At 73.4% G+C, this 56,551-nt stretch carries 51 protein-coding genes, 1 tRNA gene and 1 pseudogene (2 of these 53 running past the window's edge); 17 read left to right on the top strand and 36 right to left on the bottom strand.

Annotated features, from left to right (window positions below; genetic code table 11):
• The 11 genes from polA to ACGFIR_RS23605 all read right to left on the bottom strand — a co-directional run.
• Window positions 1-817: the start of a DNA polymerase I gene (gene polA, locus ACGFIR_RS23655; RefSeq protein WP_393147156.1), read on the bottom strand. It extends 1,883 nt beyond the left edge of the window; 817 of the gene's 2,700 nt are visible here — the first part of the coding sequence; its start codon is at window positions 815-817; the stop codon falls past the left edge of the window.
• Between the two features lie 209 nt (window positions 818-1,026).
• Complete coding sequence (locus tag ACGFIR_RS23650; RefSeq protein ID WP_393002927.1) at window positions 1,027-1,779, bottom strand: amino acid ABC transporter ATP-binding protein; 753 nt, start codon at window positions 1,777-1,779, stop codon at window positions 1,027-1,029.
• 50 nt (window positions 1,780-1,829) lie between these two features.
• On the bottom strand, window positions 1,830-2,810 hold the full coding sequence (locus tag ACGFIR_RS23645; protein WP_393002386.1) for an amino acid ABC transporter permease: 981 nt from the start codon (window positions 2,808-2,810) through the stop codon (window positions 1,830-1,832).
• Between the two features lie 2 nt (window positions 2,811-2,812).
• Window positions 2,813-3,724, bottom strand: a complete 912-nt coding sequence (locus ACGFIR_RS23640) for an ABC transporter substrate-binding protein (protein WP_393002384.1) — start codon at window positions 3,722-3,724, stop codon at window positions 2,813-2,815.
• A 33-nt stretch (window positions 3,725-3,757) separates the two neighbouring features.
• The gene (locus tag ACGFIR_RS23635; RefSeq protein WP_393002382.1) at window positions 3,758-4,468 is read right to left on the bottom strand and encodes an ABC transporter ATP-binding protein; all 711 of its coding nucleotides are present in this window, start codon (window positions 4,466-4,468) and stop codon (window positions 3,758-3,760) included.
• On the bottom strand, window positions 4,458-5,303 hold the full coding sequence (locus ACGFIR_RS23630) for an ABC transporter ATP-binding protein (protein ID WP_393002380.1): 846 nt from the start codon (window positions 5,301-5,303) through the stop codon (window positions 4,458-4,460). Before ACGFIR_RS23630 ends, ACGFIR_RS23635 begins: the two co-directional genes overlap by 11 nt.
• On the bottom strand, window positions 5,296-6,405 hold the full coding sequence (locus tag ACGFIR_RS23625; RefSeq protein WP_357563217.1) for a branched-chain amino acid ABC transporter permease: 1,110 nt from the start codon (window positions 6,403-6,405) through the stop codon (window positions 5,296-5,298). Before ACGFIR_RS23625 ends, ACGFIR_RS23630 begins: the two co-directional genes overlap by 8 nt.
• Window positions 6,402-7,352, bottom strand: coding sequence for a branched-chain amino acid ABC transporter permease (locus ACGFIR_RS23620; RefSeq protein WP_393002378.1), 951 nt, complete (start codon window positions 7,350-7,352; stop codon window positions 6,402-6,404). Before ACGFIR_RS23620 ends, ACGFIR_RS23625 begins: the two co-directional genes overlap by 4 nt.
• A gap of 107 nt (window positions 7,353-7,459) precedes the next feature.
• Window positions 7,460-8,617 (bottom strand): branched-chain amino acid ABC transporter substrate-binding protein, encoded by a 1,158-nt coding sequence (locus ACGFIR_RS23615; RefSeq protein WP_393147154.1) that lies wholly within the window; start codon window positions 8,615-8,617, stop codon window positions 7,460-7,462.
• Between the two features lie 259 nt (window positions 8,618-8,876).
• Entirely contained in the window at window positions 8,877-10,043 is a 1,167-nt protein-coding gene (locus ACGFIR_RS23610; protein WP_393002374.1) for a hypothetical protein, read from the bottom strand.
• An 81-nt stretch (window positions 10,044-10,124) separates the two neighbouring features.
• Window positions 10,125-10,745 (bottom strand): ANTAR domain-containing response regulator, encoded by a 621-nt coding sequence (locus ACGFIR_RS23605; RefSeq protein ID WP_393002372.1) that lies wholly within the window; start codon window positions 10,743-10,745, stop codon window positions 10,125-10,127.
• 104 nt (window positions 10,746-10,849) lie between these two features.
• On the opposite strand from ACGFIR_RS23605, the gene ACGFIR_RS23600 reads away from it, so the two are divergent.
• Window positions 10,850-10,922, top strand: a tRNA-Leu gene (locus tag ACGFIR_RS23600).
• A 35-nt stretch (window positions 10,923-10,957) separates the two neighbouring features.
• Window positions 10,958-11,707 (top strand): helix-turn-helix domain-containing protein, encoded by a 750-nt coding sequence (locus ACGFIR_RS23595; RefSeq protein ID WP_393147152.1) that lies wholly within the window; start codon window positions 10,958-10,960, stop codon window positions 11,705-11,707.
• A 211-nt stretch (window positions 11,708-11,918) separates the two neighbouring features.
• Here the strand turns inward: ACGFIR_RS23595 and ACGFIR_RS23590 are convergent, their stop codons facing one another.
• Window positions 11,919-13,097 carry a trans-sulfuration enzyme family protein gene (locus ACGFIR_RS23590; RefSeq protein ID WP_393002368.1) on the bottom strand — a complete coding sequence of 393 codons (1,179 nt, stop codon included), beginning with the start codon at window positions 13,095-13,097 and terminating at the stop codon, window positions 11,919-11,921.
• A gap of 83 nt (window positions 13,098-13,180) precedes the next feature.
• Here ACGFIR_RS23590 and ACGFIR_RS23585 point away from each other — a divergent pair, with 83 nt between their 5' ends.
• The gene (locus ACGFIR_RS23585) at window positions 13,181-13,660 is read left to right on the top strand and encodes an Lrp/AsnC family transcriptional regulator (RefSeq protein WP_393002366.1); all 480 of its coding nucleotides are present in this window, start codon (window positions 13,181-13,183) and stop codon (window positions 13,658-13,660) included.
• 67 nt (window positions 13,661-13,727) lie between these two features.
• Window positions 13,728-14,738 (top strand): LLM class flavin-dependent oxidoreductase, encoded by a 1,011-nt coding sequence (locus tag ACGFIR_RS23580; protein ID WP_393147295.1) that lies wholly within the window; start codon window positions 13,728-13,730, stop codon window positions 14,736-14,738.
• Window positions 14,739-14,962: 224 nt separating this feature from the next.
• On the opposite strand, the gene ACGFIR_RS23575 is transcribed toward ACGFIR_RS23580, so the two are convergent.
• The gene (locus tag ACGFIR_RS23575; protein WP_393147150.1) at window positions 14,963-17,233 is read right to left on the bottom strand and encodes a cellulose binding domain-containing protein; all 2,271 of its coding nucleotides are present in this window, start codon (window positions 17,231-17,233) and stop codon (window positions 14,963-14,965) included.
• A 360-nt stretch (window positions 17,234-17,593) separates the two neighbouring features.
• Between ACGFIR_RS23575 and ACGFIR_RS23570 the strand changes: the two genes are divergently transcribed.
• Window positions 17,594-19,027, top strand: a complete 1,434-nt coding sequence (locus ACGFIR_RS23570; protein WP_393147147.1) for a pyridoxal-dependent decarboxylase — start codon at window positions 17,594-17,596, stop codon at window positions 19,025-19,027.
• Between the two features lie 22 nt (window positions 19,028-19,049).
• Here the strand turns inward: ACGFIR_RS23570 and ACGFIR_RS23565 are convergent, their stop codons facing one another.
• The 5 genes from ACGFIR_RS23565 to ACGFIR_RS23545 form a co-directional block, all read right to left on the bottom strand.
• Window positions 19,050-20,132: a sulfite exporter TauE/SafE family protein gene (locus ACGFIR_RS23565; protein ID WP_393147293.1), complete on the bottom strand. Its 1,083-nt coding sequence runs from the start codon at window positions 20,130-20,132 to the stop codon at window positions 19,050-19,052.
• A gap of 229 nt (window positions 20,133-20,361) precedes the next feature.
• Window positions 20,362-20,832 (bottom strand): RrF2 family transcriptional regulator, encoded by a 471-nt coding sequence (locus ACGFIR_RS23560; RefSeq protein ID WP_393002360.1) that lies wholly within the window; start codon window positions 20,830-20,832, stop codon window positions 20,362-20,364.
• Between the two features lie 164 nt (window positions 20,833-20,996).
• Window positions 20,997-21,881 carry an acyl-CoA thioesterase gene (locus tag ACGFIR_RS23555; protein WP_393002358.1) on the bottom strand — a complete coding sequence of 295 codons (885 nt, stop codon included), beginning with the start codon at window positions 21,879-21,881 and terminating at the stop codon, window positions 20,997-20,999.
• Window positions 21,878-23,326 carry a pyruvate kinase gene (gene pyk, locus ACGFIR_RS23550; RefSeq protein WP_393147145.1) on the bottom strand — a complete coding sequence of 483 codons (1,449 nt, stop codon included), beginning with the start codon at window positions 23,324-23,326 and terminating at the stop codon, window positions 21,878-21,880. Before pyk ends, ACGFIR_RS23555 begins: the two co-directional genes overlap by 4 nt.
• A 545-nt stretch (window positions 23,327-23,871) precedes the next feature.
• On the bottom strand, window positions 23,872-24,237 hold the full coding sequence (locus tag ACGFIR_RS23545; protein ID WP_393002354.1) for a YciI family protein: 366 nt from the start codon (window positions 24,235-24,237) through the stop codon (window positions 23,872-23,874).
• Between the two features lie 375 nt (window positions 24,238-24,612).
• Between ACGFIR_RS23545 and ACGFIR_RS23540 the strand changes: the two genes are divergently transcribed.
• Window positions 24,613-25,257, top strand: a complete 645-nt coding sequence (locus ACGFIR_RS23540) for a hypothetical protein (RefSeq protein WP_393147143.1) — start codon at window positions 24,613-24,615, stop codon at window positions 25,255-25,257.
• A gap of 152 nt (window positions 25,258-25,409) precedes the next feature.
• Entirely contained in the window at window positions 25,410-26,282 is an 873-nt protein-coding gene (locus tag ACGFIR_RS23535) for an aldo/keto reductase (RefSeq protein ID WP_393147141.1), read from the top strand.
• 43 nt (window positions 26,283-26,325) lie between these two features.
• Here the strand turns inward: ACGFIR_RS23535 and ACGFIR_RS23530 are convergent, their stop codons facing one another.
• Complete coding sequence (locus ACGFIR_RS23530; protein ID WP_393147139.1) at window positions 26,326-27,114, bottom strand: lipase family alpha/beta hydrolase; 789 nt, start codon at window positions 27,112-27,114, stop codon at window positions 26,326-26,328.
• Between the two features lie 223 nt (window positions 27,115-27,337).
• On the opposite strand from ACGFIR_RS23530, the gene ACGFIR_RS23525 reads away from it, so the two are divergent.
• A complete protein-coding gene (locus ACGFIR_RS23525) occupies window positions 27,338-28,690 on the top strand; it encodes a pentapeptide repeat-containing protein (RefSeq protein WP_393147137.1) in 1,353 nt (450 codons plus the stop codon).
• A 19-nt stretch (window positions 28,691-28,709) separates the two neighbouring features.
• Here the strand turns inward: ACGFIR_RS23525 and ACGFIR_RS23520 are convergent, their stop codons facing one another.
• Window positions 28,710-29,159, bottom strand: a complete 450-nt coding sequence (locus tag ACGFIR_RS23520) for an SgcJ/EcaC family oxidoreductase (RefSeq protein ID WP_393147134.1) — start codon at window positions 29,157-29,159, stop codon at window positions 28,710-28,712.
• A 70-nt stretch (window positions 29,160-29,229) separates the two neighbouring features.
• On the opposite strand from ACGFIR_RS23520, the gene ACGFIR_RS23515 reads away from it, so the two are divergent.
• From ACGFIR_RS23515 to ACGFIR_RS23505, 3 genes are all read left to right on the top strand, one after another.
• Window positions 29,230-29,688 carry a MarR family winged helix-turn-helix transcriptional regulator gene (locus tag ACGFIR_RS23515; protein ID WP_393147132.1) on the top strand — a complete coding sequence of 153 codons (459 nt, stop codon included), beginning with the start codon at window positions 29,230-29,232 and terminating at the stop codon, window positions 29,686-29,688.
• A 47-nt stretch (window positions 29,689-29,735) separates the two neighbouring features.
• A complete protein-coding gene (locus tag ACGFIR_RS23510) occupies window positions 29,736-30,164 on the top strand; it encodes a nitroreductase family deazaflavin-dependent oxidoreductase (RefSeq protein WP_393002335.1) in 429 nt (142 codons plus the stop codon).
• A gap of 118 nt (window positions 30,165-30,282) precedes the next feature.
• Window positions 30,283-31,002, top strand: a complete 720-nt coding sequence (locus ACGFIR_RS23505) for a class I SAM-dependent methyltransferase (RefSeq protein ID WP_393147130.1) — start codon at window positions 30,283-30,285, stop codon at window positions 31,000-31,002.
• Window positions 31,003-31,128: 126 nt separating this feature from the next.
• Here the strand turns inward: ACGFIR_RS23505 and ACGFIR_RS23500 are convergent, their stop codons facing one another.
• Together ACGFIR_RS23500 and ACGFIR_RS23495 are read right to left on the bottom strand one after the other, a co-directional pair.
• Window positions 31,129-31,323 (bottom strand): DUF397 domain-containing protein, encoded by a 195-nt coding sequence (locus tag ACGFIR_RS23500; RefSeq protein ID WP_393147128.1) that lies wholly within the window; start codon window positions 31,321-31,323, stop codon window positions 31,129-31,131.
• Window positions 31,311-32,057: a Scr1 family TA system antitoxin-like transcriptional regulator gene (locus tag ACGFIR_RS23495; RefSeq protein WP_393147126.1), complete on the bottom strand. Its 747-nt coding sequence runs from the start codon at window positions 32,055-32,057 to the stop codon at window positions 31,311-31,313. The genes ACGFIR_RS23500 and ACGFIR_RS23495 overlap by 13 nt, the downstream gene beginning before the upstream one ends.
• Before the next feature lie 262 nt (window positions 32,058-32,319).
• On the opposite strand from ACGFIR_RS23495, the gene ACGFIR_RS23490 reads away from it, so the two are divergent.
• Window positions 32,320-32,568 carry a hypothetical protein gene (locus ACGFIR_RS23490; protein ID WP_393147124.1) on the top strand — a complete coding sequence of 83 codons (249 nt, stop codon included), beginning with the start codon at window positions 32,320-32,322 and terminating at the stop codon, window positions 32,566-32,568.
• Window positions 32,565-32,819: a flavin reductase gene (locus ACGFIR_RS23485; protein WP_393002325.1), complete on the top strand. Its 255-nt coding sequence runs from the start codon at window positions 32,565-32,567 to the stop codon at window positions 32,817-32,819. Before ACGFIR_RS23490 ends, ACGFIR_RS23485 begins: the two co-directional genes overlap by 4 nt.
• A gap of 614 nt (window positions 32,820-33,433) precedes the next feature.
• Here the strand turns inward: ACGFIR_RS23485 and ACGFIR_RS23480 are convergent.
• From ACGFIR_RS23480 to gltB, 5 genes are all read right to left on the bottom strand, one after another.
• Window positions 33,434-34,456 carry a hypothetical protein gene (locus ACGFIR_RS23480; protein WP_393147122.1) on the bottom strand — a complete coding sequence of 341 codons (1,023 nt, stop codon included), beginning with the start codon at window positions 34,454-34,456 and terminating at the stop codon, window positions 33,434-33,436.
• A 4-nt stretch (window positions 34,457-34,460) separates the two neighbouring features.
• A complete protein-coding gene (locus ACGFIR_RS23475) occupies window positions 34,461-37,013 on the bottom strand; it encodes an FtsK/SpoIIIE domain-containing protein (RefSeq protein ID WP_393147120.1) in 2,553 nt (850 codons plus the stop codon).
• Window positions 37,014-37,197: 184 nt separating this feature from the next.
• Window positions 37,198-37,995, bottom strand: coding sequence for an SGNH/GDSL hydrolase family protein (locus ACGFIR_RS23470; protein WP_393147118.1), 798 nt, complete (start codon window positions 37,993-37,995; stop codon window positions 37,198-37,200).
• A gap of 435 nt (window positions 37,996-38,430) precedes the next feature.
• Window positions 38,431-39,939 (bottom strand): glutamate synthase subunit beta, encoded by a 1,509-nt coding sequence (locus ACGFIR_RS23465; protein ID WP_393002318.1) that lies wholly within the window; start codon window positions 39,937-39,939, stop codon window positions 38,431-38,433.
• Entirely contained in the window at window positions 39,932-44,623 is a 4,692-nt protein-coding gene (gene gltB, locus ACGFIR_RS23460; protein ID WP_393147116.1) for a glutamate synthase large subunit, read from the bottom strand. Before gltB ends, ACGFIR_RS23465 begins: the two co-directional genes overlap by 8 nt.
• A gap of 146 nt (window positions 44,624-44,769) precedes the next feature.
• Between gltB and ACGFIR_RS23455 the strand changes: the two genes are divergently transcribed.
• Window positions 44,770-45,615, top strand: a complete 846-nt coding sequence (locus ACGFIR_RS23455; RefSeq protein ID WP_393147114.1) for a GNAT family N-acetyltransferase — start codon at window positions 44,770-44,772, stop codon at window positions 45,613-45,615.
• Window positions 45,616-45,739: 124 nt separating this feature from the next.
• Here the strand turns inward: ACGFIR_RS23455 and ACGFIR_RS23450 are convergent, their stop codons facing one another.
• The 5 genes from ACGFIR_RS23450 to trpC form a co-directional block, all read right to left on the bottom strand.
• Window positions 45,740-46,927, bottom strand: a complete 1,188-nt coding sequence (locus ACGFIR_RS23450) for an FAD-dependent oxidoreductase (protein WP_393147112.1) — start codon at window positions 46,925-46,927, stop codon at window positions 45,740-45,742.
• A 13-nt stretch (window positions 46,928-46,940) separates the two neighbouring features.
• Complete coding sequence (lgt, locus tag ACGFIR_RS23445; RefSeq protein ID WP_393147110.1) at window positions 46,941-48,134, bottom strand: prolipoprotein diacylglyceryl transferase; 1,194 nt, start codon at window positions 48,132-48,134, stop codon at window positions 46,941-46,943.
• 74 nt (window positions 48,135-48,208) lie between these two features.
• Window positions 48,209-49,012 (bottom strand): tryptophan synthase subunit alpha, encoded by an 804-nt coding sequence (gene trpA, locus ACGFIR_RS23440; protein WP_393002308.1) that lies wholly within the window; start codon window positions 49,010-49,012, stop codon window positions 48,209-48,211.
• A 4-nt stretch (window positions 49,013-49,016) separates the two neighbouring features.
• Window positions 49,017-50,258 (bottom strand): tryptophan synthase subunit beta, encoded by a 1,242-nt coding sequence (gene trpB / locus ACGFIR_RS23435; protein WP_393147108.1) that lies wholly within the window; start codon window positions 50,256-50,258, stop codon window positions 49,017-49,019.
• A gap of 118 nt (window positions 50,259-50,376) precedes the next feature.
• Entirely contained in the window at window positions 50,377-51,180 is an 804-nt protein-coding gene (trpC, locus tag ACGFIR_RS23430; protein ID WP_393002921.1) for an indole-3-glycerol phosphate synthase TrpC, read from the bottom strand.
• Between the two features lie 493 nt (window positions 51,181-51,673).
• On the opposite strand from trpC, the gene ACGFIR_RS23425 reads away from it, so the two are divergent.
• A complete protein-coding gene (locus ACGFIR_RS23425) occupies window positions 51,674-51,931 on the top strand; it encodes a hypothetical protein (protein WP_393002304.1) in 258 nt (85 codons plus the stop codon).
• Here the strand turns inward: ACGFIR_RS23425 and ACGFIR_RS23420 are convergent.
• The 4 genes and pseudogenes from ACGFIR_RS23420 to ACGFIR_RS23405 form a co-directional block, all read right to left on the bottom strand.
• Window positions 51,924-52,553, bottom strand: coding sequence for a Trp biosynthesis-associated membrane protein (locus ACGFIR_RS23420; RefSeq protein WP_393002302.1), 630 nt, complete (start codon window positions 52,551-52,553; stop codon window positions 51,924-51,926). The two genes, ACGFIR_RS23425 and ACGFIR_RS23420, sit on opposite strands and share 8 nt — an antisense overlap.
• Entirely contained in the window at window positions 52,550-54,139 is a 1,590-nt protein-coding gene (locus ACGFIR_RS23415) for an anthranilate synthase component I (protein WP_393147106.1), read from the bottom strand. The genes ACGFIR_RS23420 and ACGFIR_RS23415 overlap by 4 nt, the downstream gene beginning before the upstream one ends.
• A complete protein-coding gene (hisI, locus tag ACGFIR_RS23410) occupies window positions 54,136-54,573 on the bottom strand; it encodes a phosphoribosyl-AMP cyclohydrolase (RefSeq protein WP_393002919.1) in 438 nt (145 codons plus the stop codon). The genes ACGFIR_RS23415 and hisI overlap by 4 nt, the downstream gene beginning before the upstream one ends.
• Window positions 54,574-54,753: 180 nt before the next feature.
• A pseudogene (locus ACGFIR_RS23405) lies at window positions 54,754-55,350 on the bottom strand (phosphoribosyl-AMP cyclohydrolase); the annotation flags it as partial.
• Between the two features lie 299 nt (window positions 55,351-55,649).
• On the opposite strand from ACGFIR_RS23405, the gene ACGFIR_RS23400 reads away from it, so the two are divergent.
• Together ACGFIR_RS23400 and ACGFIR_RS23395 are read left to right on the top strand one after the other, a co-directional pair.
• A complete protein-coding gene (locus ACGFIR_RS23400) occupies window positions 55,650-56,384 on the top strand; it encodes an ABC transporter ATP-binding protein (RefSeq protein WP_393147104.1) in 735 nt (244 codons plus the stop codon).
• A protein-coding gene (locus ACGFIR_RS23395) for an ABC transporter permease (RefSeq protein WP_393147101.1) crosses the window boundary here: on the top strand, window positions 56,381-56,551 show its start. 585 nt of this gene lie beyond the right edge of the window; 171 of the gene's 756 nt are visible here — the first part of the coding sequence; its start codon is at window positions 56,381-56,383; its stop codon lies off the right edge, out of view. Before ACGFIR_RS23400 ends, ACGFIR_RS23395 begins: the two co-directional genes overlap by 4 nt.

The following is a 56,551-nucleotide window of genomic DNA, read 5'->3' as shown; positions in this document are numbered from 1 at the left end:
CGGCCTCGCGGTCCCACCCCTCCCAGCGCGTGTCCTCGGGGCGCAGCGGCAGCTCCAGGTCGGAGACGAGGCAGTTGATCTCGTAGTTGCGGATCACGTCGGCGAGCCGCTCGCGCAGGCTGTCGCCGGCCTTGCCCTTGATCTCGTCGGCGCGGGCGACGACGCCGTCGACCCCGCCGTAGAGGTTGATCCACTTCGCGGCGGTCTTCGGGCCGACCCCCGGGACGCCGGGCAGGTTGTCGCTGGTCTCGCCGACCAGGGCGGCCAGGTCGCGGTAGCGCTGCGGGGTGACGCCGTACTTCGCCTCGATCGCCGCCGGGTCCATCCGGGCCAGGTCGGAGACGCCCTTGCGCGGGTAGAGCACGGTGACGTTCTCGCCGACGAGCTGGAAGGCGTCCCGGTCGCCGGTGCTGATCAGCACCGACATGCCCTGGTCGCGGGCCTGGCAGGCGAGGGTCGCGATGATGTCGTCGGCCTCGTAGCCCTCCTTCTCCACCACCGGGATGCGCAGGGCGGCGAGGACCTCCTTGACCAGGCTGACCTGGCCCTTGAAGTCGGTCGGGGTCTCGCTGCGGCCGGCCTTGTACTCCGCGTACTTCTCCGTGCGGAAGGAGCGGCGGGAGACGTCGAAGGCGACCACGATGTGCGTCGGCTGCTCGTCGCGCAGCACGTTGATCAGCATGGACGTGAAGCCGTAGACGGCGTTGGTCGGCTGCCCCGTCGTGGTGGAGAAGTTCTCCACCGGCAGGGCGAAGAACGCCCGGTATGCCATGGAATGTCCGTCGACGAGGAGCAGGCGCGGCGTCGTAGCTGTCACGGCAGCGACTCTAGCCGCCCGCTCCGACACTCCGGGACACCGGCACGGGCGCGGCCGACCCGGACGTTGCCGGCACGGGCACGGTCACGACGGCTCGTCGGCACGGACGCGACCGCGACTGACGACACCGGCACGGACGGCGGCCGGCGCGGACGTCACCGGTACGGCTGCCGGCGCGGCCCGGGCGGGGACCGCGCCGGCCGCCCGCCTCAGAGCACCTTGGCCAGGAACGCCTTCGTCCGCTCGTGCCGGGGGTTGGCGATCACCTCGCGGGGCACGCCGGACTCGACCACGACGCCACCGTCCATGAAGACCAGCGAGTCGCCGACCTCGCGGGCGAAGCCGATCTCGTGGGTGACCACGATCATCGTCATGCCGTCGCGGGCCAGGTCCTTCATCACGTCGAGCACCTCGCCGACCAGCTCGGGGTCGAGCGCGCTGGTGGGCTCGTCGAAGAGCATCAGCTTCGGCCGCATCGCCAACGCCCGGGCGATCGCCACCCGCTGCTGCTGCCCGCCGGAGAGCTGGCTGGGGTAGTTGCCGAGCTTGTCGCCCAGCCCCACCCGCTCCAGCAGCGCGGCGGCCCGTTCCCGGGCGGCGGACTTCTTCTCCCGGCCCAGCAGCACGGGCGCCTCGACGACGTTCTCCAGGGCCGTCATGTGCGGGAAGAGGTTGAACCGCTGGAACACCATGCCGATCGCCCGCCGCTGGGCGGCGACGTCGGACTCCCGCATCTCGTGCAGCTTGCCGCCGCGCTCGCGGTAGCCGATCAGGTCGCCGTCCACCCAGATCCGGCCTGCGTTGATCTTCTCCAGGTGGTTGATGCAGCGCAGGAACGTCGACTTGCCGGAGCCGGAAGGGCCCAGCAGGCAGCACACCTCGCCGCTGCGGACCTCCAGGTCGATGCCCTTGAGCACCTCGATCGACCCGAACGACTTGTGCGCCTGCTCGGCCCGGACCATCAGCCCGGGCTGCACCGCCTTGTCAGCCGGTGCCGGCACCGTCAGCTCGGTCATGCGCCGTCCACCTTCCCGGTCGTGCCGCCGCTCTCCGCCGTGATCGCCCGCAGCCTCGTCTTCGCCCGGCCGCTGCGCCCGACGCCCTTGGAGAAGTGCCGCTCCAGGTAGTACTGCCCGACCAGCAGGACGCTGGTCAGCAGCAGGTACCAGATGGTCGCCGCGACCAGCATCGGGAAGACCTGGAAGGTCCGGCTGCCGACGGCTCTGAGCTGGAAGAACAGCTCCATCGAGACCGGCACGAAGGCCACCAGCGAGGTGTCCTTGAGCATGGCGATGGTCTCGTTGCCGGTCGGCGGAACGATCACCCGCATGGCCTGCGGCAGCACGATGCGGCGCAGGATCTGCCCCCGCCGCATGCCCAGCGCCTGGGCGGCCTCGGTCTGGCCCTCGTCGACCGACTGGATGCCGGCCCGGACGATCTCCGCCATGTAGGCGGCCTCGGACAGGCCCAGCGCCAGCATGCCGGCGACGAACCCGGTGAGGATGTCCACCGCGGAGAAGCCGAACAGCCGCGCCTCGAAGTCGTCGACCCCGAACAGGGCGCCGATCTGCCGGTCGAAGGGCAGCCCGAACTCGATGCGCGCCCAGAGGATGCCCAGGTTGCCGAAGAGGATCGCCAGCACCAGCCGGGGCACCGCCCGGAAGAACCAGGTGTACGCCCAGGCGACGCCACGCAGGACCGGGTTCTCCGACAGCCGCATGATGGCGATGACGATGCCCAGCCCGATGCCGATCACCATGGCGGTCACCAGCAGCGCGATGCTGCCGCGTACCCCCTCGATGATCGGCGGACGGAACATCTCGTCGATCATGAACGACCAGTTGAACGCCTTGTTCGTCACCAGCAGGTGCACGAACATGGCCACCAGCACCCCGATCACGCCGACGGCGACCCACCGCCCGGGATGCCGCACGGGCACGGCGCGGATGGGTTCCGGCCGTGCCCGTTCGGGTGTGTCAGTTTTGACCGACATGGTCAGCTGGTCGGGTTCAGCGCCGGGGTCGTGATGGCACCGCCCTCGACGCCCCACTTCTTGAGCGCGCCCTCGTACGTGCCGTCGGCGATGACCGCCGCGACGGCCTCCTTGAGCACCTCGGCGAACGCGGCCTGGTCCTTCTTCACCGCGTAGCCGTACGGGGCCGACTCGTAGATGTCGCCGAGCAGCTCCAGCTGGCCGCTGCTCTGCTTCACCGCGTACGCGCCGACCGGGGAGTCGGCCAGCATGGCGTCGTCCTTGCCGCTGACCACGGCGGCGGTGGCGTCGCTCTGCGCCTGGTACTGGTCGATGGTGATCGCCGGCTTGCCGGCGTCGGTGCACTTCTTCGACCGGGCGGTGATGTCGTCGAGCTGCACGGTGCCGACCTGCACGGCGATCTTCTTGCCGCAGGCGTCGTTCGGGTCGACCTTGGCCGGGTTGCCCGACTTGGTCGCCCACTGGGTGCCGGCGGAGAAGTAGCTGACCATGTTGACGGTCTTCATCCGCTCGGCGTTGATGGTGAACGACGAGACGCCGACCTCGTACTTGCCCGAGTCGACGCCCGGCAGGATCGCGTCGAACGGCGCCGACTCGTACTCGGCCTTGAGGCCGAGCTTCTGCGCGACCGCGTTGAACAGCTCGATGTCGAAGCCGACGACCGTCTTGCCGTCGGCGTCGAGGAACTCCGCCGGGGCGTACGTCGAGTCGGTGCCGACCTTGATCACGCCGTCGGCCTTGATGGCGTCGGGCACCTTCGCGGCCAGCGCCGAGTCGGCGGCGGCGGTGACGCTGGGGCCGGCGCCGGGCTGCTCGGTGCTCTCCTTCTCGCCGCAGCCGGCCAGCGAGAGGGCCAGCAGCGCGGCGCCGGTGACGCCGAGGGCGGCCCGGCGGCCACCACTGATGAGGAACATGGGGTACTCCTTGCGATGAGGGGTGACGGTCGGTCAGGCCACGCCGAGGTAGGCCTCTTTGACCGCCGGGTCGTGCAGCAGTTCGGCGCCGGTGCCGCTCTTGACGATCCGGCCGGTCTCCAGCACGTACGCCCGGTGGGCCCGGGCCAGCGCCTGCTGGGCGTTCTGCTCGACCAGCAGGACGGTGGTGCCCTGTTGGTTGATCTCGACGATGATGTCGAAGATCTGCTGGATCAGCATCGGCGCCAGACCCATCGAGGGCTCGTCGAGCAGCAGCAGCTTCGGCCGGCTCATCAGCGCCCGCCCGACGGCCAGCATCTGCTGCTCGCCGCCGGAGAGCGTGCCGCCCTGCTGCTTGCGCCGCTCGGCCAGGCGCGGGAAGAGCCCCAGCACCCGGTCGAGGTCCTGGGCGATGCCGGCCCGGTCACGCCGCGTGTACGCGCCCATGTCCAGGTTCTCCAGCACCGTCATGCCCGGGAAGATCCCCCGGCCCTCGGGTGCCTGGCACAGCCCGCGGCGGACCCGCAGGTCCGCCCGGAGCTTGGTGATGTCCTCACCGTCGAACCGGATGCTGCCGCTGGCGACCGGCCGGATCCCGGAGATCGCCCGCATCGTCGTCGACTTGCCGGCGCCGTTGGCACCGATCAGGGCGACGATCTCACCCTCGTCCACCGTCAGGCTGATGCCGTGCAGCGCCTGGATCCGCCCGTAGAGCAGGCTCACATCGTCGATCTCAAGCAGCATCGTCCGGCACCCCCAGGTACGCCGCGATCACCTTCGGGTTGTCCCGCACCTCGGCGGGCAGCCCCTCGGCGATCTTCTTTCCGAACTCCAGCACCACGATCCGGTCGGTGACGCCCATGACCAGGCGCATGTCGTGCTCGATGAGCAGCACGGTCACCCCGGTGTCCCGGATCTGCCGGATGAGCTGGAGCAGTTCCTCCTTCTCGGCCGGGTTGAAGCCGGCGGCCGGCTCGTCCAGGCAGAGCAGCACGGGGTCGGTGGCCAGCGCGCGGGCGATCTCGAGGCGCCGCTGCTCACCGTAGGAGAGGTTGCGGGCGAACTCGTGCATCCGCTTGCGGATGCCGACGAACTCCAGCAGGCGCTCGGCCTTCTCCCGACTCGCGCGCTCCTCCTTCCAGTACCGCGGCAGGCGGAACAGCGCGGAGATGACGCTCGTCTTGTTGTGCGCGTCCGTGCCCACCAGGACGTTCTCCAGCGCCGTCATCTCCGGGAAGAGGCGGATGTTCTGGAACGTCCGCGCCATGCCCATCTTGGTGATGTGGTGCCGCTTCTTGCCGCTGATCTTCTGGCCACGGAACCGGATCTGCCCCTCGCTGGGCTGGTAGATGCCGGTCATGGCGTTGAAGCAGGTCGTCTTGCCGGCGCCGTTCGGGCCGATCAGACCGAGGATCTCCCCCTTGTAGAGGGTGAAGTCCACCTCGTTCAGAGCCACCACGCCGCCGAAGCGCAGCGTGACGTTGTCGACCTCCAGCAGCGGCTCCCGGGTGGGCACCGCCTCCACGGCCGGCGCCCCGGCCTGCGCCGGAACGGCCGGCGTCTGCTCGGTGTCACTCACCGACGGTCACCTCCTTGCGGCGATCCTTGAACTCCGCCGCACGTCGTCGGTTGGGGATCAGACCCTCCGGCCGGAAGATCATCATGACCACCAGCACCAGGCCGAAGAACAGGAACCGGTACTCGTACAGCTCGACGCCGAACAGCTCGATGCCGCGGAACCGCTCGATCATGTACGCCACCAGGCCGCCACCGACGATCGCGCCGACGATGTTGCCGGAGCCACCGAAGATGACCGCGGCCAGGATGATGATCGAGTTCAGCAGCTCGAAGTTCTGCGAGTTGACGAAGTTCTGTTTACCGGCGAACAACGCGCCGGCCAGGCCGGCGATCGCGGCACCGGCGGCGAACGCCCACAGCTTGAACTTGAACGTCGGCACGCCCATGAGCTGCGCGGCGTCCTCGTCCTCCCGGATGGAGATCCAGGCGCGCCCGACCCGGCTGTGCGTCAGGTTCCGCACCCCGATGACCACCAGGATGATCACCGTGAGCACCAGCCAGTAGTACGGCCGGGCGTCGAGCACGCCGAAGACCGGCTTGCCGTCGGCGTACTGGCCGGGCGGGTGCGGGATCTGGTTGAAGCCCCGCTGCCCCTTGAGGAACTCCGAGCTGACCGCGCCGATCCGGATCATCTCGGCGAAGCCGAGCGTCACCAGCGCCAGGTAGTCGCCCCGCAGCCGCAGGGTCGGCGTACCGAGCATCACGCCGGAGACCATCGTCAGGGCGATCGCCACCGGCACCGCCAGCAGCCACGGCCACAGCGTCTTGAGGTCGCTGCTCGGCGAGGTCAGCACCGCCACGGTGTACGCGCCGACGGCGAAGAAGCCGAAGTAGCCGAGGTCGAGCAGGCCGGCGAAGCCGACCACGATGTTCAGACCGACGGCCAGCAGCACGTAGATCGAGACGGTGAACATCACCTGCGTGAAGTTCGCACCGGGGGTCGGGATCGGCCCGAGGTACTGGTAGAACTCCTTGTTCGGCAGGGCGTAGAAGAACACGATCACCGCGGCCAGCAGCGCCCAGCGCACCCAACGCGGCGCGCCGCGCCACCGTTCGCCGGCAGCCTCGCGGCCGGAGCGCACCTTCTCCAAGACGGTCGTCATGCCCGTGCCCTCCCCAGCGACTCACCCAGCAGACCGGTCGGCCGGAACATCAGCAGCACCACCAGCAGCGCGAAGGCCGCGAAGTCCTTCCACTGCGTGCCGAACAGGCCGGAGGCGTAGTTCTCGACCACGCCGAGCAGCAGGCCGCCGAGGAGCGCACCGCGCAGGTTGCCGATGCCGCCGAGCACCGCCGCGGTGAACGCCTTGAGGCCGAGCAGGAAGCCGACGCTGTAGGTGAGGGTCTGGATCCGTACGTCATAGAGCAGGCCGGCGACGCCGGCCATGCTGCCGCCGGCGATGAAGACCATGAGGATGATCCGGTCCTTGTTCACGCCCATCAGCGCGGCGGTGTTGGCGTCCTGGGCGACCGCCCGGATGCCGCGACCGACCCGGCTGCGGTTGATGAACAGGTCCAGCGCGATCATCATCGCCAGCGCCGCACCGATGGTCAGCAGCTGGACGGCGTCGATCGGCACGCCGGCGATCTCGAACAGCGGCTTGGAGCTGACCAGCTGGGGGGCGCCCTCGGGGCGGCGGCGCGTCCAGATGCCGAACGCCTCGGAGATCGCGATGGACGCACCGATGGCGGTGATCAGGAAGGCCAGCGGCGGCGCGTTGCGCTTACGCAGCGGCCGGTACGCCACCCGCTCGATCACCGTCGCCGTGCCGGCGGAGGCGATCGCCGCGACGATCATCGCCACCAGCAGGTAGAACATGATCGAGCCGATGCCGCTGACCTGCGAGTTCTGGTCGAGCCCGAAACCGTTCCAGGTCCAGATCGCGGCGAACGCGCCGGCGATGAAGACCTCGGAGTGGGCGAAGTTGATGAGTTTCAGCACGCCGTATACCAGCGTGTAGCCCAGCGCGACCAGGGCGTAGATCGCACCCTGCGTCAGGCCGGTCGTGGTGAGTTCTCCGAAGTTGGAGAACAGTCCGTCGAAGTTCAAGGGAGGGACGCTCCATCAGGGTCTGGAGAGAAAAATGGGGTGCGGCCGGGAGCGAGCTCCCGGCCGCACCCGCGATCACTACTCAATCGCTGTGGCAGCGACCGGCGTCAGGACTTCGGGATCTCCTGGTCCGGAACGACCTTGCCGCCGACGACCTTGAAGGCCCAGACCTTGACCTGCGCCGGGTCGAGCTCGCCGCCCTCGACGAACTTGTAGCTCGCCGCGACGCCCTCGCCGCTGTAGCCCTTCACGAACTCCAGCAGACCCTCACGGGTGGTCTTGCCAGCCTTGATGCCGGCGAGCAGGATGTTCGCCGCGTCGTAGGCCGTGTCGCTGTAGGTGCCCGGGTCGGCACCGTTGAGCGCCTTGTACTCCTCGACGAAGGTGCCCCGCGCCTCGGCGGCCGGCTGGCACGGGCAGGTGAGGATGGTGCCCTCGGCCGCCGCCGCACCCGCGGAGGTGATGTACGCGGCGTCGTTCACGCCGTCGCCGGCGATCAGCGGAGCGGTGACCCCGGCAGCGGTGAGCTGCTTACGGATCAGGCCGGCCTCCTGGTAGTAGCCGCCGAAGAAGATCGCCTTGACGTTCGCGGCCTTGACCTTGGTGACCACCGCCGAGAACTCGACCTGCTTGCCCTCGCCCTGGACCTTGTCCGAGCCGACGACCGCCGGGCCGAGCAGCTTCTTGACCTCGTCGGCCAGGCCGGCGCCGTACGCGGACTGGTCGTCGATGACGAAGACCTTGTCGGCCTTCAGCACGTTCTTGATGTAGTTGCCGGCCGCCGGGCCCTGGCTGAAGTCGTTGCCGACCGCGCGGAAGAAGGTCTTCCAGCCCTGCTCCGAGAGGCTCGGGCGGGTCGCGGAGGGGGTGATGGTGACGAGGCCGGCCTCGTTGAAGAGCGGACCGGCGGCCTCCGACTCACCCGAGTAGGCGGGGCCGACGATGCCGAGGATCTTCGCGTCGTCGATGGCCTTCTGCGCCAGCTGCGGGGCCTGGTCCGGGCTGCCCTGCGAGTCCAGCGGGACCAGCTCGACCTTGCAGTCGGCGTTCTCCTTGTTGTACTTGTCGACCGCCAGCTTGACGCCGTTGTTCTCGTTGATGCCGAGCGCCGCCGACGGACCGGTCAGCGCGCCGAAGAACGCGATCTTGTTGCCACAGGCGTCTCCGGACGCCGTGTCGTCGCTACCGCTGGAGCATGCGGTGCCGCCGGCGACGAGCGCCAGCATGGCGACCCCACCGATAACGCGCGCGAGCTTCTGCCTCAAGGCCCGAACCCTCCTCCGTCCAATGGTCCGAACCACCCGCTGCCGATTGGCCCTTGCGGGGGCGGACGAACCAGACCGTCGTCGCCGGTCTGGGGCCGGACGCTATCCCACCTTTCAGCTGTGACGAAAGCCCCAGGGGAGCGGGTTGATCGAACCGTTACACGGCGTGGCGGATCCGAAACGATCGCTGTAAGAACCGTCGGCGGCGCAAGCCCTCCGCCTTCGTTTCGTCGGTAACGGCCCGAACCTCGTCCGCCCCCTACCGATCGATGGCCGAAAACACGACTGACCAGGCACGGGACGTCCCACCGTCGTCGGACACCAACAGCAGTCGATCACCCTGCGAGGCGACCGCCACGGCGGTGTTCCCCCCATCCGGCACAGTGGCAGGCATGACCATCAGTCGCCATGAATCCCCCGAATCGGCAGAGAGCCACAGTCCGTGACCACCACCGTCCCCAGTCACCGCCACCAACTCACGCCCGGCCGGCACCAGGGCGTCGACTGAGGAGACCCCGGGCCCGGGCGCGCCGAAGCCGCCGACCCGGCGCCACTCGTCGCCCACCAGCCGCCAGGCCCCGAACCCGTCGCGTACCGGACCGACCGTCACCACCGCACCGTCGACCGACGCCACCCGCTGCGCCTGGCCCCGCCCGTCCGGCACCGGCAGCGCCACCCGCCGCCAGGCCCGCCCGTCAGCCGAACTCCAGGCCAGGGGCGCCAGCGCCGTCGCGCCGGGCGGCAGTACCGCCCCCACCACCCACCAGCCCGACGGCACGGCCACCGCGTCGTACGCGACCGTCCGGCCGCGCCCGTCGCCGGCCAGCTCCGCGACGCCCTCCCGGATCGTGAACCGCTCGCCGTCCGTCGACGCCCAGACCGCCGCCCCGTCGACCCGCGCCCCCGCGATCAGCCACCCGGCCGGGCCCGCCGCCAGCCGCGCCACGCTCACCGCGCGCGGGCCGGCGTACAGCTCGAAGTGCGCGGGCGCCTCCCGCAACTGGCCGCCCGCCGACAGTGACCAGGTGCCCGTGCGCGGGTTGCCGTGCGCGCCGCCGTTCTTCGCCCCGAGCGCCGCCAGCCGCCCGTCCCGGCACGCCGCCGCGTAGAGCACGTGCTGGCGGCCGTAGTGGCTCGACGGGGAGACCGGCAGCGCCGTCCACGACACGCCGTCCGCGCTGCGCCAGGCCGCCGGCCGGGTCTCCCCCGCCGCGTCGGCCAGCCCGCCGACCACGTACCACGCGCCGGCGCAGGCCACGGCGTCGCGCAACAGGAGCCGGCCGGGGGCGCCGGGCGGCGCCGGCAGGGTCAGCGACTGCCACTGTGGGCGCAGCGGCTCGTCGGCCGGCTCCGCCGGGGCCCGGTCACAGCCGGCCAGCAGCACCGCGAGGACACCGAGCACCGCCACCAGCCGCCGGGTCCACATGGATCAGATGTTATCGATCAACCGGTCCCGCGAGGAGCCCTCGCGACGCTTCCGGGCGTGTCGCGCCGCCCCGGTGCCGCCTCAGGAGGTGGGCTGGGCGACCTCGCCGCCGGCGGTCTCGGCGAGGATCCGCTCGGCGACCTCCTTCATGGTCATCCGGTGGTCCATCGCCGTGCGCTGGATCCACTTGAACGCCTGCGGCTCGCTCATCCCGTACGTCGTCATCAGCGCGCCCTTGGCGCGCTCGACCGTCTTGCGGATCTCCAGCCGGTCGGTCAGCCCCGCGACCTCCGCCTCCAGGGCGGCGACCTCCGCGTAGCGCGACAGCGCGATCTCCACCGCCGGGACCAGGTCGCTCTTCTGGAAGGGCTTCACGAGGTACGCCATCGCGCCGGCCGCCCGGGCCCGCTCCACCAGGTCACGCTGGCTGAACGCGGTCAGGATGATCACCGGGGCGATCCGGGCGCCCGCGATCCGCTCGGCGGCGGCCAGACCGTCCATGATCGGCATCTTGATGTCGAGGATGACCAGGTCCGGCTTGAGCTCCTCGGCCAGCCGGACGGCGGTCTCCCCGTCACCGGCCTCGCCGACGACCTCGTACCCCTCCTCGACGAGCATCTCCGCGAGGTCCAGCCGGATGAGCGCCTCGTCCTCGGCGATCAGAACGCGCCTGCGCTCGACGTCCGTCTGCGTCTCGGCCACGAGCCACTCCCACCAGTCTTTGCTCGACACCCGCGATGCCGGGTGTCGCCGCCCTTAGCGTAGTGGGTAACCTATGTGGCGCCGCCACAGCATTGGGCGACGACGTCCCCGTATTCCAATGGCAGAGAAGCGGAGCTCAAACCTCCGACAGTGTGGGTTCGAATCCCACCGGGGACACCGGAACTGTCGTACGGGCGTACGAGACTCGTCCTGTGCACGCACCGGAGATACGCGCCCGAGCCCTCAGGGTCCACCTCGGCGGCGCAACCATCGCCGAGGCCGCCCGGGCCGTCGGTCTTTCCTACCGCACCGTCTGGGAGTGGTGCCGCGAGCGGCCGCAACCGCTGGTTCGAGGCACGGCAGAGCGCTGTTTCCGCTGCCGTCGCGACGACGGATATCCGACAGACCCACCGGCCTACAGCTACCTGTTGGGCCTCTACCTGGGTGACGGGTACCTGGTCACCAGCGCGCGGGTGCCGGTCTTGAGGATCTCCTGCGGCGACGCGTGGCCCGGGTTGATCGACGCCTGCGACTCCGCCATGCGTGCGGTGCTGGCGACCAAGGTCCAGCGCGTTGCACAACAGGGCTGCGTGAGTGTGCAGAGCTACGGCAAACACTGGCCGTGCCTGTTCCCGCAGCACGGTCCCGGCAAGAAGCACGAGCGTCAGATCGCCCTCGCCGATTGGCAGAGGAGGATCGTCACCGCCCACCCCGGGGCCTTCCTGCGGGGTCTGTTCCACTCCGACGGCTGCCGGTTCAGCAATCGGGTGACAGTGCGCGGCAAGGGCTACGTCTACCCGCGCTACATGTTCACCAACGAGTCGGCCGACATCATGAGCCTCTGCCAGTGGGCGTTGGACCTGCTCGGCATCGCCTGGCGGATGAACCGCCGCAACTCCCTCTCCGTGGCGCGCCGGGACGCCGTCGCCGCCCTCGATCGCCACGTCGGCCCGAAGTCCTGACCATGCTGCCCGGTCGGCTCCCACGGGTGGAACGCCACGGGTGTCACCGGGGCTCGTTGGCACCCGTGGCGTTCCACCCCCGTGCGCCACGCCGCCCGTGGCGGGGTGACTCGCGGCAACGGGGCGACCGACTCGCGGCGGCGAGGGCGGGCGACGGCGTTGGCGCAGGTAGCCGAGTTCAGCAGGGGCCGGGCGACGACGTCGGTGCGGGTCAGCCGAGTTCGGCGAGGGCCTGGGCCAGGTCGGCGCGCAGGTCCTCGGGGTCCTCCAGGCCCACGGAGACGCGCAGCAGGCCCCCGCACGGCTTGGCCTCCCCCTCGACGGGCCGGTGGGTCAGCGAGGCCGGGTGCTGGATGAGGGTGTCGACGCCGCCCAGCGACACCGCGTGGGTGATCAGCCGGCAGGCGTTCGCGACGGTGGCCGCGGCGGGGGCGCCGCCGCGTACCTCGAAGGCCAGGAGGCTGCCGGGGCCGCTCATCTGCCGTCCGACGAGCCCGGCGGGGTCACGCAGCGACGGGTGGTGCACCGCCGCGACGGCGGGGTGGGCGGCGAGCCAGGCGGCGAGTTTCTCGGCGCCGGCCTGCTGGGCGCGGACCCGCACCGGCAGGGTCTGGAGGCCGCGGTGCAGCAGGTACGCGCCGAGGGGGTGCAGGACCGCGCCGGTGAGCGCGCGCACCTGGCGCAGTCGGGCGGCCCAGTCGGCGTCGCAGGCGACCGCGCCGGCGAGGACGTCGCCGTGTCCGCCGATGCTCTTGGTGGCGCTGTGCAGCACGAGCGCGGCGCCGTGCCGGGTGGGCTGCTGGAGCACGGGCGTGGCGACGGTGTTGTCGACGAGCAGCGGCACGTCGCCGGCGGCCCGGGCGAGGGCGGCGATGTCGACGAGGTCGAGGGTGGGGTTGGCCGGGGTCTCGGCGATCACCAGGGCGGTGTCGGGCCGGACGGCGGCGGCGACCTCGTCCGCGCGGGCCCAGGTGACGGTGGTGCCGAGCAGTCCGGTGGCGAGCACGTGGTCGGTGCCGCCGTAGAGGGGGCGGACGGCGACGAGGTGCCGCTTTCCGTCCCGGGTGGCGGCGAGCAGGGTGGCCGTGAGGGCGGCCATGCCGCTGGCGAAGGCGACGGCGTCGGTGGTGCCTTCGAGGTCGGCGAGGGCGGTCTCGAAGCGGGCCACGGTGGGGTTCCAGAGGCGCTGGTAGACGGCGCTGCCGCCGGCGGGGAGGGTGCCTCCGGTCGCGAGGGCCTCGTACGCGTCGCCGCCCGCGTCGACGGACGGGAGCGGGTTGGTGGTGGAGAAGTCGATCGGCGGCACGTGGACGCCGAGGGCGGCGAGGTCGTCGCGGCCGGCGTGCACGGCTCTGGTATCCACGGTCGTCATGCGGGAAGGATCGAACATAGCGCCGACCAGGGGCAATAGTTTCGAACATGATTCGGTGATTGCCGTTGAAGATGCGAGTTGATTCGGTGGATGATGCCTCCATGCCCCTTGCGACGAACGATGTGCGGCGGTTCGCCGACCTGGACGACACCGACCGCGCGATCCTGTCGGAGTTGGCCGCCGACGGCCGGCTGCCGAACAACGCCCTCGCCGAGCGGGTCGGCGTGGCCCCCTCGACGTGCCTGACCCGCACCCGCGCCCTGCGGGAGAGCGGGGCGATCCGCGGGTTCCACGCGGAGGTGGACCCGGCGGCGGTCGGGCTGCCGTTGCAGGCGCTGGTGTCGGTGCGGTTGACCGCGCACGAGCGGGCGGCGGTGGACGCGTTCCGGGCCCGGTCGGTGCGCCTGCCCGGCGTGGTGGCGGTGTTCCACGTGGCGGGCGCGGAGGACTACGTGCTGCACGTACGGGCGGCGTCGGCGGACGCGCTGCGGGACTTCGTGCTGGACCACCTGGCCGTGGACCCGGCGGTGCTGCACACCCAGACGAGCCTGATCTTCGAGCAGGCGCGCGGCATGGGCTGAGCGCCGGCAGGCGTGAGCCTGGTTGCGCCGGGGAACAAACCCGAGGCGGGCGGGGTTGGCCAACCGTGTGATCACCGTACCGCTGTCTGTCCTTGATCTTGCCCCCGTCGCGGCCGGCGCCACCGCCGGCGCGGCGCTGCGGCACACCACCGAGCTGGCCCGGCGCACGGAGGAGCTCGGGTACCGCCGGTTCTGGGTGGCGGAGCACCACAACATGCCGGCGATCGCGAGTTCCGCCCCGGCGGTGCTGCTCGCGCACCTGGCGGCGCACACGTCGACGATCCGGCTGGGTTCGGGCGGGGTGATGCTGCCCAACCATGCGCCGCTGGTGGTGGCCGAGCAGTTCGGCACGCTGGAGGCGCTGCACCCGGGCCGCATCGACCTGGGCATCGGCCGCGCCCCGGGCACCGACCAGGTGACCGCGTTGGCGCTGCGCCGGACGATGGAGGGGCTGTCGGCGGAGGGCTTCCCCCGGGAGCTGGCGGACCTGATGAACTACTTCAGCGGCGAGCGGCCGGGGCCGATCACGGCCACCCCGGGCCTCGGCGAGCAGCCGGCGGTCTGGCTGCTCGGCTCCAGCGGGTTCAGCGCCCAGCTGGCCGGGCTGCTGGGCCTGCCGTTCTCCTTCGCGCACCACTTCAGCTCGCAGAACACGCTGCCCGCGCTGGCGCTGTACCGGCAGCACTTCCGGCCGTCGAAGTGGCTCGACGAGCCGTACGCGATGGTGGCCGTCAACGCGGTCTGCGCCGACACCGACGAGCGGGCGGAGTGGCTGGCGGGGCCGGCTGCGCTGTCGTTCCTGCGGTTGCGCTCGGGTCGGCCGGAGCCCCTGTCGACGCCGGACGAGGCGGCGGCGTACCCGTACACGGAGACCGAGCGCGAGTTCGTCCGGCAGCGCCGCGACGGGCAGGCGACGGGCTCGCCCGAGACCGTACGGCGGCAGCTCGGCGAGTTGCTGGCGCGTACGGGCGCGGACGAGTTGATGCTGACCACGCTGGTGTACGACGTGGCCGACCGGGTGCGCTCGTACGAGTTGATCGCCGAGCAGGTGGCCGGTGGCCTGCGCCGCGAGCGCTGAAACACGATCTTCACGTCGGCGTCACCGGGGCGACGCGTGGCCCGCCTAGTTTTGTCCTCGGTGGTGGTACGGCATTCCCGGTCGGGACGGGTCGGGGATGCCGCGGTGTGGGGCACCGGGCCGGAGCTGTGCGGATTCCGCGGCTGCGGCCCGGTGCCTGTTTTCACCCAACGGCCCGGTGCCTGTCTTCACCGGAGCAGCAGCACCGGTCGGCCGGTCCCGGGTCAGCGCAGGTGGATGTTGGGCGTCGGCGGGGCGGCCATGCCGTCGCCGAGGAAGAACCCGGGGTGCGGGGGCTGGTTGTAGGCGGTGTTCTGCCAGGCGACCGCGACCCGGTACTGCGGGTCGTGCATGAGGGTGTGGATCCTGGTGCCGGTGGGCGTGGGCGTGCTGTAGATCCGCAGGGCGCGGCTGTCGCTGGTGCGCCAGACGACCTCCTCCCGCCAGTCGCCGAACAGGTCGGCGGAGAGCGCCGGGGTCGACTTGGTGCCGTTGTTCGCCGCCACGTCGCTGCCGGTCAGCAGGCGGGTGTCGCCGCCGGTGCCGTACTTGTCGACGCGGGTGGCGTCGAGCAGTTCCCGGACGGGGTCGCCGTCCCACCAGACGAGGAAGTTCGCCGAGGACGGCCTGCGCCCGACGACGGCTCCGGTGCTGCTGTAGAGGTCCGTCATGTGGGTGCCGGCGCCCCAGAACTCGGCACCGGGACTGCCGGCGTGGACGTCGGCGGCGACGGCCCGGCCGGGGCCCTCGGCGCCCCCGTTGTTCGGCCGCTGCCAGAGAACCTGCCCGGTGCGGGCGTCGTGCAGGTCGGCCGCCGGCTGGTTGCCGGACTCGTGGATCGTGAAGACCTCCAGGCCGGTCCGGCCGGGGACGAGGTCGCCGACGTGCAGGGCGTCGCCGTGGCCGAACCCGGTGGCGTACATCAGGCGGCCGTCGTCGTTGATGGTGGCGGAGCCGTACACGATCTCCTGCCGGCCGTCGGCGTCGACGTCGGCGACGGAGAGGTTGTGGTTGCCCTGGCCGGCGGCGGCGCCGTTGCCGGAGGTGTTGGAGTCGAAGGTCCACCGCTTGCGCAGGGTGCCGTCGCGGAAGTCCCAGGCCGCCACGACCGCCCGTGTGTAGTAGCCGCGGGCCATCACCAGGGAGGGGCGCTGCCCGTCGAGGTAGGCGGTGGCGGCGAGGAAGCGGTCCACCCGGTTGCCGTAGCTGTCGCCCCAGGAGGAGACCGTGCCGCGCGGCGGGTCGTAGTCGACGGTGGAGAGGATCGCGCCGGTACGACCGTCGAACATGGTCAGGTACTCGGGGCCGGCGAGGACGTACCCGCTGGAGTTGCGGTGGTCGGCGGTGGCGGAGCCGATGACCTGGCCGCTGCCGGAGCGGGTGCCGTCGGCGGTCTTCATGGCCACCTCGGCGCGGCCGTCGCCGTCGTAGTCGTACACCTGGAACTGGGTGTAGTGGGCCCCGGCGCGGATGTTGCGGCCCAGGTCGATCCGCCACAACCGGGTGCCGGTGAGGGTGTACGCGTCGACGTACACGTTGCCGGTGTAGCCGGACTGGGAGTTGTCCTTGGCGTTCGACGGCTCCCACTTCACCACGAACTCGTAGTCGCCGTCGCCGTCGAGGTCGCCCACGGAGGCGTCGTTGGCGGAGTACGTGTAGCTCTCGCCGCTGGGCGTGCTCGCGCCGGGCGGCACCTGCAACGGCACGTCGAGGTGGCCGGCGGGGAACTGGAGCGCGACCGGGGACGCCGCCTGCTCGACGCCGCCGACCACGGCGCGCACGGTGTAGGTGGCGTCCGCCGCCGCGCCGCTGTCGAGGTGGTTGGTGGCGCCGGTGATCGGGCTGGCGTTGACCCTGGTCGCGCCGCGGTAGAGGTTGAAGGCGACCCCGGCGGTCTCGGTGCCGAGCAGCCGCCAGGAGACCAGGTTGCCGGAGCCGGAGCGGACGCTGACCAGCCCCCGGTCGAGGTCCTCCATCTGCACCGCCCCGGGCGGGGGCGTCGTGGGCGGCGGCGTCGTGGGCGGCGGCGTGGGCGGCGGCGGCGTGGTGGGCGCGGGGGTGCTCGGCGGCGGGGTGCTCGGGCCGCCGGTGCAGGCGGTGCCGTTGAGGGCGAAGCCGGTCGGCGACGGGTTGCTGCCGCTCCACGAGCCGTTGAAGCCGAAGGCGGTGCTCGCGCCGGTGGCGATCACCGCGTTGTGGTCGACGTTGCGGGCGGTCACCTGGGCGCCGGACTGGGTGATGACGGCGTTCCACGCCTGGGTGACCTGCTGGCCGGCGGTGTGCGACCAGGTGAGCGTCCAGCCGTTCACCGGGTCACCCAGGTTGGTCACGGTGACGTCGGCGCCGAAGCCGCCGGGCCACTGGTTGGTGATCCGATGCTCGACGCGGCAACCGGCGGCGGCCGCCGCGGCGGTGAGGGTGGGCAGCGTACCGGCGACGAGTGCGGCCGCGGCGCCCGCGGCGAGCAGCGCGACGCGGCGGGGAGTGACGGGCATGGGGGTGTCCTCCGGGGAGGTCGGGCGCGCGACGACCGTCACCGTCGGCCTGCCCGGGCCGGCGGGAGGACACGCCGCGCTCGCGGCGGTGGTCCGAGGCCGTCGATCCGGCATCGGTGTCGACGCCGCCGGTCCGGTGCCGGCACCCCGACGCCGGTACTGCCGCGTCGGCAGTGGCGTCGGTCTTCCGGCGGGACGGCGGCGAGGGTGGCTCCGCGCACCTGTGATGCTAGGGCAAGCGCTTTCTGGGGACAATCCGTCCTCCCCGCGGCCCTGCACCCCTGCCTCGGGTGTCCCCCGTGCCGGGGCTGGCCAGGCACTTCCCTTGCCCCGGGCCCGGATTCTTGATCCACTCAGGGCGTGGCTGAGCACATGACCCCGGACGAGTTCCGCCGCGCCGGGTACGCCGTGGTGGACTGGATCGCCGACTACTGGACGACGCTGGAGCGACGGCCGGTGACCTCGCAGGACCCGCCCGGGACGGTGGCCGCCCGGCTGCCGGCCGGCCCGCCGGAGCACGGCGAACCGGTGGAAGCCGTCCTCGCCGACCTGGACACCCTGATCACCCCCGGGCTGACCCACTGGCAGCACCCGGGCTTCTTCGGCTACTTCCCGGCCAACACCTCGGGGCCCAGCGTGCTCGGCGACCTCGTCAGCTCCGGGCTGGGCGTACAGGGGATGCTCTGGGCCACCGGCCCGGCGTGCACCGAGCTGGAGACGGTGCTGCTGGACTGGCTCGCCGACCTGCTGGACCTGCCGAAGCGGTTCCGCTCCGGCTCCGGGGGCGGCGGGGTGATCCAGGACTCGGCGTCGTCGGCCACGCTGGTGGCGACCCTGGTCGCGCTGCACCGGGCCGGCGGCGGCCGGTGGCGCGAGGTCGGCGTCGACCGCCGGTACCGCGCCTACGCCTCGACCCAGGGCCATTCGTCCATCGAGAAGGCCGCCCGGATCGCCGGGCTGGGCGCCGACGGCGTACGGCCGGTCGAGGTCGATCCGCAGACGCAGGCGATGTCCCCGGCGGCGCTGCGCGCGGCGATCGAGGCGGACGTGGCCGCCGGAGTCGTACCGGCGATCGTGGTGGCCACCGTCGGCACCACCTCCACGACCGCCATCGACCCGCTGCCGGAGATCGGCGCGATCTGCGCCGAGTACGGGATCTTCCTGCACGTCGACGCCGCGTACGCGGGGGCGGCGGCGGTCTGCCCCGAGCTGCGGTTCGGCCACGCCGGCCTCGAGTACGCCGACTCGTACTGCTTCGACCCGCACAAGTGGCTGCTGACCGGCTTCGACTGCGACGCGTTCTGGGTGGCCGACTCGGCGGAGCTGATCGAGGCGCTGAGCGTACTGCCGGAGTATCTGCGCAACGCCGCCACCGAATCCGGCGCGGTGATCGACTACCGGGACTGGCAGGTGCCGCTGGGCCGCCGGTTCCGGGCGTTGAAGCTCTGGTTCGTGCTGCGCTGGTACGGCGTCGAGGGGCTGCGGGCGCACATCCGCTCCGGCGTGGCGCTCGCCGCCCGGTTCGCCGACCGGGTACGCGCCGACGACCGGTTCGCGCTGGTGGGGGCGCACCCGTACTCGCTGGTGTGCTTCCGGTTGGAGGCGGACGACGACGTCAACGCGGAACTGCTGGCCCGGGTGAACGCCACGGGCCGGGTGCATCTGACGCACACCCGGGTCAACGGCCGGTACACGCTGCGGCTGGCGGTCGGCTCCCCGCAGACCACCGAGGTCCACGTCGACGAGGCGTGGACCCTGCTCACCGACGCCGCGACCGCCCTGCTCCCCCGCTGACGGCCCCGCCGGGGGCGGAACGTCAGCGGCTGCCAGCGCCTCCTGAGGTAACGGCCGCCGGGGTCGGGAGACGGTCGTCGGCCGGGGCACCCGGCGCGGAAACGGCCACCGAGCCCGGCACCCCGTTTACCTCCGTGGAAACGACCGCCGCGACCGGCGACCCGTCGACCTCCACCACACCCGGTGCGGAGACGGCCGTCGAGGTCCGGGGGCCGGCTGCGAGGGCGGTCGCGGCGATCTCACGCTGACGGCGGGTGCGGAGCAGTGCCCGGACGGCCAGCGCGAGCGCGGCGGCCCAGGCGACGGCCAGCAGGGCGTAGACAGCCGGCCGGGCCGGGCCGCCCAGGTCGGCCGAGCGCATCAGCGTACGGGCGTTGGTCAGCACGATCACGCCGCCGATCGTCGCGCCGAGCAGCTGGGCGGGAACGATACGCACGAGCCAGGCGGCGATCGGTGCGGCGATCAGGCCGCCGACGAGCAGCGCGGCCACCATGGGCAGCAGGAAGCCCTCGGAGCCGAGGCCGATCAGGAAGCCGAGGCTGGCCGCGCCGGCGACCACGAATTCGGAGGTGTCCACCGATCCGATCACCTTGCGCGGCTCCATCCGCCCGCTGACCAGCAGGGCCGGCGTGGCGACCGGGCCCCACCCGCCGCCGCCGGTGGCGTCGACGAAGCCGGCGACCAGGCCGAGCGGGCCGAGGAAGCGGCTGCGCAGCCGGCCGCCGCGCCGGTCGGTACGCAGCGGCCGGGAGAAGCGCACCAGCAGGTACGCGCCGAGGGTGAACAGGATGCCGGCCATCCACGGGGCGGCCGACTCGGTGGAGATCGCGCTGAGGAAGGTCGCACCGGCGAACGCACCCACGGCTCCGGGGAGCGCGATCCGGGAGACGACCCGCCAGTCGACATTGCCGAACCGCCAGTGCGACACCCCGGCGGCGAGCGTGGTGCCGATCTCGGCCAGGTGCACGGACGCCGAGGCGGCGGCCGGCGCGACCCCGACGAGCAGCAGCAACGTCGAGGAGGTCAGCCCGTACGCCATGCCGAGCGCGCCGTCGACGAGTTGCGCGGCGAGCCCGACCAGCGCGAGGACCAGCAGCTTGCGCACGAGCGCCCCCTGACTTTTCGGCATCTCCTATCGACTTGGTCGACAATGCGGCACGAGGCAGGCCCCGGTCAAGCAGCCAACCGGTCAGTGAGACGACAGGACTCCTCCGACCGCCGCCACCCGGCAGCGCAGCCAGGCCCCGCCGGAGCCGACCGGGCGGTGACCGACGTCGGGCTTGACCAAGGGCGGTACCGGGGCGCGGCTCAGATCAGTCGCGAACCGGTACAGGTCAGGTCCAGGCGCGCGGGTCGGCGGCCAGCTCGACGACCCGACCCGGGAGCGTGCCGGCGGCGACGTCGGCGACGGTGACCAGTTCCAGGATCTCGCGCTCGCTGGCCCGCAGCGCGATCCAGACCTCCTGGAGGGCCCGGGCGGCCCCGTGGTAGCCGAGTTCCTCGGGCCGCTGCCCGCGTACGTGGGCGAGTGGACCGTCGATCACCCGGATCACCTCGGCCAGCGAGATCTCCCCGGCCGGCCGGGCCAGCCAGTAGCCGCCCTCCGGGCCGCGCTGGGCCTGCACGATGCCGCCCCGGCGCAGTTGCAGCAGGATGCTCTCCAGGAACTTCGGCGGGATCTCCTGGGCACGAGCGATCTGGTCGGCGGTCACGGGCCGGCTTCGCCCGGGCCCGGAGTCGCCGGTCACCGAGGCGAGCTCGGCGACCGCGCGGAGGGCGTAGTCGACCCGGGCGGAGAGACGCATACGGCAAGGTTAGACGCCGGGCCACCCCACCCGGACGATCACCCCTCGACCGATCGGCCAGCGGCGATGCGTCGGCGACCTGGGATGGCACACCGCCGGAGCGGGCGGCGTTGAGCGCCTGACGGACCGCGAGGCCGGCGGTGACGCCGTGACGGCCCCGGCGGTCAGTCGCCGACGCGGCGCAGCAGCCCCTCCTGCACGACGCTGGCGATGTGCCGGCCGTCGGTGGTGAACATCCGACCGGTGGCGAGCCCGCGCGCGCCGGAGGCCGACGGGCTCCAGCAGTCGTAGAGGAACCAGTCGTCGGCGCGGAACGGCCGGTGGAACCACAGCGCGTGGTCGAGGCTGGCCCCGACCACCCCGCCCGGGCCCCAGACCTCACCGTGCATCGAGAGCACCGAGTCGAGCAGCGTCAGGTCGGAGGCGTACGCCAGCGCGCAGGCGTGCAGCAGCGGATCGTCGGGCAGCTTGCCGTCGAAGCGCATCCAGACCCGCTGGTGCGGCTCGGCGGGGCGGTCGCCGGGGCGCACCCAGCCGGGCTCGCCGACGTAGCGGACGTCGATCGGGCGCGGGATCTGCGCCCAGATGCCGAGCCGCTCGGGGTAGCGGGCGAGCCGCTCGGCCATCGTCGGGACCTCGTCCGGCCCCGGCACGTCGGGCGGGTTGGGGGCCTGGTGGTCCAGGCCCTCCTCCGTCCGCTGGAACGACGCCGACATGAAGAAGATCGGCTTGTCGTGCTGGAGCGCCACCGAGCGGCGTACCGAGAACGAGCGGCCGTCGCGGACGTTCTCCACCTCGTACACGATCGGCTCGGCGGGGTCGCCCGGGCGGACGAAGTAGCCGTGCAGGGAGTGCACGAAGCGGGCCGGGTCGACGGTGCGTCCGGCGGCCACCAGCGCCTGGCCCGCGACCTGGCCGCCGTACACCCGCTGGGGACCGACCGGGGGGCTCATCCCCCGGAAGGTCATCCCGCCGGTGTGCTCCAGGTCGAGCACCTCCAGGAGCTGGTCGACCGCCGCCTGGCCGACCGCGACGCCCGCGCCGCTCACTGCAAGGCCCGCGCCGACGCGGCGTCGACCAACGACCCGAGCTGGTGTACGCGCAGCGTGTTGGTCGAGCCCGGGGTGCCGGGCGGGCTGCCGGCGACGATCACCACGTAGTCGCCGGGATTGGCCCGGTCGAGCCCGAGCAGCGCCTGGTCGACCTGGCGGAACATGTCGTCGGTGTGCTCGACGAACGGCATCAGGAACGTCTCCACGCCCCAGGAGAGGGCGAGCTGGTTGCGCACCTCGGGCACGGGAGTGAAGGCGAGCAGCGGCAGGTCGCAGTGCAGCCGAGACAGCCGCCGCACGGTGTCGCCGGTCTGCGAGAAGGCGACGAGTGCCTTCGCGCCGATGGCCCGGGAGATCGAGGACGCGGCGACGGTGAGCGCGCCACCGTGCGTACGCGGGTCGTGTTGCAGGCGCGGCACGCCGATCGAGCCGGACTCGGTGGTGGTGACGATCTTCGCCATGGTGCTGACCGTGAGCACCGGATACTTGCCGACGCTGGTCTCGCCCGAGAGCATCACCGCGTCCGCGCCGTCGAGCACGGCGTTGGCCACGTCGGAGGCCTCGGCGCGGGTCGGCCGGGAGTTTTCGATCATCGAGTCGAGCATCTGGGTGGCCACGATGACCGGCTTGGCGTTCTCCCGGCAGAGCTGCACGGCGCGCTTCTGCACCAGCGGCACCTGGTCCAGCGGCAGTTCCACGCCGAGGTCGCCGCGGGCGACCATGATGCCGTCGAAGGCCAGCACGATCTGCTCCAGGCAGTCGACGGCCTCGGGCTTCTCCACCTTGGCCAGCACCGGCCGGTGCACGCCCTCCTCGGCCATGATGCCGTGCACCAGCTTGATGTCGTCCGCGGAGCGGACGAAGGAGAGCGCGATCAGGTCCACGCCGAGGCCGAGCGCGAAACGCAGGTCCTCGGCGTCCTTCTCGGACATCGCCGGCACGCTGACCGCCACGTTCGGCAGCGAGACGCCCTTGTTGTTGGAGACCGGGCCGCCCTCGGTGACGAGGCAGCGGATGTCGTTGCCGGTGACGTCGGTGACCTCGACGGCGACCCGCCCGTCGTCGATCAGCAGCCGGTCGCCGGGCTTGACCTCCTGCGGAAGCTTGCGGTAGGTGCAGGACACCCGCTCCTTGGTGCCGAGGACGTCGTCGCCGGTGATGACGACGGAGTCGCCCGTGCGCCACTCGTGCGGGCCGTCGGCGAACCGGCCGAGCCGGATCTTCGGGCCCTGCAGGTCGGCGAGCACGGCCACCGGCCGGCCGGCGGCCTCCGCCGCCTCGCGGACCAGCCGGTACACCGCCTCGTGATCCTCGTGGCTGCCGTGGCTGAAGTTGAGCCTCGCCACGTTCATGCCGGCCTCGACGAGGCCCCGGATGCGCTCCGGAGACGAGGTCGCAGGGCCAAGAGTGCAGACGATCTTCGCGCGGCGTGTCACGCCCATCAGGCTAGTCTCTCCTCCGGGTCTGGCTGTGGGCCGACCCCTTGCGGACTGCGGAAATTGTCCAACGACGCGCGGCATGGGCGCAGCCGGCGGGCGGAACCCACGCCGGAACGTCGAGGCGGCGGGCATCGGCGACCGCGCGCCGGAATCGTACGCCCCCGGCGCCACCGGACATCCGGGCGCTCCCCGCCCTTCCGCCCGACCCCGGCACCGCCCCCCGCCGGACACCCGCACCGCCCCCGCGAGGCACCCGCACCGCCTGCGCCGCGCGCATTGCGGGGGCTCGTGGCGCGACCCACGAGAGCCCCACTTCCTGCGCCGGCGACGCGAGCGGGATGATCAGGACGCCATGGACCTTACCCGGCGGTTTCAGGGTCCATGGCGTCCTGATCACTGTCGAGTCGGGTGTTCCCGAGTGGGCACGGTGCCTCGTGGCCAGCGGCGGCGCACCGCCGCGCAGGCGGCCTGCGGCGGAGCTGTCCGGTTCGGGGGCGCGACCGCGCGCGCCGGGGGCGGCCGGCCTGTCGTACCGGTCGGTGGGCGGTTCAGCTCTGCGTCTTGATCAGCGGAAAGTCCAGCGAGCCCTCGGGGCAGAGGAAGGTCATCACGTCCACCCGGTAGAGCCCCGCCTGCACGGCCGGGTCGGCCTCCATCACGCTGCGTACGTCGTCGACCGAGCCGGTGCGGGCGAGACCGAAACCGATCGGCGGGTCCGGCTCGCGGGCCGGGCCGTCCACCGAGCCGGCGACCAGGATGATGCCGCGCCGTTGCAGGGCCTGCATGTGCGCGAGGTGCTCGGCCTGCAACCGTTGCACCGTCTCCGCCGGCAGCGCCCGCCCGGCCGCGCCGGGATACAGCACGATGCACTCGTACGTGTCGAGCGCGAAGTCGACCTGCGGCACTCCCGTCATGGCGTTCCCTCCCGCGCCGCACACGGCGACATGCGCTCGTTCGACCAACGGGTGGGCTCCCGTGGTCGACGTCCAGCCGGCACGGCCAGCGTCGCACGGGCAGCCGGCCGGCACGGCTGCTCCGGGCAACTTCGTCCGCCCCCCCGGCCCGGCTGCGGCCCGGTCGCGCCGTTTGCGCAGGTTCACCCCGGGAACCGCCGCCGCACGACAGCGGCGCGAGTTCCACCAACTGCGACGTCGCGAGAACAACGAGACGGACTCCACCTACCCACCGCTGAGATGCACGTCAGCGGGAGCGATCTCATGCCGCCCGCCCCCGTCGCGCACTCGCCACTCAGGTGGGTCGCTGTCCCACCCCCGTCCTACGCTGCCGCCGTGGGTACGAGCTATCAGACGATCCTGGCCTCGGGCGGGCTGACGGAAATCCGCAGGGTGCTGACCGACGTCGGCACCGAGGCGTACGTGACGCAGGTCGGCGAGCGCCGGTGGGCCGTCGTCCCGCGCGAGGAGGAGGACAGCGGCTACGCCGAGGTCGACGATCTGGCGCAGCTGATCACCCTGCTCACGCGCGAGCCGGCGGTCACCTTCAACGTCTTCGACTCCGACGTCATGGCGGCCACCCTGCACGTCGACGGCCACGAGGCGCACCGCTACCTCTCCGACCGGGGCTGGGTGACGGAGTTCTGGGACGACGACGACAACGAGGTCCTCGCCGGCTTCGACGGCACGCTCTACCCGCTGGACGCCCCGCCGCCGCCCGGCCCGAGCGGGGACGACCCGGCCGTGTTCGCGCCGCTGGGGGTCGGCAGGGTCGATGTCGCCGCGCTCGGCGCGGCCCTGCGCGGGGAGGTGCCGCTCGACGACGCGCCCCGGCTGTTCGCCGAGTGCCAGCACCGGGCGATCCTCGACGCGCTGGGGCTGGACCCGTGCCCGCTGACCCGGCCCTTCCGGCACACCCACCTCGACCACGTGCCGGCCCCGGTGCACGTGCGGCCCGGGGGTGACCACCGGCAGGGGTGACGCGGCCCGGGAGTCTCGACCGGGGCGACCGCCGGCAGGGGTGACCCTGGTCTCGATCGGGCGGGATGATGGTGCGGGCGACGATCGGCGGGAAAGCCCAGTGGTGGCTGGACCAGCCGCGAACACCGACGGACAGGATGGGGAATCCACGCATGACGAGCGACGCCGGCAGGCAGCCCGCGAAGGCCTCGGGGACGTACCGGATCGGGGGTGACCTCCAGGTCGACCGGCTCGGCTACGGGGCGATGCAGCTCACCGGCCCCGGTGTTTGGGGCGACCCGAAGGACCCGGCCGAGGCCGTACGGGTGCTGCGCCGGGCCTACGAGCTGGGCGTGACGTTCATCGACACGGCCGACTCCTACGGGCCCTTCGTCAGCGAGCTGCTGATCCGGGAGGCGCTGCACCCGTACGCCGACGACCTGGTCATCGCGACCAAGGCCGGCCTGACCCGCTCCGGCCCGGACGACTGGCGGCCGGTGGGGCGCCCGGAGTATCTGCGCCAGCAGTGCGAGCTGAGCCTGCGGCACCTCGGCCTGGACTGCATCCCGCTCTACCAGCTGCACCGGATCGACCGGCGGGTGCCGCTCGCCGACCAGCTCGGGGAGCTGGCGCGGCTCAGGCAGGAGGGCAAGATCCGGCACGTCGGCCTGTCCGAGGTGACCGTCGAGCAGATCGAGGAGGCCCGGAGCATCGTCCCGATCGTCTCGGTGCAGAACCTCTACAACCTGGCGGACCGCGGTGCGGAGGCCGTCCTGGAGCACTGCGAGCGCAACGACCTCGCGTTCATCCCCTGGTTCCCGATCGCCACCGGCAACCTGGCCCGGCCGGGTGGCCCGCTGGACGCGATCAGCACCGAGCACGGCGCGACGCCGGCCCAGCTCGCCCTCGCCTGGCTGCTGCGCCGGTCGCCGGTGATGCTGCCGATCCCGGGCACGTCGTCGGTGGCGCACCTGGAGGAGAACGTGGCCGCCGCCGAGGTGCGGCTCACCGACGACGAGTACGCGGCCCTGGCCAGGGCCGCCTGACGCGGTGCGGGGACGGGCGGCGTCGGGCCGCCCGTCCCGTGCGCTACACGGCGAGGCAGTCGGGGTTGATCGCCTCCCCGCGCAGCGCCTGCCGCACGACCGTGTACGTGGTGCCGTCCAGCACGAGACCGAGGTGACCGACCACGCGCAGCGGGCACGCGGACTGGATCAGCACGTTGGCGGCGCCGTCGGCCAGCGTGGCGTTGTCGACGGGGCGGACCAGTTCGTCCTGCCACGACCGGACGGTGGTCCAGCGCACCGCCCCGGGGGTGTCGTCGCCGGCGTTGAGCTCGGTGAGGAAGTCCGAGCCGATGGACATCTGCTGGCAGGCGACGACTCCGATGCAGTTGTTGAGCCCGACGACGTTCAGGATGTTGGCCAGGTAGGTGCCCTGCTGGGGGCTGCCGAGGCTGACGTAGCGCCCGACGGTGTCCGTGCCGCCGAGGAACTTGATGTACCAGCGGGAGACCAGCCCACCCTCGGAGTGGCCGACGACGTCCACCCGGGACGCCCCGGTGGCCGCCCGGATCCGGTCCACGAAGCCGGAGAAGTCGCGGGCGGAGTCGCGGATGTCGCCGAAGCCGAGCCCCGGCAGTTGGTAGATGAAGACCTGGTGACCGTCGGCGCGTAGCCGCGCGGCGATCGGCTCGTACGCGATGGAGATGCCGGTCAGGCCTCCGACGACGATGACGGGATTGCCGGCGTTGGCGGTGTTCGTGGTGGCGGCGGCCGTGGCGGCGCGGTCGGGGGCGGCCGTGGCGGCGCTGGCCGGCACGAGCAGCGCGGCGAGGGCGGCGGCAGCAGCGGTGACGACGATCTTTCGGAGCAGCATGGCTGCACCTCCGGCGGGAGGTACCCCGGGGGGCCCGGGGACGGCGGGTGGGGGCCGATCGATCGTGCGACGATGATGCCGAGAGATATTTATATTCGTCAATAGCAAGTTACGAGACGGTAACCACTTGTCGCGCCGAGGGCACAAACCGGCAATCCGGCGGCCACCGTCCACCAGGGACGGTGCCCCACGTCGGCCCCGGCGCGGTGGCATGCTGTGACCCGTGCGCCCGACACCGCCCCGCGAAGAGCCGCTGCGGGTGATGCCGTGGTGGCTGGTGCTCGTCGGCCTACTGGTCGCCGCGCTGCTCGGCTGGCTGGTCCTCGACTGGCTGCTCGGCGAGGCCGACCGCGCCGCCCAGCCCGACACCCGCGCGACACTGCGCATCGACGCCATCCGCACCGGCCTGACCGTGGTCGCCGGCACCGGCGGCGGGCTCGCGCTGCTGCTCGCCGCCCGGCGACAGTGGATCGGCGAGCGCGCCCAACGGCACCAGGAGGCCGTCGCCGCGCAGGACCAGGCGCACCGGGAACGGGTGCAGGCGCACGCGGAGGCGGTCGCCGAGGCCGGTCAGCGCCACCAGGAGCGGCAGGCCGAGGCGGCCGAGCACGACGCCGCCGAGCGCCGGCTGACCGAGCTGTACACCGGCGCGGTCGAACTGCTCGGCAACGACAACGCCGCCGTACGCCTCGGTGGTCTGCACGCCCTGGAGCGGCTCGGGCAGGACAATCCGGCGCAGCGCGAGACGATCGTGGCGGTGCTCTGCGCGTACCTGCGGATGCCGCCGCCCGAGGACGACGCGCGCGAGGCGGAGGTGCGCCGTACGGCGCAGCGGGTCCTGACGCGGCACCTGCGCGCGGACGACGACGCCTTCTGGCCCGGGGTCAGGCTCGACCTGACCGGCGCCCGGCTCGACGGGTTCGACGCGGCCGGCTGCACGCTGGACGACGCGGACCTCACCGGCGCGGTCTGTACCGGCACCACCAGCCTGACCGGCGCGACCGTGCACGGGCGGCTGCGGCTGGGCGCGAGCTTCGCCGACCTCGTCTGCGACGAGCTGCGCGGCGACGCCGAGATCGTCCTCGACCACGCCGACGTCACCGGCCGGGTCAGCTTCGAGGGGGCCGAGCTGGCGGGCGGCATGTCGTGCCGGCGGGCCACCCTCGCCCGGGCCTCGTTCCGGGGTGCCACGTTCCACCGGACGGCGAGCTTCGACGCGACCCGCTTCTCCGACAGCGCGACCTTCCGCGACGCGGTCTTCCTGAGCGGGGTCTCGATGGACCATGCCACGTTCACGGGCTACGCCGGGTTCCGGCAGGCCCGCTTCGCGGACATGGCCCTGTTCCGGTGGACCGAGTTCGGCGACCAGACCTGGTTCGAGTGGACCCACTTCGAGGGCGTGGCGAACTTCGGCCGGGCCCGTTTCCTCGGCCCGGTCACCTTCGACGGGGCGACATTCGCCCGGCCGCCCCTGGTCGACCAGGCGCGGGCGACCGCCGCCGCCACGCACGTCTGGCCCAGGGGCACCGCCGTCGGCCGGCTCGACGACGACTGGCTGCTGCTCGCCGACGGCTGACGCGCGGTCGTCGCACGGGTCAGGTGGCGGACCTGGTCATCAGGCGTCCCATGAGGGTCTTTGCCCACGGGTGGTATCGCGTGTTCTGGAACGCCGCCACGATCCAGTCGTCTCCGTCGCGACGCAGGACCGCCGTGTTCGTCGAGAGGCGCTTTCTCGACGGGGTGCTCCGGCCCCGCTGCCAGCGCATGATGATGCCGCCGCGCTGCACCACGATCGCCGTCGCGGGGTCGGGGAAGCGGATCGCGCGCTCCACGACGGCGAGCCGGGAGCCGCGCATGATGCCGCCGAACAGAGGCTGGTGACCTGCGGCGATCTCCTCCCGGCCGGTCATCACGGTGCCGTCGAACGCCACGTAGGTCGCCTCCGGCGCGTGCAGGCTGGCGTACGCGTCGGCGTCGCCGGCCTGCCAGCAGGCCTCAAGCCTGGTCAAGGTGTCCAGGACACCGGCGTGTGCGGTGGTGGTCATCGCGGCCCTCCTGATTTACTTAGCTGGATCGTAGTAATTACTACGCTGAATCTAAGTATTGGCGGGCGGAGTGTCAACCAAGAGTGAGCACGTCGGACGAAACCTGGGCCGCGACCTCAGCGGCGCGGTCGTGCTGTTCCACCAGGCCGTCGCGGCGCGCCTGGGGCTGTCGGCGGGCGACCTGAAGACGCTTGAGCTGATCACGACCGACGGGCCGTTCAGCGCGAGCGAGCTGGCCCGGCGCACCGGGCTGACCGCCGCGGGGATCACCAGCGTCGTCGCGCGGCTCGCGGCCGGCGGCTATGTCGTACGGGAGACCGACCCCGGCGACCGGCGGCGGGCGATCATCCGCGCCGCCGACGCCGAGCGTCCCGAGCTGGCCGACGCGTTCGCCGGGCTCGGCCAGGCACTCGGCGGCGTCATCGCCGAATACGACCCGGCCGAACAGGCGGCGATCGTGAGCTACCTGCGCCGCACGATCGACATCCTGCGCGAGCAGACGATCCGGCTCGGCTCCGAGTCCGACTGACCCGTCGACGCCCCACCGGACCCCGCCGGACCGGATACGCTGCTGTGATGGCGGAGACCATTGAGGACAGCCCGGTCGAGTGGGTGGCCAGCCACGTGCGCCGCTACCTGGAGACCGACGGCGCCGACGGCGGGAAGTACCACGGCTACGACGCCCTGCTGATCACCACGCGGGGGCGCCGCTCGGGCACGCTGCGGCGCACCGCGCTCCTGTACGGCCGCGACGGGGACCGGTACCTGCTGGTGGCGTCGAACGGCGGCGCGGCGCGGCACCCGAACTGGTACCTGAACCTGTGCGCCGACCCGCAGGTGGAGGTGCAGGTCGGGGCCGAGAAGTTCCGGGGCACGGCGCGTACCGCGAGCGCCGAGGAGCGGCCCCGGCTGTGGCAGGCGATGACCGAGGTCTTCCCGACCTACGCCCGCTACCAGGGGGAGACCGACCGGGAGATCCCCGTCGTCATCGTCGAGCGCGCCTGACCGCCCGGCCGGCAGCTACGGCGAAGGCCCCTTGCCCACGCGCACGAGCCGGGTGCCCGCTTGCCGCGCCCACGCGGTCGCGCAGGAACGCATCCTCGCCTCTCAGGGGAATGGGGTCATGGTGCCAACAGGTGACTACGACAGCTTCGCGAACGCCTATTCGGCGGAGAACGAGTCCAACCTCTTCAACGCGTACTACGAGCGACCTGAGATGCTCCGGCTCGCCGGCGACGTACGGGGTCGCCGGATCCTCGACGCGGGGTGCGGTTCCGGCCCGTTGTCAGCTGAGCTACGCGCCAGGGGAGCCGTGGTCACCGGCTTCGACGTGAGTGCGGCCATGGTCGGCCTGGCCCGCCAGAGGCTGGGTGAGGACGCCGACCTGCGCGTGGCGGACCTGGGCGCGCCACTGCCGTTCGCAGACGCCGAGTTCGATGACGTCGTCGCGTCCCTGGTCCTGCACTACCTGGAGGACTGGTCCGGTCCCCTCGCCGAGCTGCGTCGCGTGCTGAAGCCAGGCGGTCGCCTGATCATCTCGGTCATCCATCCCACCGTCTATGCGATCGCGTACCCCAAGGCCGACTACTTCGCGCTGACGAAGTACTCCGAGGACTACGTCATGGACGGCCGGACCGTGTGGCTGACCTACTGGCACCGGCCGCTGCACGCCATCGCAGATGCTTTCGCCGCCGCCGGGTTCCGCATCACGACGATCAGCGAGCCGCCCCCTTCACCGGACACTCCCGCCGAGCTGCTTCCACCCGACATGAACTCCGGGTCCTTCATCTGTTTCCTCTTCTTCGTCCTCGAATCCGCCCAGGATCCGTCCTGTCGATCATGAAAGCCAGCTGACGGCGGCGACGAGGACGGTGCGGGCCGTCGTTCGCCACGACGCACTACCAGCACATCGCCCAAGAGCAACCACTACACGATCGGCAGGACACGCCCCAGGCGAGCGAGCTGGCCGTCAGGCGCGGTCGGTGAGCCGGGCGACGAAGGCCCGCCAGGCGGTCGGCGTGAAGACCAGCGCGGGACCGGCCGGGTCCTTCGAATCCCGTACGCCGACGACGCCGAGCAGATTGTCGGCCACCTCCACGCAGTCACCACCGTTGGAGCTGCTACGGGTGCTCTTGCGCCAGACGGCGCCGGTCAGGTCAGCCATGATCTAGCCTCAAGAAAGTCGATGGTCTGGCGACGCGGAAGTGCTACCGAACGCAGCGTATCCCAGATGGACCAAAGGTCGCCGGTATCGTTCGTCAACCTGCCAGCCGCCTGGTCATCGAGGTATGCGACGTCGCCGTCCTCTGTGGTCGCGATGACGAACGGTCCCGCCTGTCCCGCATGCAGGCCGGCGTCCAGCGGCAGCACGTGCAGGAGGATGTTGGGCCGCTGAGCCATCTTGACCAGGTGATCCAGCTGCGGATGCATGATCTCCGACGCTCCTCGGCGAAGGGCGAACTCGTCGAGAACGGCGATGAAGAGAGGCGGCTTGCGCCGTTCGAGGACCGCCTTCTGCCGACGCAGTCGGGTCTCGACGTACTCGGTCACCTCGTCCGGCCCGAGTAGTCCACTGGCGAGAACCGCTGACGCGTATTCGGGCGTCTGCAACAGTCCCGGGATGACCGCTATCTGAAACGACCGCAGTGCTGTCGCCTGAAGCTCCGTCTCCACCCATGGCCGCAGCCACGCCGGCTCACGACGTTTCAAAACGTCCGGCCAAAGGTCCTCGACCTCGCGTCCGAGGGCGACAGCAGCCGCCACGCGGTGACGCGGATGAGGTACCCGTCCCGGCGTGACCCAGCGCGCAACCGTCTTCGGATCCACACCGACCTGCTCAGCAAGGCTCTCGACGGTCTGGCCGGAGTCGGCTATGGCCACCCTCAACGCCTGGTTCATGCCCGCCTCCAACAGGACGTCCTCAACGTCTATGGAATCTATATCTACAGGGTGTAGCCGTCCACATTCGGCGAGCGATGGTTTGCGCAGGCGGCAAGGGATCAGCAGGGAGCCACTCACTCGCCGCCCACCCTTGATTAAGGAGGCGTCTGTGCCCGTGCCGAGGCCCGCGAATGGCGTCCCGGCGTCGCGCTGGGCGACGCGTCCAGCCGCCGCGACGCCCAGCACCCGCGAGGACGGGACGCCCCGGGTCCGCCCAGGCGTGTACCTGCTGACGCGCGAGGCGTCCCCGCAGTTCACGAAGCCGATCACCGTACGGGTGATCCGCGAACGGACCGACCTGATCACCTACCACGGCTGGACGTGGATCGAGGTGTATCAGCTCGACGCGCGGGGCGAGGCGGTCGAGCAACGCGAGTTGTACGTGCGGCCCGCCGGGATGCGCCCCGCGCAGGCACCGTCGGCCGAGCCGCGCACTCCGGCCCGGCGGAACGCGAGGACCAGCCGGTGAGCGCGCCGCTCCGTGACCACGTACCGTCCCGCCCGACGTGGCGCTGCCGGGCCTGCGGGATCGCCTGGCCGTGTTCGCCGGCGAAGCTGCGTCTCCTCGCGAAGTACCGGGGCGACATGCCGGGACTCATGGTCCACCTCGTGGAGCTGCGGGAGGAAGCCGCCGCGCAGCTCGCCCAGCAGGACGCCGGCACGCAGTCGACGGATCTGCACAGGCGCTTCACGGACTGGGTGCCAGCCTGCTCCCACTGACACCACACCTACCCCACGCGACAGTGCCCGGGCGGCGCGTCCCCCGGCCGCCCGACGCGCCCCCACCCGTCGACACCCGCCGAGAAGACCCGACAGGAAGACCCATGGAAGCCTCCCGCACGACGACGGCCACGAGTGGAACACCATGGCTGTCTCCCGGCCCTGGTGACACCCCTGGTGTTCCACCGGCCACGTCTCGCCGCCGGCGTCGTCGGGGGGCGCGGATGGTGAGCATGGCGGTCGTCGCGCGTCCGGACTGGAGGGTGGTCTCATGCATGGGGCAGCTCGACAGGGCCGGCCGGGCAACCGGCAGACAGCGAGCGGGGGCCAGCGGGAGGGCCCGGGGCAAGGGGACGACCAGCGAAGATCCAGCAGAAAAACGGGAAAGCCAGGAGAAAAGCGCGGCAAGCTAGCGAGGCGAGAGGAGGCTGGTGTCCAGCCAGGACCTCAAGGACGCCGACGACCGCCTCTTCGCGCATCCGCCGCAAATGGCGACCTGTTGGTCGACGAGCCGTACCCTGCGCGGAGGTGCGCCAACTGGTCAGGAACGCCAGCGTCCGAACCGATCCGTGCACGCCGGTGAGCTGCGCGGCGCGACCCGGCCAGCCTTGCAGTCAGCGCAGGACGCGGAAGAGCAGCAGGAATGCCACGTAGGCGACCGGCACGGCGGCGAAGCAGATCAGGAAGCCGAGGTGCACGTAGCGGGGTGGGGTGCCGGCGACCATGGCCGGCCTCCCCCAGCGACCGAGCACCAGGTAGCCGGCGAAGAAGGAGAGCGCCGGCAGCCCCGCGCAGATCCACGCGCCGAGGGTGAAGCCGTCGACCAGCCCGACGCCGGAGGCGAGCACCATGATCATCATGAGGATCGCGCCCACGGCCGCGCAGCCCGCGTAGACCGCGAGCGCCCGGGCCACCGGCGACCAGGCCGGCAGCAGCGCCGGCCGCTGCGCGAGCAGCTCGGTCTGCTGCCCGTGCCGGTCGGACTCGTCGGCGTAGCGGCGGGCCAACTCCAGCTCGACGGCCGGATCGGCCTCCGCCGGGCGCGGGGCCGGCACCCCACCCGCCGCCGGGCTCGCCGCCGTCGGCAGCGCCAGCCTCGACTCCCCCACCCCACCCTGGGGGTACGCCCCGACATCCGGCCGCCCCGGCGCGCCGGCTGCGCCGGCGTACTCCCGGTCCCCCGATCCGGCACCGGCGAACGTGGCGCTCCCGGGACCACCGTCGCCGGCGGAGGGGGCACCGGCGTGCGACCCGACGCCGTGCGGCGCAGCCACCTGTCGCCCGCTTACGTGCGACCCGGCCCCGTGCGGCCCGGCCCCGTGGGGCGCGCTCGCGGGCGGCGGTGGCGCGGATGGCGGCCCAACTGACGGCGTGGACGGCACGGACGGCGTGGACGGTGCGGGCGACGCGGGCGACGCGGGCGGCGGGCCGGCGGGCACGCTGGACGCCGGGATGCCGATGGCCTGGCCGAGCTGGTCGAGGCGCTGCCCCTGGGCGTCGAGCCGGTGCTGGAGGTAGTCGGCGGCGGCGTGCAGGTTGCGCCGGCGGTCGGCGTCGGCGGCGGCACCGCGCTCGCCGGCCCGCCGCCGCTCGGCGAGTTGCCGGGCCAGCGCCGCGTACTCCTCGAAGGTGGACACCGCCTCAGTCCTCCCCCTCCGGGCCGTGCCCGTCGCGGGCGAACGGCACGATGAGCCGGGTGCGCTGGTCGTGCCGGTCGACCAGGAGCGCCCGGTCGGGCCGGGGCGCGTACGCGAGGTCGTGCACGCCGAGGTGCAGCCCCAGCTCCGCGCCGGGCACGTTCAGCGCGACCAGGCAGGCGACGTCGTCGCGGTTGTGGGCGCCGCCGAGGTCGTCGGCGAGGCGGCGCAACCCGCGCCACCAGCCGAGCAGGTGCACCCCCTGGCCGGGCCCCTGGCGCAGCACGGTGCGCAGGTCGTCGTGACCGGAGCGGAAGGTCTCCGCGTCGGTGGCGGCGAGCACCCCGCTGGCGGCGTCGACGCCGAAGACCACGAGATAGGTACGGCCGGCAGGCGGCTCGGCGGGTGTCGACGACGCGGCGGCGAGGGCGCCGAGGTGCCGGCGCAGCCCGACCGCGTCGAGGCGGTCCACCGGGTGGCCGGCGGCGGCCAGGATCGCGGCGGTGTCGTCGGCGGCGGGCTCGGCTGCGGTGACCAGCGGGGCGAGCAGGAAGCGGGCGCCGCCCGGGGCGTGCTGCCGGGCGAGGCTCAGGGTGGCCGCGCGCAGCACCTCCGCGCCGGTGACCGAGGTGCCGACGACGGCCAGGTGCCGGCCGGGGGACGCGTCCATCATGAACAGCGCGGAGGTGCCCTCGACGTCGACCGTACGCCCCACGAGGGCCAGCGGCCGACGCCCACCGGGACGCAGCCCGGCGAAGGTCGGGTCGTCCTCGACGTGGGCGGCCTCGTAGCCCCGGAAGACCGACGGGGGGCGCGCGCCCGCCGGTCGGGCCTGCCACAGCTCGTGGCGCAGCCCCGCCAGTTCCTTCGCGGCGGCGTGCGCGTCGGGGAAGCGGACGATCGTGTCGGCGCCGACCGCGCCGGCCGCCGTGTTGAGCACGGCCGAGCCGACCGGCAGGGTCTGGGCGGCCTCGTTCAGCGGGTCGAGCACCCCGCCGCCACCGGGCAGCGCCACCCGCAGCGCGAACTGGCCGAAGATCGCCTCGGCCCGGCCGTAGAGCGCCTCGACGCCCGTCATGCTCTGGCTGGCGAGGACCAGGTGCACGCCGTACGAGCGGCCCTTGCGGGCCAGTTCCTCGAGCAGGTCGACGGACTCGCGGGCGAGCGCGTCGTTGCCGGCGAGGAGCACGTGGAACTCGTCGATCACCGCCACGATGCGGGGCACCGGGGTGTCGCGGGGCAGGTCGGCGAGCTTGGTGACGCCGTGCCGTTTGAGGGTGGTGGCCCGCCGCGACAGCTCCCGGCGCAGCTCGCGCAGTACGGCCACGCCGTACTCCCGGTCGGACTCGATGCCGACCGCCCGCGCGTGCGGCAGCCAGGACGGGTCGCGGGGCGTGGGGACGAACTCGGTGAAGCTCACCCCCTCCTTGAAGTCGAGCAGGTAGAGCTGGAGTTCGGCCGGCGAGTAGCGGGCGGCCAGCCCGTAGAGGACGTCGAGCAGGAAGACGGTCTTGCCGGCGCCGGTGCGCCCGCCGACGAGCCAGTGCGGGGTGGCGTCGTCGAAGGCGACGGTGATGCGGTCGCGGCCGGCCCGGCCGACCACGGTGCGCAGCCCGTTGCCGGCCGACTCGGCCCAGCGCCGCTCGGGCAGCAGCTCGACGAAGCCGACCGCGTCGCTGCGCCGGGCGGCGGCGCCGAGGTGCGCGGCGAGGGCCGCCACCGACGCCGCCGGCGGATCGCCGTCGAGCACGACGGGGGCCGCCAGTCCGCTGCCGTCGTGGCTGAACGGGGCCCCGGGCGGGTCGCCGACGTGGGCGTACCGCTCGGTCAACCGGATGGTGGTGGTGGCGCCGAGCTGCGGTGCCGGCTCCGTCGACGCGGCGGTGGGCCGGCCCGCGACCAGCACGCAGACGGCGGCGGCCGGCCCGGCGTGGGTGAGCGCGGCGAGCCGGGCCGCCTCGCGCGGCGGCGGCGCCGACGCGGCGACGACCAGCAGCAGTTCCTGCTCGGGGCGGTCGGCGTGCCGGGCGGCGCGGGCGTGCTGCTCGGCGGCGTCGAGCAGGGCGGTCACCTCGGCCTCGCCGGTGGCCGGCGGGTCGAGCACGCCGGCGTCGACGAGCGGGCGCAGCGGCCCGAAGGTGGCGCCGAGCGCGGCGGTGTCGATCCCGGCGACCCGGACGCCGCCGGTCGGGGCGGTGGCGAGCAGCCGCAGCACGAGCGCCCGCAGCAGGCCGGCCACCCGGGGGTCGCGGGCGTCCGCGTCGACGGCGAGGTGGTGACCACCACCCAGCGGTACGAGGACGGGGAAGGAACCGTCGGGAGTGGACGCCTCGCCGACGCGCACGGGTACGGGCGCGGCGGTCACGGGGGTGGCCCCGGGGGTCGGGGTGCCGAGCGCGCCGCCGAGTGCCGCGAGCCGCGTGACCAGCTCGGCTGCGCCGGCCGGGGTGGCCTGGGGCACCTGCCCGGCGAGCGCCCGGCGGGCGGTGTCGAGGTGTGCCCGGGCCGCCCGGTGCGCCGCGACCGCCTGCCCGTACGCCGACGCGAGCCTGCCCACTTTCCGCTCCCGTCGCCGTCTCCCCGCCTGGTCCCCAAGGACCCTAACGGACACCGTCGACACCCGGACAGTGGCGAGCCGGGCGCGTCGGGCGAACCGCTCTGCCTCACCGGCGCGGGTGCGAGGACGGGCACCTTCCTGTCCAGAAACGACAAGGAAGGTGCCCGTCCTTGTGGGCGGTGCGTCAGCCGGTGACGGCGGTCAGCGCCGGCAGGTAGCCGTGGCGGTAGCCGTCGACGTCGGGGTGGTACGCCTCGATGACGCCGCTGATGTCGTTGATCCACGGGTCGGCAGCGCAGACCCCGTGCCCGGCGAAGTACGGCCGGGTGTCGACGAACGTGGCCCCGGCCGCGCCGGCCCGGCCGGAGATGACGGTGGCGAGCACGTCGGCGGCCTCGTTGAGGATGGTCCGCTTGTAGGTGCTCATCGCCAGCAGCCCGCAGGAGCCGGTCTCGAACAGGCGCGGGTAGCCGAGCACGATCAGCCGCGCGTTCGGGGCCCGGTTCCGGATGGCCGAGTACGTGGCGTCGAGCCGGCCCGGCAGCGTCGCGGTGGCGAACGCCTTGGCCTCGTTGACGGCGTTGGTGCAGTTGGAGGTGCTGCCGAAGCGGCAGCTGGTGATCACGTCGACGAAGCCGGCGTCGTTGCCGCCGATGGTGATGGTGACCAGGGTGGTGCTGGTGCTCAGCGAGCTGACCTGGTTGTTGATCACGTCGGAGGTGACGGCCCCACCGCAGGCGGCGAACTGGAAGCTGCTGACCGCGTTGGCGGCGGCCCACAGCGGTGCGTACGACTTCTGGCTGCGCAGGCAGCTGGAGAGGTCGTACGGGCCGGCGCCGACGCCGGAGGAGTAGGAGTCGCCGAGGGCCACGTAGTTGACGGCGGCGGCCTGGGCGGTGCCGGGGGTGAGCACCGCGCCGAGGGCGGCGGTGCACAGGGCGACCAACGCGGCGAGGGCGCGGGCCAGCGGGCGGTGGGGCATGCGGGACCTCCACGGGACAGGGGCGGTGGAGCCGGTGACCGCGCGCGTGGCCAGGGCGGAGTGCTTGTTACCAGGCGGTAAATGGTATCGAAATATCTCGATTCATGGAAGCACAGCGCCGGTACGGCCACGGCCTCGCGGCGGCACGGGGGTACCGCCCCGGCATGCCGGAGTGTCGTCCACATGAGGCCCAGCAGAAGCAGGGAGAGTCGCGCCGGCGTGGGGGGGGGGGGGGGCGCGGGCCCCCCCCCCCCCCCGGGGGGGGGGCCCCCCCCCGGGCCGGGGGGGGGGGGGGCCCCCCGCCCCCCCCCCCCCGGGGGGGGGGGGGGCGGGGGGGGGGGGGGGGCCCCCCGCGCCCCCCCCCCCCACGTCAGGTGCCGGCCCCCGGCGGGCCCGTCGGGGAAAGGCCCGAGGGAGGTAGGCCGGAGTCGTCGGTCAGCGCGCGGCCAGCGGTTGCCGGGCCGGGTCGACCGGGGCCGGCAGGGCACCCGTCCCGCCCAGGTGGGCGTGGATGGCGGCGGCCGCGGCCCGCCCCTCGGCGATCGCCCAGACGATCAGCGAGGCGCCCCGGTGCATGTCGCCGGCCACGAAGACGCCGTCGGCGTCGGTCTGCCAGTCCGGCCGGGCGTCGATCGCGCCGCGCGCGTTGCGGCGCACCCCGAACTGGTCGAGCAGCGGCTGCTCCTCGGTGCCCTCGAAGCCGATCGCCAGCAGCACCAGGTCGGCCGGTAGCTCCCGCTCCGAGCCGGGCAGCGGGGTCACGATGCGTCGCCCGTCGCGCTTCTCCACGGTCACCTCGGCGATCCGCACCGCCCGCACCTGGCCGGTGCCGTCGTCGACGAACTCCTGCACCGCGACGGCGAAGACCCGCTCGCCGCCCTCCTCGTGCGCCGGGTAGCTGCGCAGCAGCCAGGGCCACGTGGGCCACGGGTCCCGGGCCTCGTCCCGCGCCTGCGGCGGCTGCGGGTAGAGGTCCAGCTGGTGTACGCCGGCCGCGCCCTGGCGGTGCGCCACGCCCAGGCAGTCCGCCGCCGTGTCGCCGCCACCGATGATCACGACGTGCTTCCCGGCCGCGTCGATCGGCTTGCCGTCGGGCAGCACCGCCGTGTCGGGTCGGCCGCCCGCCGCCGCGGCAACCACCCGGTTGGCCGCGACGAGATGGTCCATCGCCTGGTGTACGCCACGCAGCCCGCGACCCGGGGTCTCCGGGGTGTCCCGGCCCTGCAACGCGCCGCAGGCGAGCAGCACGGCGTCGTGCTCGGCGCGCAACTGCTCGGCGGTGACGTCGACACCGACGTTCACCCCGGTGCGGAAGCGCACGCCCTCGGCGGTGAGCTGGGCCAGTCGCCGGTCGACGTGGACCTTCTCCAGCTTGAAGTCCGGGATGCCGTACCGCAGCAGGCCGCCGATCGCGTCGTCGCGCTCGTACACCGTCACGGCGTGACCGGCGCGGGCGAGCTGCTGGGCGGCGGCGAGACCGGCGGGCCCGGAGCCGACCACGGCCACCGACCGGCCGGTCGGCGTCGCCGCCGGACGTGGCGACAGGCCGCCCCGCGCGACAGCCGCGTCGGCGATCTCCACCTCGACCTGCTTGATGGTGACCGGCGCGCCCCCGCCGATGCCGAGCACGCAGGCCGCCTCGCAGGGCGCCGGGCAGAGCCGGCCGGTGAACTCGGGGAAGTTGTTGGTGGCGTGCAGCGAGTCCACCGCGGCGTCCCAGTTGCCGGTACGGACCAGGTCGTTCCAGTCCGGGATGCGGTTGCCCAGCGGGCAGCCGTCGTGGCAGAACGGGATGCCGCAGTCCATGCAGCGGGTCGCCTGCTCGCGGATGAGCTCCTCGCCGGCCGGCGGGTACACCTCGCGCCAGTCGCTGATCCGCACCGGCACCGGGCGGCGCGCGGGCAGCCGCCGGTCGTAGCGCAGGAAACCGTTCGGGTCAGGCACGAGCCACCTCCTGGACCGTCACCCGCTGGGCGGGCACGGTCGACACGGACTTCGCGGCGGGCGCGAGTGCGCTCATCACCGCGTCGTCGACGTCGCGGCCGGCGGCTTCGGCGGCCCGCATGATCTCCAGCACCCGGCGGTAGTCGCGGGGCACCACGGCGGTGAACTCCGCCACCGCCTCCGGCCAGCGCTTGAGCAGCCCCTCGGCGACCGCCGAGTCGGTCTCGGCGAAATGTCGCTGCACCAGCTCGTGCAGCACCGCCTGTTCCTCCTCGGACAGCGGCGCCAGGTCGACCAGCTCCGTGTTCACCCGGCGGCGGTCCAGCTGGTGCACGAACGCCGTGCCGCCGGACATGCCGGCGGCGAAGTTGCGTCCCGTCGGGCCCAGCACCACCACGGTCCCGCCGGTCATGTACTCGCAGCCGTGGTCGCCGACACCCTCGACGACGGCCACCGCGCCGGAGTTGCGCACCGCGAACCGCTCCCCCACCCGGCCGCGCAGGAACAGCTCGCCCGCCGTGGCCCCGTACAGGATGGTGTTGCCGGCGATGGTCTGGTCCTCGGCCCGCTGCCCCGGCGCGGCGTCGCCGTCGACGAACGGGGCCGCGGCGTCGGGCCGTACGACGAGCCGGCCGCCGGAGAGGCCCTTGCCCACGTAGTCGTTGGCGTCGCCGTGCAGCCGCAGGGTGACCCCGCGCGGAAGGAACGCGCCGAAGGACTGCCCGGCGGTGCCGCGCAGCGTGAACTCGATCGTGTCGGCGGGCAGGCCGGCCCCACCGAAGCGCCGGGTCACCTCGCCGCCGAGCATCGCGCCGACGCTGCGGTCGCCGTTGCGCACCGCCACCTCCACCCGCACCGGCGTACGGTCGCGCAGCGCCGGCCCGGCCAGGGCGATCAGCTCGTTGTCCAGCGCCAGCTCCAGCCCGTGGTCCTGGGCGCGTACGCCCCGGCGCGCGGCCCCGGCCGGCAGCTCCGGCAGGTGCAGCACGGGGGTCAGATCGAGCCCGCCGGCCTTCCAGTGCGCGATCGCCGGAGCGACGTCGAGCAGCTCGGTCTGCCCGATGGCCTCCTCGATCGACCGCAGGCCCAGCTCGGCCAGGTAGCCGCGGACCTCCTCGGCGAGGAACAGGAAGAAGTTCTCCACGAACTCGGGCCGGCCGGTGAAGCGTTCCCGCAGCACCGGGTTCTGGGTGGCGATGCCGACCGGGCAGGTGTCGAGGTGGCAGACGCGCATCATCACGCAGCCCTCGACGATCAGCGGCGCGGTGGCGAAGCCGAACTCCTCGGCGCCGAGCAGCGCCGCGACCAGTACGTCCCGGCCGGTCTTGAGCTGCCCGTCGACCTGCACGGTGACCCGGTCGCGCAGCTTGTTGAGCAGCAGCGTCTGCTGCGCCTCGGCCAGCCCCAGCTCCCACGGGGTGCCGGCGTGCTTGAGCGAGTTCAGCGGGGAGGCGCCGGTGCCACCGTCGTGGCCGGAGATGAGGATGACGTCGGCCTTGAGCTTGGCCACGCCCGCCGCCACCGTGCCGACGCCGACCTCGCTGACCAGCTTGACGTGCACCCGCGCGGCCGGGTTGACGCACTTCAGGTCGTGCACGAGCTGCGCGAGGTCCTCGATGGAGTAGATGTCGTGGTGCGGCGGCGGGGAGATCAGGCCGACGCCCGGCGTGGCGTGCCGGGTACGGGCGATCCACGGCCAGACCTTGTTGCCGGGCAGCTGCCCGCCCTCGCCGGGCTTGGCGCCCTGCGCCATCTTGATCTGGAGGTCGTCGGCGTTGACGAGGTATTCGCTGGTCACGCCGAACCGGCCGCTGGCGATCTGCTTCACGGCGGAGCGGCGGGCCGGGTCGTGCAGCCGCTCGACGTCCTCGCCGCCCTCGCCGGTGTTGGACTTGCCGCCGAGCCGGTTCATGGCGATCGCCAGGGTCTCGTGCGCCTCCGCCGAGATCGACCCGTACGACATGGCGCCGGTGGCGAACCGCTTGACGATCTCCGTGGCCGGCTCGACCTCGTCGAGGGGCACCGGCGGTCGCACGCCCGTACGCAGGGTGAACAGCCCGCGCAGCGAGCCGGCCTGCGCGGCCAGCTCGTCGACCTTGGCGGTGTACCGGCGGAAGACGTCGTACTGGCGGCTGCGGGTGGCGTGCTGGAGCAGGAAGACCGTCTCCGGGTTGAACAGGTGCAGCTCGCCCTCGCGGCGCCACTGGTACTCGCCGCCCACCTCCAGCCGGTCGGACGCGGCGGCGCCCGGCGCCGGCCAGGCCAGCGCATGCCGGGCGGCGACCTCGGCGTGGATGCCGTCCAGCCCGACCCCGCCGATCTTGCTCGGGGTGCCCCGGAAGTAGCGCTCGACCAGCCGGGAGTCCAGCCCGACGGCCTCGAAGACCTGCGCCCCGCAGTACGACGACACCGTCGAGATGCCCATCTTGGACATGATCTTCAGGACGCCCTTGCCGAGGCCCTTGACGTAGTTGCGGACCGCCTTGGCCGGTTCGACTCCGCTCAGCGCCCCCGTGGAGATCATGTCCTCCACCGACTCGAAGGCCAGGTAGGGGTTCACGGCCGCCGCGCCGTAGCCGATCAGCACCGCCGCGTGGTGCACCTCGCGGCAGTCGCCGGACTCGACGACCAGCGCCACCTGCGTGCGGGTCTGCTCGCGCACCAGGTGCTGGTGCACGGCGGCGGTGAGCAGCAGCGACGGGATGGGGGCGAGGTCGGCGTTGGAGTCGCGGTCCGACAGCACCAGGATGCGTACGCCGTCCTCGATGGCCTCGGAGACGTGCCGGCAGATCTCGGTCAGCCGGGCCTTGATCCCGGCGCCGCCCTCCCGCACGCGGTAGAGCCCGGAGACCCGGACGGCCTTGAAGCCGGGCAGGTCGCCGTCCTCGTCGATGGAGAGGATCTTCGCCAGCTCGTCGTTGTCGATCAGCGGGTACGGCAGCACGATCTGCCGACAGCTCGCCGGGCCCGGGTCGAGCAGGTTGCCCTCCGGCCCGATGGTCGACGCCAGGCTGGTCACCAGCTCCTCGCGGATGGCGTCCAGCGGCGGGTTCGTGACCTGCGCGAAGAGCTGGTGGAAGTAGTCGTAGAGCAGCCGTGGCCGGGTGGAGAGCGGGGCGATCGGGGTGTCGGTGCCCATCGAGCCGAGCGGCTCGACGCCCGTGCGCGCCATCGGCGCGAGCAGGATCTTCAGCTCCTCCTCCGTGTAGCCGAAGGTCTGCTGGCGGCGGCGTACCGAGTCGTGGGTGTAGACGGTGTGCTCGCGCGGGGGCAGGTCGGTCAGCTCGATCAGGCCGGCGTGCAGCCAGTCGGCGTACGGCTGCTCGGCCGCCAGCTCCGCCTTGATCTCGTCGTCGTGCACGATCCGGCCGGCGACGGTGTCGACCAGGAACATCTTCCCCGGCTGGAGGCGGCCCTTGGCGACGACCCGGGCCGGGTCGAGGTCGAGCACGCCCGCCTCGCTGCCCAGCACCACGAGCCCGTCGTCCGTACGCCACCACCGCCCCGGGCGCAGCCCGTTGCGGTCCAGCACGGCGCCGACGACCTCGCCGTCGGTGAAGGCGACCGACGCCGGCCCGTCCCACGGCTCCATCAGGCTCGCGTGGAAGCGGTAGAAGGCGCGCTTGTCGGCGGCCATGTCCGGGTCGTTCTCCCACGCCTCGGGAATCATCATCAGCACGGCGTGGGGCAGGCTCCGCCCGGCCAGGTGCAGCAGTTCGAGGACCTCGTCGAAGTTCGCCGAGTCGGAGGCGGCGGGGGTGCAGACCGGGAAGACCCGGCGGATGTTGCCCGGCAGGTTCGGGGTACGCAGCAGCGCCTCGCGGGCCTGCATCCAGTTCCGGTTGCCCCGGATCGTGTTGATCTCGCCGTTGTGCGCGATGAGCCGGTACGGGTGCGCCAGCGGCCAGGACGGGAACGTGTTGGTGGAGAACCGGGAGTGCACCAGCGCGATCGCGCTCCGCACCCGCTCGTCGGTCAAATCCGGATAGAACGCCGGGAGCTGGTCGGGGGTGAGCATGCCCTTGAACACCATGGTCCGCGCCGACAGCGACGGGAAGTACGCCGGCACGCCCCGCTCGGCGCTCTCCCGCTCGGCCTGCTTGCGTACGCAGAACGCGACCCGTTCCAGCTCGACGCCGCCCAGCCGCGACCCGGCCGGCCCGGCCGGCGTACCGGTGAGCCGGTGCGCGGTGAGGAAGAGCTGCCGGACCCGGGGCATCGCCGCCAGGGCGGTCTCGCCGAGGCCGTCCGCGTCGACCGGCACGTCCCGCCAGCCGAGCACGTCGGCCCCCTCGACCAGCGCGTACTTCTCCACGACGCGGCGGGCGCGGGCCTCAGCATCGTCGTCGTCGGGCAGGAAGACCAGGCCGGTGGCGTACTCGCCGGCGGGCGGCAGCGGGAAGTCCACCACCGCGCGCAGGAACGCGTCCGGGATCTGGATCATGATGCCGGCGCCGTCGCCGGTGTTCGGTTCCGCGCCCCGGGCTCCCCGGTGGTCCAGCCGGCAGAGCGCGTCGAGGCCGTTGGCCACGACCGCGTGCGAGCGCCGCCCGTACAGGTCCGCCACGAAGGCCACGCCGCAGGCGTCGTGCTCCTGCGCGGGATCGTAGAGCCCGGCCGCGGGCGCACCCGGGCCGAGGTGCGGGGGCTGCTCCGGGCTGCTGTGAGGGTACGGAAAGGCCACCGGGCCTCCTGTCGTCACTCAGGGTGGATCTCGATCGGGACGACGTCGGCCCTCAAGGGTCTATTGAGTCTACGTTAGGGTCCCGAGCGCAAGGCCAGTGCAGATTGATCACACCTTCCAAACTCTGGGACGTGTAGTCTCGCTCGGTGGATCTTCTGCGCACGGACCTGTTCGGCCGGTTGGAACGGTTCTACGACGCGGCGCCCCGGGATGCGGCCCGGACGGAGCAGCACGGCGCCCTCGTACTGTTCGTCCGGGAGGGCGCCGGATGGCCGTTCTACGCCCGACCCCGGCTCGACGCCACCGAGACGCCGTCGCTGGCCGACGTCGCGGCGGTACGGCAGCGCCAGCGCGAGCTCGGCCTGCCCGAGGCCTTCGAGTGGGTGCACGAGATGAGCCCCGACCTGCTGCCCGTGGCCCGCTCGGCGGGGCTGTCGGTGCTGGAGGCGCCGCTGATGGTGCTCGACCCGGCCGCCCTGCCCGACCCGGGCACCCTCACGGACGTACCGGTGCGGATGCTCGACGCGACGGAGCCCGGCTTCGCGGCCGACGTGGCGGCGCGGCGCGCGGTCGCCGCCGTCGGGTTCGCCGCGGCTGGCACCGACCGCGGCGAGGCCGGGCCCGCCCAGCGGGACGCCGCGATGGCCGAGCTGGACGAGGCGGCGCTGGACGAGGAGCGCGCCTGCGTCGCCGACGGCCGGCGGCTGTCGGCGCTGGCGGGGACGCCCACCGAGGGCGCGCTGGCCAGCGGGATCGCGATGCGGGTCGGCGACGTCGCCGAGATCGCCGGCGTGGCCACCCTGCCGTCCGCCCGCCGCCGTGGCCTGGGCGCGGCGGTCACCGCCACGCTGGCCCGCGAGCTGCTGGCCGCCGGCACCAGCCTGGTCTTCCTCTCGGCGGGCAGCGAGGACATCGCCCGGGTCTACGTCCGCGTCGGCTTCCGCCGCGTCGGCACCGCCTGCATCGCCGAACCCACCCCGGTAACCCCCTGACCCAGCCCCCAGCCCGGTCGATCATGCAGTTCTGGTGCCCGCTTTATCCTCTGCGCACCCTTTGTCCACCACCACAACTGCATGATCGACGACGGCGGGAACGGGCGGGGCACGCGGGGACGGGTCAGGTTGGGGGGCGCCACTGGGCGGCCGTGTTGGCGGCCGTGGAGAGCAGGCGCGGGTTCAGGGTGCCGAGGGCGGCGTCGCGGGCGCGCAGGGCCAGCGGACCCCGGGCCTTCAGCACCGCCGACATCCGGCGGGCCTGCCGGACCACCGTCGCCGCCCGGGGCCGGCGCGCCCGGTCGTACGCCACCACCGCGTCGGGCAGCCGGGACTCGCGCAGCAGCGAGGCGAGGGTGGCGGCGTCCTCGAAGGCGAGGCAGGCACCCTGGCCGAGGTGCGGCGGCATGGCGTGCGCGGCGTCGCCGAGCAGCACCACCCCACCCGGGCCGGCCGGGAAGCCGTACGACCTGGGCAGCGGACGCAGCTCGCGGATCTCCTGCTGCACCAGGTCCGTCGGGTCCGTGGCGTCGAGCAGGTCGGCGATCGGCGCGGGCCAGCCCGCGTACCAGCGGCGCAGCAGGGCGAGCTGGGTCTCCGGCGGCTCGGGGCGGGGCGCGCCGACGGCGGTCGCCACCCAGTAGATGCCGCCCCGGCTGGAGGCGCCGGAGGAGCCACGCTCGCCGAGCGAGGCGGACACGAAGCGGTAGCCGGCGCCGAGCACCTCGCCGCCGACGGGCTGGTCGGCGGGCAGCTTCGGGGCCCGGTACCAGGGGATCACCGCCCGCCAGGCGGCACAGCCCGAGCTGACCACCCCGGACCCCGGGGCGAGTTGCCGGCGCAGCTCGCTGTCGGTGCCGTCGGCGGCGACGACCAGGTCAGCCTCGAAGGTGTGCCGGCCGTCGCCGACCGAGGGCCGCTCACCGGAGGCGGCGCGGACCGTGCGCACCCTCACCCCCGTACGCAGCTCGACCTCGTCGCCCAGGCCGGCGATCAGCGTGTCGTGCAGGTCCTCCCGGTGCACCACCACCGGCATCCGGTCGGCCGGGGTGGGGCGGGGCTGCACCAGCCAGTGCCCGTCGGGGCGGCGCACCCCGCCGTCGGGCAGCGGTGTGGCGATCGCCTCCAGGCCGGCGCCGAGGCCGAGGGCGCGCAGCGCGCGTACGCCGTTGGGCCAGAGCACCACGGCGGTCGGCTCGGGACGCACCCGGTCGGCCCGCTCCAGCAGGGTCACCCGCCAGCCGGAGCGGGCCAGCGCGCCGGCGACCGCGAGGCCGCCGATCCCGGCGCCGACCACGACCGCGCTACGCATGGGGTGCTCCTCCTCAGCTGTCGCGGTCGGCGGGCCGGGCGCCCGTGGCCCCGGCCCGGTCCTCCGAGGTCTGCCCGGCGGACGCGGCGCCGTCCCGGGCCGCCCCGGATCCGGCCTCGTCGCCGTCCGCTCCGGGGGTGGCCTCTTCCCCGCTCGCGCCGGAGGCGGTCTCGTCGCCGCCCGGTTCGGCCGGCGTCTCGCCGGTCTCCCGCCAGTGCCGGTACTGCTCCTCGCTCACCACCCGGTAGCCCTCCGGGGCCGCCGGCTGGGCGCCGGCCTCCCGCGCGGACAGGTCGACCTGGGAGACGTCGGATTCGACCGCCGGCTCCGGCGTCGCGGCGGCGCCGATCGGGATGACGTACTCCCGGGGGCCGCGCACCCGCACGAAGTAGATCAGGGCGCCGAGGAAGACCAGGCCGGCGGTCCAGACGTTCAGGCGTACGCCGAGGATGGTGTTCGCCTCGTCGGTGCGCATCAGCTCGATCCAGAACCGGCCGGCCGTGTAGCCCATCACGTAGAGCGCGAACGCCCGCCCCCGGCCGAGGCGCAGCTTGCGGTCGAGGACGAGGACGAGCGCGGCCACGCCGAGGTTCCACAGCAGCTCGTAGGCGAACGTCGGGTGGTAGAGGCCCGGTTCGAGGATCGGCTGACCGGCGTCGTCGCGCAGGGCGTGGCCCGGATTGTCCGGGTCCATCCGGTGGATCTCCAGCCCCCAGGGCAGGCTGGTCCGGCCGCCGTAGAGCTCGTTGTTGAACCAGTTGCCGAGCCGGCCGATCGCCTGCGCCAGCGGCAGGCCGGGGGCCAGCGCGTCGGCGACCACCGCGAACGGGATGCCGAGCTGCCGGGCCGCGAGCCACGCGCCGACGGCCCCGCCGGCCACCGCGCCCCAGATGCCGAGACCGCCCTCCCAGATGGCGAACGCCTTCATCGGGTCGCCGCCGGTGCCGAAGTATTTCTCCGGCGAGGTGATCACGTGGTAGATGCGGGCGCCGACGATGCCGGCCGGAACCGCCCAGACCGCGATGTCGAGGACCGCTCCGGGGGCGACGCCGCGCTGGCGCAGCCGCCGCTCGGTGACCCAGCAGGCCACCACGATGCCGAGGATGATGCACAGCGCGTACGCCCGGATCGGCACCGGTCCGAGCTGCCAGACGGCGGTGCTGGGGCTGGGCAGGGCCGCCTGGGGGGTCAGCGAGGCGTAGGTCACGGGTGCACACGCTACCGCCGAAGACCCCTTCGGTGGCACCCGGTCCGCCGTCCACCGCTTTCGGCGGCCTCCGGTCAGCCGGTCGGGGTGCGGACGCCCTCGGCGAGTTCCGTGCTCAGCGCGCGCAGGGCGGCCAGCCCGGACGCCTCGTCCGGCGCGTCGAGCACACAGCGGACCAGGGCGCTGCCGACGATGACGCCGTCGGCGTACCCGGCCACGGTGGCGGCCTGCGCGCCCGTGCCGACGCCCAGCCCGACGCCGACCGGCAGGTCGGTGACCTCCCGTACCCGGGACACCAGGACGGGCGCCGCCTCGGACGTCTGCGCGCGGGCGCCGGTGACGCCCATGATCGCGGTGGCGTAGACGAAGCCCCGGCAGTGTCCGGCGGTCATCGCCAGCCGCGCGTCGGTCGAGGACGGCGACACCAGGAAGGTACGGTCCAGCCCGTACGCGTCCGAGGCGGCGAGCCACTCGCCCGCCTCCTCGGGGATCAGGTCCGGCGTGATCAGGCCGGTGCCCCCGGCCGAGGCCAGGTCGCGGGCGAAGGCGTCGACGCCGTAGCGCTCCACCGGGTTCCAGTAGGTCATGGTGACCACGGCCGCCCCGGTGGCCGCGACCGCCTCGATGACGCGCAGCGCGTCGCGCGTGCGTACGCCGCCGGCGAGGGCGATGTCGCTGGCCTTCTGGATCACCGGGCCGTCCATCACCGGATCGGAGTACGGGATCTCCACCTCGATGACGTCGACGCCGGCGGAGACCATCGCCTTCATGGCGGCGATGCTGCCCTCGACGGTCGGGAAGCCGGCCGGCATGCAGCCGACCAGCACGGCCCGCCCGTCGGCGCGGGCCTTGTCGAAGGCCACCCCGATCCGGCTCACGTTCTCACTGCTCCTTGTCGAGGATGCCGAAGTAGTCGCCGGCGGTGTGCACGTCCTTGTCGCCCCGGCCGGAGAGGTTGACCACGATCGTCGGCTCCCGGCCCAGCTCGGCGGCGAGCTTCGGGGCGACCGCGAGGGTGCCGGCGAGCGCGTGCGCGCTCTCGATCGCGGGGATGACGCCCTCGGTGCGGCAGAGCAGCTCGAACGCGGCCATCGCCTCGTCGTCGGTGACCGGCAGGTAGGTCGCGCGGCCGCTGTCGTGCAGCCAGGCGTGCTCCGGCCCGACACCCGGGTAGTCGAGCCCGGCGGAGATCGAGTGCGACTCGCAGGTCTGCCCGTCGTCGTCCTGGAGCACGTACGTCCGGGTGCCGTGCAACACCCCGGCGGAGCCGCCGGTGATGCTGGCGGCGTGCCGGCCCGTCGCGACGCCGTCGCCGCCGGCCTCGAAGCCGTAGAGCCGCACGTCGGGGTCGCCGACGAAGGCGTGGAAGATGCCCAGCGCGTTGGAGCCGCCGCCGACGCAGGCGGTGACGGCGTCCGGCAGCGCGCCGGTCAGGTCGAGGCACTGCTGGCGGGCCTCGTCGCCGATGCCCCGGACGAAGTCGCGCACCAGCGCCGGGAAGGGGTGCGGCCCGGCGGCGGTGCCGATCAGGTAGTGGGTCTCGTCGACGTTGGCGACCCAGTCGCGCATCGCCTCGTTCATCGCGTCCTTGAGGGTGCGCGAGCCGGTGGCGACGGGGACGACGGTGGCGCCGAGCATCCGCATCCGGGCCACGTTGAGCGCCTGCCGCTCGGTGTCGACCTGGCCCATGTAGACCACGCACTCCAGATCGAACAGGGCGGCGGCGGTGGCGGTGGCGACGCCGTGCTGGCCGGCGCCGGTCTCCGCGATCACCCGGCGCTTGCCCATCCGCCGGGTCAGCAGGGCCTGGCCGAGCACGTTGCGCACCTTGTGCGCCCCGGTGTGGTTGAGGTCCTCCCGCTTGAGCAGCACCCGCGCCCCCGCCCTGGCGGAGAACCGGCGGGCCTCGTAGAGCAGCGAGGGGGTGCCGGCGTAGTCACGCAGCAGAGCGGCGAACTCGGCCCGGAACGACTCGTCGGCCATCGCCGTGCGGTGCGCGGCCTCCAGCTCGTCCAGCGCCGCGACCAGCGCCTCCGGCACGAACCGGCCGCCGAAGCGGCCGAAGTGACCGGCGGAGTCGGGCAGCGAACCGGCCTGGGCGCCCAACTCGCTGCGCTCGCTCATGCCGGCACTCCGCTGCGCTCCGTGCCGCCACGAGGCACCACCGCGCTGAACCTGACGATTCGCTCGCTGCGCTCGCTCATGGGGATCGTCCTCTCGGTGCTGAGGAACCGGCGCGGGGTCAGCGCACCGGGCGGGGCGTGGCCGGGTGGTTGCCGGCGTTGACCAGCTCGGCCACCGCCTCGCGGGGACTCTTCTGGGTGACCAGGCCCTCGCCGACCAGGACCGCGTCGGCGCCCGCCGAGGCGTAGCGGATGAGGTCGTGCGGGCCACGCACCCCCGACTCGGCGATCTTGACGACGCTGCTGGGCAGGCCGGGCGCGATCCGCTCGAACACCGAGCGGTCGACCTCCAGGGTACGCAGGTTGCGGGCGTTGACCCCGATCACCTGGGCACCGGCCTCCAGGGCGCGGTCGGCCTCCTCCTCGTCGTGGACCTCGACCAGCGCGGTCATGCCCAGCGACTCGATGCGCTCCAGCAGGCCGACGAGGGCGTTCTGCTCCAGGGCGGCGACGATCAGCAGCACCAGGTCGGCGCCGTGCGCGCGGGCCTCGTGCACCTGGTAGCTGGAGACCACGAAGTCCTTGCGCAGCACCGGGATGCCGACGGCGGCACGTACGGCGGCCAGGTCGTCGAGCGAGCCCCCGAACCAGCGGCCCTCGGTGAGCACGCTGATCGCCCGCGCACCGCCGGCGGCGTACTCGCCGGCCAGCTCGGCCGGGTCGGCGATCTCGGCCAGCCGCCCCTTCGACGGCGACGAGCGCTTCACCTCGGCGATCACCGCGACGCCCGACTTGCGCAGGGCCGCGTACGCGTCCAGCGGCGGCGGCGCGGCGGCGGCCAGCTCGCGGATCCGCTCCAGCGGAACCTGCTCCTGCCGCCGGGCGACGTCCTCACGCACGCCGGCCAGGATCTCGTCGAGCACGCCTACGGACGCTGCCGGACCGGCCTCGTCGCCCTCCGCGTGCGCATGCTCAGCAGTCACCAACGGACTCCCCTCTCCGGGTGTCATGGGCCGATGCTAGGGGGCGCCACCTGGCGACAAGCGCCGGGGGTATGGCGTGCCTCACGGAATGGGCTCGGGCATAATGGCCGACCTCCGGTGAACGGAATGTCACGCTGGGCGATCACGCCCATTGACGGACAGCGCTCTCCGGCCACCCCGCCTCCCCCCGGTCATCGACGTGATCCTATCTGCTGTGGCGGCCGGCCGCCGGGCACGGCGCCGACCGCCGGCACCGGGCCGCGCGTGTGACCTACCTCAAGGTCGAACGGCCCTTTCCCAGGTGGCGGCCCCGGAAGCAGAGTTGACGTGTCGGTCACCACGGCGAAACGTGAGCCAGCCAGCATCGTCCTCGGGCAGACTCGATGACGCGCCTGCCCACCGCCGTCGAACGATCCTCCGCAGGGTGATGATCATGAGCAATGTCGAGCCGCACCAGACCATCGGACTGACGACCGTCTCGCGTACCGTCGCGTCGCTCGCCGTCGGTGTCGTGCACACGCTGGAGCGCGCCGTGGTGGGCGAGGCCCGGATGCGCACGGCGCGGGGCAACGCCTGGGAGGCGGTCTGCGCCGACCGCGCCCGGGCCGAGCAGCGGGCCGAGCTCGACCGCCTGGTGGCGGAGCTGGCGGCGGCCCGCGCCGCCGCCCGCGAACGCCAGCCGGTCAGCTGACCGTCGGGTCCTCGCCCCGGTCCAGCGCGTCCCACGCCTCGGTGGTCTGCCGGCCCGTGACCCGCCCGCCCTCGCCCCGGGCGGCCGGGAGGGCGTCGCCCGCGGAGCGCCGCTCGTAGCGGGCACCCATCGCCGGCCACCGCCGGCCCCGCGCCGCCGTCAGCAGCCCGCCCGCCGTGGCGAGCACCCCGCCGAGCAGGCAGAGCGCCGGCCACTGCCGGGCGACCTCGCCGTCGAACGCCGCGACCAGGCCGTAGCCGCCGCCGGCGGCCACCGCCACGCCGAGCGCGCACAGCAGCCCGCCCAGCAGCCGCCGCGCCCGGCCCCGGGTGGCGAGCACGGCGCCCCCGCCGGCCAGGCCGACCAGCGCCAGCGCCGGCAGCCAGGGCAGCAGGCCGGCGCCCGTGCGGACGTCGCGTACCGGCGGCAGCGGGGTGGGCCGGGCCGTCAACTCGACCGCCCAGGTGCGGGTCGACGCCCACAGCGCCAGGCCCGCGCCGGCCACGCAGAGCAGCACGGCGTACGTCAGCTCGCGCCGGCCCGTGACCGCCCGGTCGCGCTCCTCGGCCTCGGCCGTCGCGGCGGTCGCCGGTTCGCCGCCGCGCGGCTCCGCGGCGGTCACCGGGCGGGCCGGAGGGTCTCGGCGGCGGCGATGGCGGCGAGTACGGCGGCGGCCTTGTTCCGGGTCTCCTGGTCCTCGGCGGCCGGATCGGAGTCGGCCACCACCCCCGCCCCGGCCTGCACATACGCCCTGCCGTCGCGCATCAGCGCGGTGCGGATGGCGATCGCCATGTCGAGGTCGCCCCCGAAGCCGAAGTAGCCGACGGTACCGCCGTAGAGGCCCCGCCGCACCGGCTCCAGTTCCTCGATGATCTCCATGGCCCGTACCTTCGGCGCACCGGAGAGGGTGCCGGCGGGGAAGGTCGCGGCCAGCGCGTCGAAGGCCGTGCGGTCCTCACGCAGCGTGCCGACCACGGTCGAGACGATGTGCATGACGTGGCTGTAGCGCTCGATGGTGGCGAACTCCGGCACCTCCACCGTGCCCGGGCGGCAGACCCGGCCCAGGTCGTTGCGGCCCAGGTCGACCAGCATCACGTGCTCGGCGCGCTCCTTCGGGTCGGCGAGCAGCTCCGCGGCGAGACGGGCGTCGGCCTCGGGGGTGCCGCCGCGCGGCCGGGTGCCGGCGATCGGGTGCAGCAGCGCCCGCCGCCGCCCCTCGGCGTCGCTGGTCACCTTCAGGTGCGCCTCCGGCGAGGACCCGACGATGTCGAAGCCGTCGAAGCGCAGCAGGTACATGTACGGGCTGGGGTTCGTCGTGCGCAGCACCCGGTAGACGTCCAGCGGGTCGGCGTGCGTCTCCCGCTCGAACCGCTGGGCCAGCACGATCTGGAAGCACTCGCCGGCCCGGATCGCCTCCTTGGCCGCCTCGACGGCCTTCGGGTAGCCGCCCTCGGGCGTACGGCTGCGTACCTCGCCCGCCGGGGGTCGCTCGACGGTCGACACCATCGGCGGGATCGGCCGGGACAGCGCGGTGGTCATCGCGTCGAGCCGCCCGACCGCGTGGTGGTACGCCGCCGTGACCCGCGCGTCGCGGTCCGGCTCGTCCAGCGGCGGCAGGATCGCGTTGGCGACCAGGATCGCCGAGCCGTCGTAGTGGTCCAGCACCACCAGATCGGCGGCGAGCATCATGCCCAGCTCGGGCACGCCCAGGTCGTCCTCGGTCAGCTCGGGCAGCCGCTCGAAGCGCCGGATCAGCTCGTAGCCCAGGTAGCCGACCATGCCCCCGGTCAGGGGCGGCATGCCGCTGGCCGCGTCCCACGCCGGGCCGGCGAGCGCCTCGACGGTCTCGCGCAGCACGCGGACCGGGTCGCCGGAGGTGGGCAGCCCGGCCGGTGGGTGGCCCGTCCACACCGCGGCGCCGTCGCGCTCGGTGAGCGTGGCGCTGCTGCGTACGCCGATGAACGAGTAGCGCGACCAGGCCATGCCGGCCGAGCCGACGCCCTGCTCGGCGGACTCCAGCAGGAACGTCCCCGGGCCGCCGGCGAGCTTGCGGTAGACGCCGACCGGGGTCTCCGCGTCGGCGAGCAGCCGGCGGGTGACCGGGACGACCCGCCAGCGGGCGGCCAGCCCGGCGAAGGTGGCGAGGTCCGGGCTGGCCGCGCCGTCGGTGCGGGCGCCCCCGCCGGGCGTCGCGCGCTGCGTGCTCACCGGGCCCCCGCCCCTTCCCCGCCGACCGGCAGCTCCGTGAAGAAGCAGGTGCGGTGCCCCGTGTGGCAGGCCGCGCCGACCTGGTCGACGTCGACCAGCAGCGCGTCGCCGTCGCAGTCCAGCGCCACCGCCCGGACGTACTGGTGGTGCCCCGAGGTGGCGCCCTTCACCCAGTACTCGCGGCGGCTGCGCGACCAGTAGGTGGCCCGGCCGGTGGTCAGGGTGCGGTGCAGCGCCTCGTCGTCCATCCAGGCGACCATCAGCACCTCGCCGGAGTCGTGCTGGCGGACCACGGCGGCCACCAGGCCGTCGGGGGTGCGGCGCAGCCGGGCGGCGATGGCCGGGTCGAGCCGCGACGGGCGGAGCGCGCCGTCGGCCGCGGGCTCCTGCGGACTGGGGTGGGCGCCGGTCGCGGGCGCGTCAGGTACGGGCACAGTGACCCATTGTCCCGCACGCGGGGCGGGCACGGGCGACGGCTCCCGCCGGGGCCGTGGCGGCCGGTGGGCGGGCCGGGTCAGCTGGTCGACGTAGCGGTCCAGCCGGCCGTCGGTCAGGGCGGCGGCCAGGTCCGCGCCGGCGACCCGCGCGACCTCGGCGGCGTACGGGCGGATCAGCGGCAGGACGCCGCCGACCAGGCGGGCCGCGGCGGCACAGAGCTGGCCGACCGAGCCGGGCCGCAGGCCGAGGCAGAGCAGCAGGTCCGCCCGGTAGTTCGGGGGCGCCACCGGCAGGTCGAGGGCGGCGGCGAAGGCCGCCCGGCGCGACACCACCCGCACCGTGGGGTTGGCCAGCCGGAGCACGGACGGGCAGAGCCGCGCCAGGTCGGCGGCGGCCAGCCGGACGCCGAGGTGGTCGTCGGCGTCCCGCGCGCCGGCCACCTTGCCGAGCGTCGCGATCAGCTCCTCCAGCTGCGGTTCGCCGGCGGGCTGGCAGAGCACCGGCAGGTCGATGCGGGGCCGCCAGTGCGGGTCCGCCCACAGCAGCCGGGCCGGTGCCACCACCGGCAGCCCGAACGCCCAGTCGGCGGGCTCGCCGAGGCGGGTCAGCCAGGAGCGGACGTCGCGGGCGGCCACCGAGACGTGGGTCAGTCGCCCGTCGTGCTCGGCCAGGAAGGCCCGGCGGGCGGCGTACGGCGCCCCGCTGACGAGCACGTCGACGTCGACGTCGCTGTGCGCGGTGGCGGCCCGGCGGGCGTGACTGCCGCGCAGCATGATGCCGACCACGGGCTGGTCGGCACCGGCCCGCAACCGAGCCGCCCATTCGCCGAGGAACCTCTCGTCCGGTGACGCAGCGTGACCCACGGCGCCATCGTGCCGTACGCCCGATCAGGGCGCAATGCCCGGTGGCATGCCTGATGCCCGTTGCCGGACCCGCTGTCCGGGTCCGAAGGCTAATGCCCGACCATCCCCGTCGCCGCTTCGGGGTACGCACCGGCGATCGTTGCGACGCCGTGGACGTCTCCACTAGCGTCGAGTTCAACGCGTGATGAGTTTCTCCCCGGGGAGGCGCGGTGGACGAGGCGATCGCCGTACGCGACCTGGTCGTCGAGCGGGGCGGGCGGCGCGTGCTGCACGGCGTCAGCGCGTCCGTGTCACGCGGGCTGGTCACCGGGCTGCTCGGCCCGAGCGGCAGCGGCAAGACCACACTGCTGCGGGCGGTGGTCGGCGTGCAGGTGGTCGACGCCGGCACGGTGACCGTGCTCGGGCGCCCCGCCGGGTCCCCGGAGCTGCGCCGTCGCGTCGGCTACCTCACCCAGGCGCCCAGCGTCTACGCCGACCTGACCGTACGGGAGAACGCGCGCTACTTCGCCGCGCTGCACGGCCGGGGCCGCGCCGACGCCGACCGGGCGGTCACCGACGTCGGGCTCGGGTCGGCGGCGGGGCAACTCGTCGGCGTCCTCTCCGGCGGGCAGCGCAGCCGGGCGTCGCTGGCCTGCGCCCTGGTCGGGGAGCCCGAACTACTCGTCCTCGACGAGCCGACCGTCGGTCAGGACCCGGTGCTGCGCGCCGACCTGTGGGCCCGGTTCCACGCCATGGCCGCCGCCGGCACCACCCTGCTGGTCTCCAGCCACGTCATGGACGAGGCGGCCCGCTGCGACCGGCTGCTGCTGATCCGTGAGGGGCGGCTGATCGCCGACGACACCCCCGACGCGGTCCGCGCCGCCGCCGGCACCGACGACCTGGACGAGGCGTTCCTGCGGCTGATCAGGGCCACGGCGGGCGGGACCGGGCGGGAGGCGTCGTGAACCCCCGGATCCTGGCCGCCACCACCGGCCGCATCCTGCGCCAGCTCCGCCACGACCGGCGCACCGTGGCGCTGCTGCTGGTGGTCCCGTCGGCGCTGCTCGCCCTGGTCCACTCCATGTACGTCGACCAGCCCGCCCCGCCGGGGCAGCCGTCCACGTTCGACCGG

It is taken from the genome of Micromonospora sp. NPDC049051 (genome assembly GCF_043197575.1).
Classification (GTDB): Bacteria; Actinomycetota; Actinomycetes; order Mycobacteriales; family Micromonosporaceae; genus Micromonospora.
Note: the sequence above shows the minus strand (reverse complement) of the source record. Positions and strands in the feature narration are given on the sequence as shown.

What these genes read in the sequence shown, in the direction of transcription:
- ACGFIR_RS23560 (WP_393002360.1), bottom strand. Translation starts at nt 20,832, where the DNA reads ATGCGTCTCTCCGCCCGGGTCGACTACGCCCTCCGCGCGGTCGCCGAG.
- ACGFIR_RS23530 (WP_393147139.1), bottom strand. Translation starts at nt 27,114, where the DNA reads ATGCTGCTCCGAAAGATCGTCGTCACCGCTGCTGCCGCCGCCCTCGCC.
- ACGFIR_RS23520 (WP_393147134.1), bottom strand. Translation starts at nt 29,159, where the DNA reads ATGACCACCACCGCACACGCCGGTGTCCTGGACACCTTGACCAGGCTT.
- ACGFIR_RS23535 (WP_393147141.1), top strand. Translation starts at nt 25,410, where the DNA reads ATGACGAGCGACGCCGGCAGGCAGCCCGCGAAGGCCTCGGGGACGTAC.
- ACGFIR_RS23500 (WP_393147128.1), bottom strand. Translation starts at nt 31,323, where the DNA reads ATGGCTGACCTGACCGGCGCCGTCTGGCGCAAGAGCACCCGTAGCAGC.
- ACGFIR_RS23635 (WP_393002382.1), bottom strand. Translation starts at nt 4,468, where the DNA reads ATGCTGCTTGAGATCGACGATGTGAGCCTGCTCTACGGGCGGATCCAG.
- ACGFIR_RS23470 (WP_393147118.1), bottom strand. Translation starts at nt 37,995, where the DNA reads ATGCCCCACCGCCCGCTGGCCCGCGCCCTCGCCGCGTTGGTCGCCCTG.
- ACGFIR_RS23505 (WP_393147130.1), top strand. Translation starts at nt 30,283, where the DNA reads ATGGTGCCAACAGGTGACTACGACAGCTTCGCGAACGCCTATTCGGCG.
- ACGFIR_RS23650 (WP_393002927.1), bottom strand. Translation starts at nt 1,779, where the DNA reads ATGGTCCGGGCCGAGCAGGCGCACAAGTCGTTCGGGTCGATCGAGGTG.
- trpB (WP_393147108.1), bottom strand. Translation starts at nt 50,258, where the DNA reads ATGAGCGAGCGCAGCGAGTTGGGCGCCCAGGCCGGTTCGCTGCCCGAC.
- ACGFIR_RS23590 (WP_393002368.1), bottom strand. Translation starts at nt 13,097, where the DNA reads ATGTTCGATCCTTCCCGCATGACGACCGTGGATACCAGAGCCGTGCAC.
- ACGFIR_RS23625 (WP_357563217.1), bottom strand. Translation starts at nt 6,405, where the DNA reads ATGACGACCGTCTTGGAGAAGGTGCGCTCCGGCCGCGAGGCTGCCGGC.
- ACGFIR_RS23585 (WP_393002366.1), top strand. Translation starts at nt 13,181, where the DNA reads ATGCCCCTTGCGACGAACGATGTGCGGCGGTTCGCCGACCTGGACGAC.
- ACGFIR_RS23645 (WP_393002386.1), bottom strand. Translation starts at nt 2,810, where the DNA reads ATGTCGGTCAAAACTGACACACCCGAACGGGCACGGCCGGAACCCATC.
- ACGFIR_RS23575 (WP_393147150.1), bottom strand. Translation starts at nt 17,233, where the DNA reads ATGCCCGTCACTCCCCGCCGCGTCGCGCTGCTCGCCGCGGGCGCCGCG.
- ACGFIR_RS23610 (WP_393002374.1), bottom strand. Translation starts at nt 10,043, where the DNA reads ATGTGGACCCGGCGGCTGGTGGCGGTGCTCGGTGTCCTCGCGGTGCTG.
- ACGFIR_RS23640 (WP_393002384.1), bottom strand. Translation starts at nt 3,724, where the DNA reads ATGTTCCTCATCAGTGGTGGCCGCCGGGCCGCCCTCGGCGTCACCGGC.
- ACGFIR_RS23545 (WP_393002354.1), bottom strand. Translation starts at nt 24,237, where the DNA reads ATGACGGGAGTGCCGCAGGTCGACTTCGCGCTCGACACGTACGAGTGC.
- ACGFIR_RS23495 (WP_393147126.1), bottom strand. Translation starts at nt 32,057, where the DNA reads ATGAACCAGGCGTTGAGGGTGGCCATAGCCGACTCCGGCCAGACCGTC.
- ACGFIR_RS23425 (WP_393002304.1), top strand. Translation starts at nt 51,674, where the DNA reads ATGAGCAATGTCGAGCCGCACCAGACCATCGGACTGACGACCGTCTCG.
- ACGFIR_RS23450 (WP_393147112.1), bottom strand. Translation starts at nt 46,927, where the DNA reads ATGCGTAGCGCGGTCGTGGTCGGCGCCGGGATCGGCGGCCTCGCGGTC.
- ACGFIR_RS23510 (WP_393002335.1), top strand. Translation starts at nt 29,736, where the DNA reads ATGGCGGAGACCATTGAGGACAGCCCGGTCGAGTGGGTGGCCAGCCAC.
- pyk (WP_393147145.1), bottom strand. Translation starts at nt 23,326, where the DNA reads ATGGGCGTGACACGCCGCGCGAAGATCGTCTGCACTCTTGGCCCTGCG.